45 protein-coding genes (2 of these 45 cut by a window edge) are annotated in these 57671 nt (G+C 40.3%); 30 read left to right on the top strand and 15 right to left on the bottom strand.

From position 1 onward, the window contains the following. Together betB and betI are read right to left on the bottom strand one after the other, a co-directional pair. Positions 1 to 1126 carry the 5' portion of a betaine-aldehyde dehydrogenase gene (gene betB, locus F2A31_RS12225; protein ID WP_150026597.1) on the bottom strand. Its footprint begins 344 nt before the window's first position, so only the first 1126 of its 1470 coding nucleotides appear in the window; the start codon lies at positions 1124 to 1126; its stop codon lies off the left edge, out of view. Further along, positions 1119 to 1742 (bottom strand): transcriptional regulator BetI, encoded by a 624-nt coding sequence (gene betI, locus F2A31_RS12220; protein WP_100833301.1) that lies wholly within the window; start codon positions 1740 to 1742, stop codon positions 1119 to 1121. The genes betB and betI overlap by 8 nt, the downstream gene beginning before the upstream one ends. A gap of 200 nt (positions 1743 to 1942) precedes the next feature. Here betI and F2A31_RS12215 point away from each other — a divergent pair, with 200 nt between their 5' ends. Continuing rightward, entirely contained in the window at positions 1943 to 3553 is a 1611-nt protein-coding gene (locus F2A31_RS12215) for a BCCT family transporter (protein WP_150027805.1), read from the top strand. A 119-nt stretch (positions 3554 to 3672) separates the two neighbouring features. Next, a complete protein-coding gene (locus tag F2A31_RS12210; RefSeq protein ID WP_100833303.1) occupies positions 3673 to 5733 on the top strand; it encodes a choline transporter in 2061 nt (686 codons plus the stop codon). A gap of 47 nt (positions 5734 to 5780) precedes the next feature. Here F2A31_RS12210 and F2A31_RS12205 read toward each other — a convergent pair whose 3' ends face one another. From F2A31_RS12205 to mqo, 3 genes are all read right to left on the bottom strand, one after another. Further along, on the bottom strand, positions 5781 to 6236 hold the full coding sequence (locus F2A31_RS12205; protein WP_150026596.1) for a hypothetical protein: 456 nt from the start codon (positions 6234 to 6236) through the stop codon (positions 5781 to 5783). Between the two features lie 27 nt (positions 6237 to 6263). Then, a complete protein-coding gene (locus F2A31_RS12200) occupies positions 6264 to 7514 on the bottom strand; it encodes an MFS transporter (RefSeq protein ID WP_150026595.1) in 1251 nt (416 codons plus the stop codon). A gap of 82 nt (positions 7515 to 7596) precedes the next feature. After that, positions 7597 to 9237 carry a malate dehydrogenase (quinone) gene (mqo, locus tag F2A31_RS12195; protein WP_150026594.1) on the bottom strand — a complete coding sequence of 547 codons (1641 nt, stop codon included), beginning with the start codon at positions 9235 to 9237 and terminating at the stop codon, positions 7597 to 7599. Between the two features lie 718 nt (positions 9238 to 9955). Here mqo and hppD point away from each other — a divergent pair. Further along, positions 9956 to 11011 (top strand): 4-hydroxyphenylpyruvate dioxygenase, encoded by a 1056-nt coding sequence (gene hppD, locus F2A31_RS12190; RefSeq protein WP_150026593.1) that lies wholly within the window; start codon positions 9956 to 9958, stop codon positions 11009 to 11011. A 73-nt stretch (positions 11012 to 11084) separates the two neighbouring features. On the opposite strand, the gene F2A31_RS12185 is transcribed toward hppD, so the two are convergent. The 4 genes from F2A31_RS12185 to fahA all read right to left on the bottom strand — a co-directional run bounded on the left by F2A31_RS12185 (position 11085) and on the right by fahA (position 14718). Then, a complete protein-coding gene (locus F2A31_RS12185) occupies positions 11085 to 11864 on the bottom strand; it encodes an IclR family transcriptional regulator (RefSeq protein WP_150026592.1) in 780 nt (259 codons plus the stop codon). Positions 11865 to 12222: 358 nt separating this feature from the next. Next, on the bottom strand, positions 12223 to 12771 hold the full coding sequence (locus F2A31_RS12180; RefSeq protein ID WP_075316089.1) for a VOC family protein: 549 nt from the start codon (positions 12769 to 12771) through the stop codon (positions 12223 to 12225). Between the two features lie 20 nt (positions 12772 to 12791). Next, positions 12792 to 13424 (bottom strand): maleylacetoacetate isomerase, encoded by a 633-nt coding sequence (maiA, locus tag F2A31_RS12175; RefSeq protein ID WP_150026591.1) that lies wholly within the window; start codon positions 13422 to 13424, stop codon positions 12792 to 12794. Further along, the gene (fahA, locus tag F2A31_RS12170; protein ID WP_150026590.1) at positions 13411 to 14718 is read right to left on the bottom strand and encodes a fumarylacetoacetase; all 1308 of its coding nucleotides are present in this window, start codon (positions 14716 to 14718) and stop codon (positions 13411 to 13413) included. The genes maiA and fahA overlap by 14 nt, the downstream gene beginning before the upstream one ends. A 353-nt stretch (positions 14719 to 15071) precedes the next feature. Here fahA and F2A31_RS12165 point away from each other — a divergent pair, with 353 nt between their 5' ends. The 9 genes from F2A31_RS12165 (at position 15072) to F2A31_RS12125 (ending at position 29748) form a co-directional block, all read left to right on the top strand. Next, entirely contained in the window at positions 15072 to 16457 is a 1386-nt protein-coding gene (locus tag F2A31_RS12165) for an amino acid permease (RefSeq protein WP_150026589.1), read from the top strand. A gap of 126 nt (positions 16458 to 16583) precedes the next feature. Next, complete coding sequence (locus F2A31_RS12160) at positions 16584 to 17798, top strand: amino acid aminotransferase (protein WP_150026588.1); 1215 nt, start codon at positions 16584 to 16586, stop codon at positions 17796 to 17798. Between the two features lie 657 nt (positions 17799 to 18455). Further along, positions 18456 to 19217 carry an ABC transporter ATP-binding protein gene (locus tag F2A31_RS12155; protein WP_215899255.1) on the top strand — a complete coding sequence of 254 codons (762 nt, stop codon included), beginning with the start codon at positions 18456 to 18458 and terminating at the stop codon, positions 19215 to 19217. Beyond that, positions 19214 to 20644 carry an ABC transporter permease gene (locus F2A31_RS12150; RefSeq protein ID WP_150026587.1) on the top strand — a complete coding sequence of 477 codons (1431 nt, stop codon included), beginning with the start codon at positions 19214 to 19216 and terminating at the stop codon, positions 20642 to 20644. Before F2A31_RS12155 ends, F2A31_RS12150 begins: the two co-directional genes overlap by 4 nt. Next, a complete protein-coding gene (locus F2A31_RS12145) occupies positions 20641 to 21984 on the top strand; it encodes a DUF3526 domain-containing protein (RefSeq protein WP_150026586.1) in 1344 nt (447 codons plus the stop codon). The genes F2A31_RS12150 and F2A31_RS12145 overlap by 4 nt, the downstream gene beginning before the upstream one ends. A 246-nt stretch (positions 21985 to 22230) precedes the next feature. Further along, entirely contained in the window at positions 22231 to 24609 is a 2379-nt protein-coding gene (hsdR, locus tag F2A31_RS12140; RefSeq protein ID WP_150026585.1) for an EcoAI/FtnUII family type I restriction enzme subunit R, read from the top strand. 54 nt (positions 24610 to 24663) lie between these two features. Beyond that, positions 24664 to 26139, top strand: coding sequence for a type I restriction-modification system subunit M (locus F2A31_RS12135; protein ID WP_150026584.1), 1476 nt, complete (start codon positions 24664 to 24666; stop codon positions 26137 to 26139). A 15-nt stretch (positions 26140 to 26154) separates the two neighbouring features. Then, positions 26155 to 28599 (top strand): restriction endonuclease subunit S, encoded by a 2445-nt coding sequence (locus F2A31_RS12130; RefSeq protein WP_150026583.1) that lies wholly within the window; start codon positions 26155 to 26157, stop codon positions 28597 to 28599. 51 nt (positions 28600 to 28650) lie between these two features. Further along, positions 28651 to 29748 (top strand): hypothetical protein, encoded by a 1098-nt coding sequence (locus tag F2A31_RS12125; RefSeq protein ID WP_150026582.1) that lies wholly within the window; start codon positions 28651 to 28653, stop codon positions 29746 to 29748. A 282-nt stretch (positions 29749 to 30030) separates the two neighbouring features. Here F2A31_RS12125 and F2A31_RS12120 read toward each other — a convergent pair whose 3' ends face one another. The 3 genes from F2A31_RS12120 to F2A31_RS12110 form a co-directional block, all read right to left on the bottom strand. Further along, a complete protein-coding gene (locus F2A31_RS12120; protein ID WP_004638040.1) occupies positions 30031 to 31314 on the bottom strand; it encodes a ribonucleotide-diphosphate reductase subunit beta in 1284 nt (427 codons plus the stop codon). A 139-nt stretch (positions 31315 to 31453) separates the two neighbouring features. Further along, complete coding sequence (locus F2A31_RS12115) at positions 31454 to 31582, bottom strand: hypothetical protein (protein ID WP_005081321.1); 129 nt, start codon at positions 31580 to 31582, stop codon at positions 31454 to 31456. A 74-nt stretch (positions 31583 to 31656) separates the two neighbouring features. Continuing rightward, positions 31657 to 34491, bottom strand: coding sequence for a ribonucleoside-diphosphate reductase subunit alpha (locus tag F2A31_RS12110; protein ID WP_150026581.1), 2835 nt, complete (start codon positions 34489 to 34491; stop codon positions 31657 to 31659). A gap of 523 nt (positions 34492 to 35014) precedes the next feature. On the opposite strand from F2A31_RS12110, the gene bfmR reads away from it, so the two are divergent. Together bfmR and bfmS are read left to right on the top strand one after the other, a co-directional pair. Beyond that, positions 35015 to 35731: a response regulator transcription factor BfmR gene (bfmR, locus tag F2A31_RS12105; RefSeq protein ID WP_005081325.1), complete on the top strand. Its 717-nt coding sequence runs from the start codon at positions 35015 to 35017 to the stop codon at positions 35729 to 35731. Between the two features lie 81 nt (positions 35732 to 35812). Then, positions 35813 to 37453 carry a sensor histidine kinase BfmS gene (bfmS, locus tag F2A31_RS12100; RefSeq protein WP_150026580.1) on the top strand — a complete coding sequence of 547 codons (1641 nt, stop codon included), beginning with the start codon at positions 35813 to 35815 and terminating at the stop codon, positions 37451 to 37453. Between the two features lie 130 nt (positions 37454 to 37583). Here bfmS and F2A31_RS12095 read toward each other — a convergent pair whose 3' ends face one another. Together F2A31_RS12095 and F2A31_RS12090 are read right to left on the bottom strand one after the other, a co-directional pair. Then, positions 37584 to 37940: a hypothetical protein gene (locus F2A31_RS12095; RefSeq protein WP_150026579.1), complete on the bottom strand. Its 357-nt coding sequence runs from the start codon at positions 37938 to 37940 to the stop codon at positions 37584 to 37586. A 93-nt stretch (positions 37941 to 38033) separates the two neighbouring features. Beyond that, the gene (locus F2A31_RS12090) at positions 38034 to 39452 is read right to left on the bottom strand and encodes a sensor domain-containing diguanylate cyclase (protein ID WP_150026578.1); all 1419 of its coding nucleotides are present in this window, start codon (positions 39450 to 39452) and stop codon (positions 38034 to 38036) included. A 398-nt stretch (positions 39453 to 39850) separates the two neighbouring features. On the opposite strand from F2A31_RS12090, the gene ndhC reads away from it, so the two are divergent. The 15 genes from ndhC to F2A31_RS12015 all read left to right on the top strand — a co-directional run bounded on the left by ndhC (position 39851) and on the right by F2A31_RS12015 (position 56059). After that, positions 39851 to 40402 (top strand): NADH-quinone oxidoreductase subunit A, encoded by a 552-nt coding sequence (gene ndhC, locus F2A31_RS12085; protein ID WP_150026577.1) that lies wholly within the window; start codon positions 39851 to 39853, stop codon positions 40400 to 40402. A 6-nt stretch (positions 40403 to 40408) separates the two neighbouring features. After that, positions 40409 to 41086 carry a NuoB/complex I 20 kDa subunit family protein gene (locus F2A31_RS12080; protein WP_004638049.1) on the top strand — a complete coding sequence of 226 codons (678 nt, stop codon included), beginning with the start codon at positions 40409 to 40411 and terminating at the stop codon, positions 41084 to 41086. Positions 41087 to 41174: 88 nt separating this feature from the next. After that, positions 41175 to 42962, top strand: a complete 1788-nt coding sequence (nuoC, locus tag F2A31_RS12075) for an NADH-quinone oxidoreductase subunit C/D (RefSeq protein ID WP_150026576.1) — start codon at positions 41175 to 41177, stop codon at positions 42960 to 42962. 12 nt (positions 42963 to 42974) lie between these two features. Next, positions 42975 to 43484 carry an NADH-quinone oxidoreductase subunit NuoE gene (nuoE, locus tag F2A31_RS12070; RefSeq protein ID WP_004638051.1) on the top strand — a complete coding sequence of 170 codons (510 nt, stop codon included), beginning with the start codon at positions 42975 to 42977 and terminating at the stop codon, positions 43482 to 43484. Next, positions 43481 to 44809, top strand: a complete 1329-nt coding sequence (nuoF, locus tag F2A31_RS12065) for an NADH-quinone oxidoreductase subunit NuoF (RefSeq protein WP_150026575.1) — start codon at positions 43481 to 43483, stop codon at positions 44807 to 44809. The genes nuoE and nuoF overlap by 4 nt, the downstream gene beginning before the upstream one ends. Positions 44810 to 44820: 11 nt before the next feature. Beyond that, on the top strand, positions 44821 to 47505 hold the full coding sequence (nuoG, locus tag F2A31_RS12060) for an NADH-quinone oxidoreductase subunit NuoG (RefSeq protein WP_150026574.1): 2685 nt from the start codon (positions 44821 to 44823) through the stop codon (positions 47503 to 47505). A gap of 3 nt (positions 47506 to 47508) precedes the next feature. After that, positions 47509 to 48525: an NADH-quinone oxidoreductase subunit NuoH gene (gene nuoH / locus F2A31_RS12055; RefSeq protein WP_130162088.1), complete on the top strand. Its 1017-nt coding sequence runs from the start codon at positions 47509 to 47511 to the stop codon at positions 48523 to 48525. An 18-nt stretch (positions 48526 to 48543) separates the two neighbouring features. After that, the gene (gene nuoI, locus F2A31_RS12050) at positions 48544 to 49086 is read left to right on the top strand and encodes an NADH-quinone oxidoreductase subunit NuoI (protein ID WP_150026573.1); all 543 of its coding nucleotides are present in this window, start codon (positions 48544 to 48546) and stop codon (positions 49084 to 49086) included. Beyond that, positions 49086 to 49604, top strand: coding sequence for an NADH-quinone oxidoreductase subunit J (nuoJ, locus tag F2A31_RS12045; RefSeq protein WP_171490672.1), 519 nt, complete (start codon positions 49086 to 49088; stop codon positions 49602 to 49604). The genes nuoI and nuoJ overlap by 1 nt, the downstream gene beginning before the upstream one ends. Beyond that, on the top strand, positions 49604 to 49912 hold the full coding sequence (gene nuoK / locus F2A31_RS12040) for an NADH-quinone oxidoreductase subunit NuoK (protein ID WP_004638057.1): 309 nt from the start codon (positions 49604 to 49606) through the stop codon (positions 49910 to 49912). The genes nuoJ and nuoK overlap by 1 nt, the downstream gene beginning before the upstream one ends. Further along, positions 49909 to 51804, top strand: coding sequence for an NADH-quinone oxidoreductase subunit L (gene nuoL / locus F2A31_RS12035; protein WP_008941871.1), 1896 nt, complete (start codon positions 49909 to 49911; stop codon positions 51802 to 51804). The genes nuoK and nuoL overlap by 4 nt, the downstream gene beginning before the upstream one ends. Before the next feature lies 1 nt (position 51805). Next, entirely contained in the window at positions 51806 to 53404 is a 1599-nt protein-coding gene (gene nuoM, locus F2A31_RS12030) for an NADH-quinone oxidoreductase subunit M (protein WP_075316075.1), read from the top strand. A gap of 3 nt (positions 53405 to 53407) precedes the next feature. Further along, a complete protein-coding gene (gene nuoN / locus F2A31_RS12025; protein ID WP_150026571.1) occupies positions 53408 to 54904 on the top strand; it encodes an NADH-quinone oxidoreductase subunit NuoN in 1497 nt (498 codons plus the stop codon). 106 nt (positions 54905 to 55010) lie between these two features. Further along, a complete protein-coding gene (gene upp, locus F2A31_RS12020; RefSeq protein ID WP_150026570.1) occupies positions 55011 to 55646 on the top strand; it encodes a uracil phosphoribosyltransferase in 636 nt (211 codons plus the stop codon). A 119-nt stretch (positions 55647 to 55765) separates the two neighbouring features. Next, on the top strand, positions 55766 to 56059 hold the full coding sequence (locus tag F2A31_RS12015; protein ID WP_004638062.1) for a cold shock domain-containing protein: 294 nt from the start codon (positions 55766 to 55768) through the stop codon (positions 56057 to 56059). 33 nt (positions 56060 to 56092) lie between these two features. Here the strand turns inward: F2A31_RS12015 and gigC are convergent, their stop codons facing one another. Further along, positions 56093 to 56977, bottom strand: coding sequence for a LysR family transcriptional regulator GigC (gigC, locus tag F2A31_RS12010; protein WP_004638064.1), 885 nt, complete (start codon positions 56975 to 56977; stop codon positions 56093 to 56095). 108 nt (positions 56978 to 57085) lie between these two features. On the opposite strand from gigC, the gene F2A31_RS12005 reads away from it, so the two are divergent. After that, positions 57086 to 57671: the 5' portion of a ferredoxin--NADP reductase gene (locus F2A31_RS12005; RefSeq protein WP_150026569.1), read on the top strand. The gene runs 176 nt beyond the window's last position; the window shows 586 of its 762 coding nt (coding positions 1-586); its start codon is at positions 57086 to 57088; the stop codon falls past the right edge of the window.

Raw genomic sequence — 57671 nt, 5'->3', positions numbered from 1 at the left:
AATCACTAAAAACAGTAGGTAGCACATAAGCACCTTGGGCAAATTGTCCCGTTGCACGTTCTCCGCCTATCAACAATTTAGCGCCCTGTTGTTTGCCAGCATTGATATAGGAAAGCACTTTGTCCATGTGTGGGAAGCTTGCCAGTGGACCGAAATTTGTTTCAGCATCCATTGGGTCGCCGAGGCGGATACGCTGTACACGTTCTACAATCGCTGCCTCGAATTCGGCTAAACGTGATTTTGGAACAAAAACCCGCGTGCCATTGGTACAAACTTGGCCTGAGCTAAAGAAATTAGCCATGATTGCAATATCTGCGGCACGGTTAAGATCGGCATCTTCACAAATAATCAGGGGTGATTTACCACCGAGTTCCATCGTGACTTCTTTAAGTGTAGAACCTGCGGCACTGGCCATTACTTTTTTGCCTGTTTCAACACCACCCGTGAAAGAGATTTTCTCGATTACAGGGTGTTCAGTGAGCCATTGTCCGATGTCACGACCTGCACCTTGTACGACATTAAATACGCCGTCTGGAAGTCCTGCTTCGGTATAGATTTCAGCAAGTTTAAATGCAGTCAATGGGGTGGTTTCACTTGGTTTGAAAATCATCGCATTCCCCGCGGCAAGGGCAGGAGCGGATTTCCATAAAGCGATTTGAATTGGATAGTTCCAAGCGCCGATCCCAGCAACCACACCGAGTGGTTCACGGCGTGTATAAAAGAAACTTGATTCACGCAACGGAACTTGTTCACCTTGAATTGCCGTTGCAAGACCTGCGTAATATTCAAGTACATCAGCACCCGTGACGATATCAACAGTTGATGTTTCGCTATAGGCCTTACCAGTATCAAGCGTTTCAAGCTTCGCCAGTTCGTCATTACGTTCACGAAGAATATCAACAGCACGGCGTAAAATACGAGAACGTTCCATCGCAGTCATCGCAGCCCAAACTTTTTGTCCTTGTTGGGCGCTTTGAACAGCGGTTTCAATATCTTGTTGTGAGGCTTGCTGAAGTGTTGCGATCACTTCACCGTTAGCAGGGTTAATACTATCAAATGTTTGGCCGCTAGTTGCTTCAACATAGCGTCCATGGATATATAGTTGATGAACGTGAGCATCACTCATTCTGTTTCTCCTGCAAAGGCTTGTTGGCAAATTGCAATTGCGTTTTTACATAATCGTAAGCAATGGAACGGGCGAGTTGACTGTCAAATTCGTCATGACTGCTTAAACTCCCGCGTAACCATAATCCGTCAATCAATGCTGCTAAACCACGAGCAGCAATACTTGCCTGTTCTTTATCCAATAACTTGAGGAAATAGAATTTCAAGTTTGAATACAGGCGTTGATCATTAATTCGTTGCAAACGCCCTAACTCGGGAAGATGCATACTGGCTGACCAAAAGTCTAACCAAACACGCATCGCTTGCTTGTTGACCTGACTAATATCAAAGTTGGAATCAATAATTGCCTTGATTTGGCTTTCTGGATGCGTATCTGCTTCCGCTTTGTATTGGTCAGTTTTTTGACGCAAAACGTTGAGCATTTCTTGCATACAGGTATTGATTAATCCCTGTTTATCACCGAAATAGTGACTCACAATACCAGTTGATAACTCGGCCTTTTTTGCAATTTGTGCAATGGTGGTATTGGATAACCCCACTTCAGAAATTACATGGAATGCGGCGTTGATAATTTCTTCGCGTCGCACATGCTCTGGTTTGACTCTACGTTTTGTCATGTTGATCCACTGAAAGGCCTGTGAAGGTACTTTTTATTTAACATTTCTCAATGTAGAACATCATAGCACTTTTTTATCATACTTTTTATTGATTGAACGTTCAATCAATAAAAAGTATAATCTGTAAAAATCAAACAATTTTTGATTGCTTGGTCAAAAGATACAGTAATAAAAATACACCGATTGCAAGGAGCAAGATGATGGTGTCAAAAAGTAAGGATGGATTTTCTTCCGAACGTATTCGATTAAATTTATTTGTTTTTTGGAGCTCCGCAATCAGTATCGGTGTTTTTGGCCTATTGTTTGTTGGTTTTCCAGAGCAAAGCCAGTTTTGGTTGACTTATGTTCAAGAGCAAGTCAACCAGTTATTTGGCTGGTATTACATGTTAGTCATAATTTTATGTCTTGGTTTTGTTGCATGGTTGGCTTTTTCTCGGGTAGGACAGATTCCATTAGGTAAAAATCAAGATAAGCCAGAGTTCGGTTATCTGGCATGGGTATCCATGCTTTTTTCCGCGGGTATCGGTATTGCTTTACTCTATTATGGCGTTGCTGAACCCGTCGATCATTTCCTTCGTCCACCTGAAGGTGAGGGTGGGACGGTACAAGCGGCGCGTGATGCCATGATGTATAGCTTCCTGCATTGGGGGATTCATGGTTGGGTGCTGTATGCGCTGATCGGCGTAACCTTGGGTTATTTTGCGTTTCGATTAGATTTACCGTTGGCTTTGCGTTCTGCGCTTTATCCAATTTTCGGTCCTCGAATTTATGGTTGGATTGGCGATTTCGTTGATGGTTTTGGTATTTTGGCGACGGTCATTTCACTGGTGACGAATTTGGGGATTGGTGCGTTGGTGTTGGTGTCTGGAATTACCTATTTGTTGCCAGAAATTCCCAATACGCATAGTACTCTGATTGCTGTGGTATTACTGATGATGGCGGTTGCCACGATCACGACTGTGGTTGGCATTGAAAAAGGTTTGGCGTGGCTATCACGTATTAATTTACGTCTGTTATATGCTTTACTACTGTTTGTTTTCCTCGCAGGTCCAACCAATCATTTGCTCAATGGTTTGGTGCAAAATGTGGGCGATTATCTCAATAGTTTTATTGCCAAAAGTTTTGATATGTATTTATACGATCAATCGGCAAATTCGTGGTTGGGTTCGTGGACGGTATTCTATTGGGCATGGTGGATTGCTTGGGCGCCTTTTGTTGGGATGTTCATTGCACGTATTTCCAAAGGCCGTACCATTCGAGAAGTCGTCTTAGGTGTGTGCTTGATACCGCTGGGTTTTACCTTGGCATGGATTTCGATTTTTGGTAATACCGCGATTCATTTAATCTTGAATCAAAAACAGCAAGCACTGGGAGAAATGGTTTTAGCTGATCCCGCATTATCCTTATTTAAGTTCCTTGAATTTTTGCCATTCAATCCTGTTATTGCTGGGATTGTTGTTATGATTTGTTTCGTATTGTTTTTGACCCCAGTAGGTTCGGGTACACTCATGATCGCGAATCTTTCCTCGAAAGGGGGAAGTAATGAAAGTGATTCACCGATTTGGTTACGTATTTTTTGGTCTGTGGTCATCACGATCGTCAGTATTGGTCTACTTTTAGCTGGTAGTTTTGATGCAATGCAAAGTGCGGTGGTACTTTGTGGATTACCATTCTCCGTTATTCTTTTGCTTTATATGTTTGGTTTAGCCAAAGCGCTAAAACAGGATCAATATCATCCTCAACAGCCACAAGTGGTAACGGAGGAAGTTCAGCCATTACATCAGCCTACTAAAGAACCAGAAGTTATGTAATTTCGGTTGATGCACTTTATTTTTCATTTTTTATTCGGATGGATCTTTTCGCTTATGCTTTAAATAACGAAAAGATCAGGACGAATATTTTTCTTTTTTTCTCATTCCTTGAGGATTGTATGGTGACAGATAATCCAAGAGCAGTTGATGATTCATCTATTCAAACAAAAGATCAGTTAAATCGTGTGGTCTTTTATGTTTCAGCGCTCATAATTTTAATATTTTCATTAACTACGATTTTGTTTAATGATTTTGCCAATCACGTATTAAATACGGTTTTGGACTGGGTCAGTTCCACATTTAGTTGGTATTACCTACTTGCTGCAACTTTATATCTAATCTTTGTGGTGTTTATTGCTTGTTCTCGTTATGGGGATATTAAGCTGGGGCCTAAGCATTCCAAACCAGAGTTTAGCTTATTGAGCTGGTCTGCGATGTTGTTTGCGGCAGGGATCGGAACGGATTTAATGTTCTTCTCTGTGGCTGAGCCACTTTCTCATTATATGAATCCACCTGTCGGTGAAGGGCAGACCTATGAAGCTGCACGACAAGGCATGGTGTGGACATTATTTCACTATGGCTTAACAGGTTGGGGGATGTATGCCTTGGTGGGAATGGCATTGGGCTATTTCAGCTATCGCTATAATTTGCCTTTGACCATTCGTTCAGCGTTGTATCCTATTTTCGGCAACAAAATTGATGGCCCGATTGGGCATAGTGTCGATACTGCAGCCGTTATTGGTACCATTTTTGGTATTGCGACCACCTGTGGTATCGCCGTTGTTCAGATCAATTATGGTCTGCATGTTTTATTTGGCTGGCCAGAAGGTCTGTGGATTCAATCCAGTTTGATCTTGGTCGCGGTGATTGTCACCATTATTTCAGTGACAGCAGGGGTGAATAAGGGAATTAAAGTCCTGTCTGAGATCAACATTTATGCTGCCATTGGTTTGATGCTATTTGTGTTGTTCTTGGGGAATACGGAGTTTCTACTCAATGCGCTGGTACAAAACTTTGGTGACTACATTAGCCGTTTTCCAAGTTTGGCTTTAGATAGCTTTGCATTTGAACAACCAAAAGAATGGATGAATAGTTGGACCTTGTTCTTTTGGGCATGGTGGGTGGCTTGGTCGCCATTTGTAGGGCTGTTCTTGGCGCGTATTTCACGTGGTCGTACTATTCGTGAGTTTGTCTGCGGTACTTTAATTATTCCTCTACTCTTTACCATTACTTGGTTATCTATATTTGGGAATAGCGCTTTATACAATGTTATTTTTGATGGTAATAATGCTTTGGCGCAAACAGTGTTAACCGATCCTGCACATGGTTTCTATGATTTGTTGGCTCAATATCCCGGCTTTGCCTTTATTGCGGGAATCGCTACGATTACAGGACTATTATTCTATGTGACTTCTGCCGATTCAGGCGCTTTAGTACTGGGTAACTTCACCACCAAATTTTCAAATGTAGACAATGATGCACCGCGTTGGTTACGTGTGTTTTGGGCAATTGCGATTGGATTGTTAACGATTGCCATGTTGATGGCAAATGGGATCACGGCTTTACAAAGTGCCACGGTGATTATGGGACTGCCATTCAGTTTTGTGATGCTATTGGTAATGGCTGGATTGTATAAATCTTTACGTTTAGAGGATTATCGCAAAGCCAGTCGCAGTTTAAATGCTGCCCCTGTGGTGGGGAATGTCGATATTCTGAATTGGAAACAGCGACTATCACGTGTGATGCATCATCCCGGTAGCCATGAAACGCAACGTATGCTGGACAGTGTATGTAAACCTGCGGTACAGACGGTTGCGGATGAGTTAATGAAACGCGGAATGAATGTTGAAGTTACTCAGACAGAAATCGAAGATAGCGATACGCTTTACCATCTTGATTTGACGATTTATATCGAAGAAGAGCATAACTTTGTTTATCAGATCTGGCCAGTACGTTATATCGCCCCAACATTTAGTGAGCGAGGAAAACGTGGCAAGCAGCATTATTATCGTTTAGAGACTTTCTTGTATGAAGGTTCTCAGGATAATGATTTGGTTGGTTATACCAAAGAGCAAGTGATTAATGACATTCTGGATAAGTATGAGCGTCATATGACCTTCTTACATATCAATCGAATTAGTCCCGGAAATCGTCCGTTGTATCCTGACTCACAAGACTAATTTTATAAAACCCTGCTGTAATCAGCGGGGTTTTTTTTATCATCCTTTTAAAGAGCGCCGTATTGCTGCCAAGTTTCGCCTGTTTCATGTGGTGCATATTTCTCTTTTAATTCATGCAGAGATTGAGTTTGATAGAGCGCAAAGACAATCATAATCACGAATAATCCACCGAGTTTGATCAGTTTTTTATAGCGATAGTGGCTCGAATACAAATAGAAAATGCAGTAGAACGCTAAAATTAAATAAGTACAAAATAGTGAATTTAACGCTAAATAGATAAGGAGCAAAGTTGTAAATAATAAGATAATACGATTTTTTAAAGTAGTGGGATGAAAGCTGAAGATATATAAAAATAGAAAACCAATTGATGTCCAAAATAGATAACTTTGACCACCAATAATCACAATATAGGTGGATTGTAGCCAAAGTAGCATTAACCATAGAAAAATGGAAACAATAATAAATTTAGAAGCGCCTGATGAGACAGGCAATGAGTCTTTCATATGGATTAGCGTTTAAAATCAAAATTGTTAAGGGCTAAAACGAAAATTCAGTAAATCTTTAGTTTTGAGCTTGGTAAAAACAACGCAGACAAATGCCAGTGACCCTCCGATATACATCGCGGGAATTACGCTAAAAAAACGTGTTACTACACTGGATTGTAATGCACCAAGTTCATTGCTTGAGCTAACAAAGATGCCATTCATCGCAGCAACACGTCCTAGCATATTTTTCGGCGGGGTGAGTTGCAGTATCGTTTGGCGAATTACAATGTTAACACTATCACAAGCACCCATAATAATGAGAACTAACATAGAAAAATAGAGTTGTCTGGTAACTGCAAAAATTAAAGTGCAGCACGCAAATCCAGTAACGGCAATCAACATGATTCGCCAAGGTTGTGTTCGAGGTGGAAATCGGACCAAAATCACCATCATCATTAGTCCGCCAATTGCGGGTGCTGCGCGCAGCAGTCCATAGCCATCAGCACCGAGGTGTAAAACATCCTGAGCAAAAATGGGTAATAGGGCGATTATGCCACCAAAAAATACAGAGCTAAGGTCAAGAAACATTGCCCAAAAAATTATTCTAGTTTTAAAAATAAATAGCAGTGCTTCTTTTAAGCTATCTGAAATTGATTCGGGAGGTAAAACTGGAAATTGTCGGGTTTGCAAACACCATAATGCAAGACTCCCTATTGCAAACAGAACAAGGATGACGGCAAAACTTAGATCTAAACTCAGATGGGCAAGTAGAAAACCACCGATGACAGGCGCAAGGATTCCACCCGCTTGCCAGCACATACTGGTCCACGTAGCAGCATTGGTATATAGATGCTCAGGTACGACAAACGGACGCAGTGAGTTGAAGCAAGGACTATAAATTCCTCGGATACAGCCAAATAAGAATAAAATACTGAAACTAAGAACTAACAAGTGTTTTGTTGGAATAAGTTGGCTATGAAATAAATCAAAACAAAGCCATAAAGCAGCGGAAAGTGGAATCGTGAAGCTAAAACAGATTTGCAAAATACGCTGACGATTAAATCGATCTGCAATATAACCGCCCCATAACGACAGCATTAAAAAGGGTAATAGATCCATGATGCCAATTAAACCGAGCATTAAAGGATTTTTGGTGATTTGATAGAGTTGAAAAGCAATCACGACTTCCTGAATCAGTACAGCAAAAGTTAAGCAGCATTGATTTAGTGTCAGTAAACTAAAGTCACGACAACGAAAAGCAGCAAAAGCCGAAGTAGGGACAGGACGAGATGACATCAGATCGGTTGAGATTTCAAAATCAAGATAAATAAAAAAGAGGAGTCGAAACTCCTCCCTTTAGCATGTGTTACAGCAGGGCTTATTGCGCCACAGCGACAGCGTTACTTTGCTGCTTTGCAGGAACAAGTTGAGCTGGCGTTGTATAATTTAAGCCAAGTGTTGAGCTTGTATATTGGCGAATTTGATCAAGTAATACAGGGTCTGTTGCAAGGTCTTGACCATAAGAACGAACGATCTCATGCAACTTCCCATCCCATTCACCTTTGGTTTTTTCTGGGAATGCTTTTTCAAGCAAATTCAGCATGATGTAAGGTGATGTTGAAGCACCAGGAGAAGCGCCAAGTAAAGCAGTTACGGTTTTGTCTTCAGATGCAAAGATTTCTGTACCAAACTGCAACTTCGCAGGTTTACCAGGTTCCTTTTTAATGATCTGAACACGTTGACCACCTTGGCGTAAATGCCAGTCTTTTGGATCAGCTTCTGGATAGTATTTTTTCAACTCATTGAAACGATCTTCATCAGACATCAATACTTGGCTAATCAAGTATTGAACAAGGTCTGCATTTTGTAAGCCAATTGCAGTCATTGGAAGGATGTTGTTCTTGTTGGTTGATGCTAATAAGTCGAGTTGAGAACCATATTTTAGGAACTTGTTCGAATAGGTCGCAAAAGGTCCAAACAATACATATTTTTTACCATCAATATAACGGGTATCAATATGTGGCACTGACATTGGCGGTGCGCCAAGATCCGCACGGCCATAGACTTTAGCAGTATGTTTTTCAGTAATTGCAGGATTATCTGTCACAAGGAACTCACCACCCACAGGGAAGCCAGCATATTGTTTTGCTTCAGGTAAGCCAGTCATTTGTAATAATTTAATCGCTGCACCACCTGCACCAATAAATACAAAGCGGGTTTTGACATGGCTAACTTCACCTGATTTCAGGTCTTTAAATGCGACAGACCATGTGTTGTCATCATTTTTACTGATACCTGTGACTTCAGTAGAGGTTCTCAGCTTGAAGTTTGGATTTTTTTCGAGGTGGTTAACCAATTGTGTTGTAATCGCACCATAGTTCACATCTGAACCCACATCCATACGTGTTGCTGCGATTTTTTGTTGTGGATCACGACCATCCATCACCAATGGTGCCCATTGCTGTACTTCTGCTGGATCTTCAGTGATTTTCATGCCCGCAAACAACGGCTCTTGGATCATAGCTGCATAACGCTTTTCCATGAATTGCACATTATCACCCCAAACGAAGGCAATATGTGGTACTGGATTGATAAAGCTATTTGGTGTACCCAATACACCTTGTTTCACTTGATGCGCCCAAAATTGCTTTGCAATTTCGAATTGGCTTGCGACATTCACAGCTTTAGAAACGTCCATTTTACCGTCTTTTTCTTCGGTATAGTTCATTTCCATAAAGCCAGAGTGACCTGTACCTGCATTGTTAAAACCGTTTGAACTTTCTTGTGCAACCGCATCAAGACGTTCATACATGCGAACATTCCAGTCAGGTTGTAACTCATTTAGATAAGCACCCAATGTGGCACTCATAATACCGCCACCGATCAATACGACATCGACAACAGGTTCGTCACTTTTAGTTTTAATTGCCTTTGACGTAATCGGTCTAAAAAGAAAGGCAACTGCGATAACAATTAGCACAAGCAGTAGTGCTAATAAGTATTTCCAAAATTTTTTCATTCAATTTACCTTAAAAATTAAATGACGCTCTATATAAAAGCCATATATAGAGAGAAAAGATTTAAATGATGATGCATGCACTCGAGGCACATCAAGATAGGAGGGTGCCCGAATTGGGATTGGAGACAATTTTGTGAATTTTACTTTAATTTGAGTGGTTTTTTATAGTTTTAATGTTTAAAAATGTACAAATCAAGCCATTTCTAGTGTTCATTTGATGATTTATTGTTTTGTTTTCTGGTTGTTATTAAATTTATCAAATAGTGACTTGCATCACTATTTGTTGGCGAAGTTCTACAATTTTCTTGAAGTGATAGATTTTACCCTTTATCTCGACCACAAAGCGGCTTAGGATTTAAATATAGTGGATTTATACGGCAAAGCTAGCGTTAAGATCAGGGCAAAACAACGGAGCTGAAGATCAGAAGAGTAAGAACTAAATTACACATAGTATAATTAAATTATGTATTGCATAAATTTGTGGTTTCTTGTAGCATGAATTTATGTTGAGAGCCAATGATTACATTTGGCTGACTTATGGACGGAAGAAAAGGTTTCAACACGGATGCTTTTGACCTATTTATAAAAACATCGGAAACCTTTTCTAATCATGCTTGCGGTTGTTGATGGCATTTAAATGACATGTTTTAAGCATTTAGATCAATCACAAGAAAACCGAGTGTGAAACGGATGAATTTATCTAAATAAGGGAAACTAGATGGACATTTTAGATAACCCATTAGAATTATGTGGATTTGCTTTTATTGAGTTTGTATCGACGGAAAATGGATTAGATCAAATTTTTGAGACCATTGGTTTTACCAAAGTCGCAAAGCATAAGTCTAAAAAAGTTTATTTATGGCGCCAAGGCAATATCAATATCATTTTGAATTACCAGCCTGAATCTTATGCTTCTTTCTTCTTTAAAGAACATGGGCCATCAGCGTGTGCGATGGGCTTTAGAACCCGTGATGCAGCAAAAGCATTTAAGAAAGCAGTTGAGCTTGGTGCTGAGCCAATGTACTCGCAAGCGGGTCCAATGGAGCTGAATATCCCTGCGATTAAAGGCATTGGTGGCATGCCAATCTTCCTTGTGGATCGTGACATTTATGAAAATGATTTCATCTTCTTTGATGATGTCGAGAAGAATCCAAAAGGCGCTGGCTTAAATGAGATCGATCATTTGACTCACAATGTTTATAAAGGTCGTATGGAGTATTGGGCGAATTTCTATGAGAAGATTTTCAACTTCCAAGAAATTCGTTACTTTGATATCAAAGGTGAATATACGGGCTTAACCTCTAAAGCATTGACAGCTCCAGATGGCATGATTCGTATTCCTCTGAATGAAGATTCAGACAAGGGTAACGGTCAGATTGCAGAATTCCTGTCTGATTTCAATGGTGAAGGCATTCAGCACATTGCTTTTATCACCGATGACTTGATTTCAACTTGGGATAAGTTAAAAGGCTTAGGGCTTGAGTTTATGACGCCACCGCCTGAAACTTATTATGAAATGTTGAAGGAGCGTCTACCAGAGCATGGTGAGCCAACAGAAGAGCTGCAAAAGCGTGGTATTTTGTTGGATGGAAATACCAAAGACGGTCAGAAGAAATTGTTATTACAAATCTTCTCTCAAAATATGCTCGGACCTGTGTTCTTTGAGTTTATCCAACGTAAAGATGACGATGGTTTTGGTGAAGGTAACTTCAAAGCACTATTTGAATCGATTGAGCGTGATCAGATTCGCCGTGGTGTGTTAGAAACCAAATAATTCGTTTAAAGATCCAAAGCAAAAAGCCAAGAAATCAATTTCTTGGCTTTTTTTATGGGGGAAACGATTTGAATTAACGTGTCTTGATATATTGATTGATTGCTGCCACTTCTCGTTTGAAAAGTTCGAGCTTTTCGCTACCTTCATGGACTGGGAAAAACATTTCACTATCCAATGCAACGATACAAAATTCCATCGCTTGATGCGCATTGAAGATCGGTAGTCCAACTGCATTGATCCCAACCAGTAAGTCACCTTGGGCGATTGCCATTCCATTATCTAAGATATTTTCTTTGAGATTTTTGAACTCATCCCAGTTCGCAGGTTTGATCGCATAGTGATGATGTGCAGCTCTTTCCCATTCAGCATGTATCAAGGGTTGAATCACCGCTTCAGGTAGGTAAGAGGCAAAAATACGACCAGCAGCAGAGTTGACCAATGGCATGATCGAACCAACTTTGGTCACGATTGAAATTGGATGATTAGACTCAATCGACTGAACCACCAATGGGCCTTTCGGCGACCATTTGCTGATTTGAATACCACAGCCAATTTTGCTTTGTAGCTCATAAATTAAATGTTGCACCAGCTGTAGTACATCGGTATGTTGGATGCAGTTTAGACCCAACCGCCATGCTTGATCACCGAGTGCATATTGACCATCATCAAGCTGTTTGGCGTAATTCATCCGAATCAAGCTCACTAAATAGCGGTGAACCTTAGCCGGATGCATATCCAGTTTACTGGAGAGCTCTTTTAATATAATGGGTTTATTGTGTTCTAAAAGGGCATTGAGTACAGATAAACCCACCTCTAGTGATTGAACTCCACCAGATAACTTTTCTTCAATCATTCAATAAACCCTTTATACACATGATATCTAGCCGTATTCGTTTGATTTGAATAGATGGTTTCAATGTTCAACACATCATGCCTGAGCATGTTACAAAATAGAAATCACCTTTTTTAATGACTTAAATAGGTGAATTGCATAAGCATACAATGCTTTGTGTTGAGATAGTATTGTGTTTGTCGCAAAACAGACGACCAGATTTCTGTCTCAGCACAGCCAATATTCGACCATAAAAAATCGACATTGAAGCAAATCTACTCCAATGTCGATCAATCTTACATTTATACTGTGAATCGATGCATTGTTAAGACTTTTGTGATGAGATCTTTCAATGACATTCTATTCACAGTGATCATGCTTAGACGCCTAACTCTTCTTCATGCAGAAAATGAGTATGTTGAGGGGCACGTTTGGTTCGGCTCCATTCCTCTAACATTTCAGTTTTCATTTCTTCAGTAATACGTGCAATCTTGGCATCGGCATGAATATCGTTATAGGTGAGTTCTAAACGATGACCATTTGGATCAAAGAAGTAAATTGAATGGAAAATGCCATGATTGGTCACGCCAAGGACCTTTACACCATTTGCTTCAAGATGTTCTTTGGCTCTTAATAATGTGGCTTGGTCTTCAACTTCAAAGGCAATATGTTGTACCCATTGAGGGGTGTTTTCATCACGTCCCATTTCGGGCTGTGTTGGTAACTCAAAGAAGGCTAAAACATTTCCTTGACCTGCATCGAGGAATAAATGCATATAAGGATCAAAGGCTTTGGTTGAAGGGACATGATCTTCGGCAAATGCCAAAATAAAATCCATATTCAACATGGTTTTGTACCATTCCACTGTTTCTTTGGCATCTTTGCAGCGGTAGGCAACGTGGTGAATCTTTTTAATTGCAAATGTCATGATAAAGCTCCTTTTTATCTTTATTCCCAATCGGGTTGTTGTTCAGGGGCAGCTTGATGAAATGCTGGAAGCGCCATACAGTGTTGATAAATCGATTCAATTTTTGGAAATCCGCTCAAATCTACTTTAAAACGTTTGGCGTTATAGACTTGTGGGATCAAACAGCAATCGGCAAAAGTTGCTTGTGTACCAAAACAAAACTGACCATTGGATTGGCTGAGTTGTGTCTCTAAACTACGGAAACCTTCAATAATCCAATGCTGATACCAGTGATTTTTTTGAGTATCATCGAGTGCAAGTTCATGTTGTAAGTATTTCAACACTCTTAGGTTGTTGAGTGGATGGATATCACAAGCGATGGCTTGAGCAAATGCACGCACTTGAGCGCGATCAACAAGATCCTTTGGTAATAAAGCAATCGCTGGATAGGCTTCTTCCAGATATTCCAAGATACTGATGGACTGAAGTAACGGTTGATCCGCATCCACGAGGGTAGGTACCAACTGGCTCGGATTCAGTGCTTGATAATCTGCCAGTTGTTGCTCATTTTTAACCAAATGCACTGCCTGCGTGTCATAGGCAAGTGCTTTTAGGTTGAGTGCAATTCGTACCCGAAAGGCGGCTGAACTACGGAAATAGCTATACAGTTTCATAGCTCACTTCCTCAGTTTCCTGAAAGTCAAAGCGATGTGCTGCAAGAATGGTATTTTCGACTTGGCCAAAACCAATACGAATACCATCTTTTTCACAGTGACCCTTCATAATGACGCGATCACCATCTTCCAAGAAACCACGCTGCTCACCATTGGCAAGGGTAAGTGGTTTGGTGGTATTCCATGTCAGCTCAAGCAAACTACCATAAGAATCTTCTGTTGGTCCGGAGATCGTACCTGAACCCATTAGATCACCAACTTGGACATTACAACCTGCAATGGTGTGGTGAGTGAGTTGTTGTGCCATCGACCAGTACATATATTTAAAGTTGGTCTGACAGATCACATCGGCGGTTTGTGATTTCGGGCTTTGAATTTCGACACTGAGTTGAATATCGTAACTGTTGGCGATATTTTCTTGTAAATAGCTGAGAGGCTGCGGTTGTTGTACTGGACCTCTGACTTTGAAAGGTTCCAATGCATCCATAGTCACTACCCATGGTGAAATCGCGCTGGCAAAAGTTTTGGCATTAAATGGTCCTAATGGCACGTATTCCCATTGTTGGATATCACGTGCAGACCAGTCATTTAATAACACCATACCAAAAATATGATCCCAAGCATCTTCAATCGCTATGGGCTGTCCTAAGCTTGTTGGTTTACCCACGATAAATGCAGTTTCTAACTCAAAATCGAGTTTACGTGTTGCAGAGAAAACTGGACGCTCGCTATTCGGTAATTTGATTTGTCCAGATGGACGGACAATATCAGTACCACTCACAATCACAGAACTGGCACGACCGTTATAACCGACTGGTAACTCACTCCAGTTAGGTAATAGGGCATTCTTTGGGTCTCTGAACATGGTACCGACATTGGTGGCATGTTCTTTAGATGAATAAAAATCGGTATAACCTGGAACATGGATTGGTAAGTGTAAAGTTACCGCATTTTGTGGACGTAAAACTAAAGTACGTAGTTCCGCATTGTCACGCAGGGTTGGGTTGTTGGCAGACAACAAGTTTTGTAAGGTCTGACGCACGTATTGCCAGTTGTGTTTACCTGATTCGATAAAAGCGTTCAGTGTTGGCTGATTGAAATAATCTTGATTTCCTTCAATTTTTAATAAGCCATGTGCTGTTAAGGCTGCAAGGTCAAGTACCCAGTCACCAATTGCCACACCCACACGTTTATGTGTTGGGTTGCTTTCACTAAAAATTCCATAAGGCAAATTATGAATTGTGAAATCAGATTGTGAGTCAATCTCAAGAAAAGAGGTTAAATGCTGTGTCATGAGTTTGCCTTCCTTGTCTTAATTTTGTCTGGATTTACCATAAATATTTTTGAGTCTTGATTAGATGTTTGAAAAACAAGGCTAAATTTAAAAATCACCGTGCTTGTTATGCTTCATCAAGGCTCTGAACCGTAGCTGATCATTTCTATCATACTGAAAATAATTAATTACGCAATACATAATTTAATTACATATTTCATAATTGTTGTTATTTGTTGAATTTTCTGTTTATATGCGCGGTTATGAGAAAAGTGAATCAATTATTTTTTGATCAACACTAGGCATTTCTGATTAATTTATGATATACGTAATTTTGGATAAGAAAATTACGTGACAAGGATGAGAATAATCATATGTCAAATCAACAGCAAGGAAACCTGAAACACGGTTTGAGCAATCGGCACATCCAGCTTATCGCGCTAGGTGGGGCAATTGGTACAGGGTTATTTCTCGGTATCTCTCAATCGATTAAGCTCGCAGGTCCGTCCGTCATCTTGGGTTATGCAATCGCAGGATTTATTGCATTCATGATGATGCGACAGTTAGGTGAAATGGTGGTTCAAGAGCCAGTGAGTGGTTCTTTTAGTCATTTTGCACACAAATATTGGGGTTCATTTGCTGGCTTTATGTCAGGCTGGAATTATTGGGTACTCAATATTCTGGTCTGTATGGCAGAGCTGACTGCAATTGGACTCTATATTCAATATTGGTGGCCCGAGATTCCAACATGGGCATCCGCATTGGCGTTTTTCCTGTTAATTAACGGTATCAACTTATTACATGTCAAACTCTTTGGCGAAATGGAGTTTTGGTTCTCTATCGTCAAAATTTTAGCCATTTTAGCCATGATTGGCTTCGGTTCTTATTTGTTGGCAACAGGTACAGCTGGTCCACAAGCGGGGATTAGTAATCTTTGGGCATTGGGTGGTTTCTTCCCATTTGGTGTTGAAGGACTAATCATGGCGATGGCGGTGATTATCTTTGCTTTCGGTGGAATTGAATTGTTTGGTATTACGGCAGCAGAAGCGCGTGATCCAGATAAAACTTTACCTAAAGCCGTTAACCAAATTATTTACCGTATTCTGATTTTTTATATCGCTACGTTATTTATTCTGTTTGCATTGTTCCCTTGGAACCAAATGGCAGAAGGCGGTAGTCCTTTTGTGATGGTATTTGCTTCTTTGGACAGCCACGGTGTAGCGACGATGCTGAACTTCGTCATTTTGACTGCTGCTGTTTCGGTATATAACGGTACAAGTTATTGTAGCAGCCGTATGTTGTTAGGTTTGGCTCAGCAGGGCAATGCTCCAAAATTCTTAAAGCAGATCAATAAACGTGGTATTCCAACCAATGCGGTATTGGTCTCTGCTTTTGTGACAGTGTTATGTGTAGTGATCAACTACCTATTCCCACAAAAAGCCTTTGCGTTATTGATGATGTTGGTTGTCGCTGCGATTGTCATTAACTGGATCGTGATTTCATGGACCCATCTCAAGTTCCGTAAAGCGATGCAGACACAAAGACAGACCACTAAATTCCCAAGCATTGCTTATCCATTTAGTAACTATCTGTGTATTGTCTTTATGCTGGGTATTTTAGTCGTGATGTCGCTTTCACCAGATATGCGTATCGCTGTGATGATGATTCCTGCATGGATTCTCTGTCTCATGTTGGCCTATGCTGTGAAGTTACGAAAATTGAAAAATGCTCAACCTAGCGTTGCTTTAGGTACGGATTAATTTCTAATATTTTTGAAAGTCTTTCTCAATAGGGCTGAGTCATACTCAGTCCTATATTTTTATTGATCAATTGAATGAAGAACCTCATGTGCATGAGTGTGATTCAATAAAAGGATGAATTGTTTAATGTTTCAACATATCCCACCTTATGCAGGCGATCCAATCCTCTCGTTAATGGAACAGTTTAATGCTGATTCACGCGCTGAAAAGGTTAATTTAAGTATTGGTTTGTATTACAACGAGGACAGTATCGTTCCACAGCTCGATACCATTATCGAAGCGCAAAAACGTATTGCACCTAAAAATACTCAAACCAAACTTTATCTTCCAATGGAAGGTTTTAAACCTTACCGTGATGCGATTCAGGCGTTGTTGTTTGGTGCAAATAGCCCTGCAATTCAACAAGGTCGTGTTGCAACCATCCAAACTCTTGGTGGTTCAGGTGCATTAAAAGTTGGTGCAGATTTCTTAAAAACTTACTTCCCAAATTCAGAAGTGTGGGTGAGCCAACCAACATGGGACAACCATGTGGCAATCTTTAACGGTGCTGGCATCAAGAGCAACTTCTACCCATACTTCGATGCAGAAACACGTGGCGTTGATTTTGATGGCATGTTATCAACACTAAAAACGTTGCCAGAACAAAGCATCGTGTTATTACACCCATGCTGCCACAACCCGACAGGTGCGGATTTAAATCCAGCACAGTGGGATCAAGTGATTGCGGTATTAAAAGAGCGTAACCTCATCCCATTCCTCGACATCGCTTACCAAGGCTTTGGCGATGGTATGGAGCAAGATGCTTATGCAATTCGTGCTTTAGACCAAGCAGGTTTGAACTTCATCGTCAGCAACTCATTCTCTAAAATCTTCTCACTTTATGGTGAGCGTGTTGGTGGTTTAACTTTCGTATGTGACGATGCTGAAGCAGCACAATGCACATTCGGTCAATTAAAAGCAACAGTACGTCGTATCTACTCTAGCCCACCAACAACTGGTGCATGGTTGGTTGATCAAGTATTAAATGACGCTGATCTGAATCAACAATGGCAAGGCGAAGTGAAAGAGATGCGCGAGCGTATTATCAAAATGCGTAGCATCTTAAAAGATGAGTTGACTAAAGCACTTCCTGACCGTGATTTTAGCTACCTTGTAAACCAAAAAGGCATGTTCAGCTACACAGGTTTGACAGGCGAGCAAGTCGACACCTTACGTGAAGAATATGCCATTTACCTTGTGCGCAGTGGTCGTATCTGCGTTGCAGGTCTCAACATGAACAATGTGTATAAAGTTGCCAAAGCGATGGCTGAAGTTCTGGCGAAATCGGCTATAACAGCTTGAATAGATCAAAAAAATAGAGCCTGATGGCTCTATTTTTTTTATGGGTTAATGTCGTGGAACCTATGCGTAAAAAAGAGAACCAGTAAGAAAACAATAAAACTTTTGAAACGAACATTTTTATATCAAGCATTCAATTTCTATATTAACAGAATTAAATTTTATGTTATAAATCCACCAATTGTTATGTTATAATGTATCATTTAATCTTCTATCTCATTGTTTCGATGAAGTGATCATTCTGGAATTACAAGATCATTGAAACTGTTTAAGCCTATAGGGTTGTGTGCCTTAGATATTGATATTTTATGAATTTTATCTATACACACGCAGATAAGACAGCGTATCGAGATCAATTCGAAAATGTGAACCACTTTGAACAAATGAACAATAGGTTAAAAGACCAGTATTGATAATAAATCGAACAATAAAGCATCGCATTATTTTGTTGAAAATCTAATAAAAGCTGAGGCTTATGCCATAACCGCTAGAAGGGAGGAGTAAGTCTTTTATGGAGCGGCAATAGATTTTGAAATGGGGCTGAATGATCAGTTTTAAAACGAAATATGGATCATAAAGAGGTTGATCAATCCTTTATGCCATTGGTCTGTAACTATCCAGTGTGAGTTTCGCACTTTTGATTGAAAAAAAGGGTTCCGTGTGAATATAGATAAACTTAAGCGACCTTCTACAATCACTGCTCCCAGTGATTATGTGTTAGAGGCTAGTGCGGTTGTTGCTGGTTATGGCAACAAAACGATTCTGCAACGACTAGATTTACATATCTTACCTGGTGAAATTTATGCATTGCTTGGTGCTAATGGTGCTGGTAAGACCACAACACTAAGCCTTTTTCTTGGTTTCTTAGCACCTCAAACGGGACGAGTACGTGTACAGGGGGTTGATCCGATTACACAAGCTGCTGAAGCTCGACGCAATATTGCTTATATTCCAGAAAATGTTGCACTGTATGAGCATTTGAGTGCACGGGAAAATGTTGCTTATTTACTTGATTTAGCGGATCAAAATGTAAGTCAGGATACTATTGACCAAGCATTGGCGGCAGCAGGATTGGCTCAAGATGCTTTTGATCGCCGTGTTGGTGGGTTTTCTAAAGGCATGCGTCAAAAAGTTGCGATTGCTTTAGCTTTAGCGCGTAAGGTACCAGCATTGCTATTGGATGAGCCGACTTCTGGACTTGATCCGCAGGCAACGACTGAATTTAACCGATTATTAGGTGTGTTACGTGAACAAGGCGTTGCTATTTTAATGGTTACGCACGACTTGCTCAGTGCGGCTGATGTTGCGGATCGTATTGGCTTCTTGGATGCAGGACGTTTGGTTGAAGAGGTGGCTGCAACAGGTGTTGATCGCTTTGATGTACGTGCATTGCACCGTCGTTATGCAGGATATGAGCTATGAGTGTTGTGAAGCGAATCGCCCGCGAAGAATGGCGTTATTTGTTTCGAAACCGAGTTGCTGTTTTTGGTTTGTTATTACTCTTGGTCTTAATGTTGGTCGCAACATTTAATGCTTGGGAACATCAAAATCAAACCAATGCTGAGCGAGCGCATTATCAGGCACAGGTTAATCATGAGTTTGAAGCCCAACCTGATCGCCATCCCCACCGAATGGTTCATTATGGACATTTCGTATTTCGACCACTCAATCCGTTGGCCGCATTTGATACTGGTATTGATGCTTATACCGGTAATACGTTGTTTTTAGAAGGGCATCGGCAGAATAGTGCAAACTTTGGTGATGTACGCCAATCCTCTTTGTTATTACGTTTTGGTCAGTTGACTCCTGCTTTTGTTCTACAAGTGTTGGCACCACTGTTATTAATTTTCGTTGGCCATTCAGGGGTGGTACGTGAACGTGAATCCGGCACCTTGCGGGTTTTATTGGCACAAGGGGTGAGCGGTCGGCAACTGGTTATGGGTAAGTTGCTGGCACTTACTGGTTTTGCTGGATTGATCATTTTACCTGCACTTTTAGCTTTAGGCTGGATGGCGATGAGTGGGCAGACATTATGGTCATTTGTGTTGTGGCTTTCGGCAGGTTATATCATCTGGTTGCTGATATGGACTTTTGCTGTTGTATTGATGTCTAGCTTATTCGCACGTACCCGTGATGTGCTTTTAGCGATGCTAGCAGTTTGGGCTGTAATGGTCATTTTATTACCACGCTGGATACCCGATATTGTCAATACAACCATCGAGCTTCCAACCCGTATGGAAAATGAAATTAATGCACAACGTGAATATCGAGCATTAGGTGATGCACATAATCCAGATGATCCGAAGTTCACTGAGTTCCGGGATAAAGTGTTAAAAGAATATGGTGTTACACGTATTGAGGATTTGCCAGTCAATTTTAAAGGCTTAGTCGGTATGGAGAGTGAACGTCAATCTACAGAATTGTTTAACCGCTATGCAACAGCAACACTTGACTTGCAAGCACAACAAAACCAAATCGTTGATCGGTTTGGATGGCTCAGCCCAACATTGGCATTACGTCGTCTTTCGATGACAGCTTCAGGCACAGATTTAGATAATTTCCGTCGTTTCTTAGAGCAAGGAGAGCATTACCGTTACGACTTGATTCAAGGATTGAATCGGCTTCAAGCAGAAGCGTTAAGTTATGCGGATGATACGGATAAAAATAAGGAAAATCGTATTGATCACAAGCATTGGCAGTCTTTCCCAACATTTGAGTTTAAACCTAGAACAGTCTCTGAAACTAGGCAACAAATTGTACCTGCTGGCAGTATTTTATTGCTGTGGTTAGTCGCTCTCGCTATTGCCACATGGTTCCAAGCTAGCCGACTCGGGAGAATTGTACGATGAAATGGTTTATACATGAATGGCGTTTGTTTCAACGATCAACTCTCTCTGTCGTGGCCATTCTCTTACTATTGGCTCTGACAACCATGTCGGTATGGTCTGGCTTAAAAGAAGTTGAACGGCAACACCAGACAATTGAACATTTAGCTTCTATTCATGAACAAGATGTAGCAGCCATAGCAGATCAATATGCCGATGCAGGCGATGTTGGTTATCCAGCGTATTATACTTTTCATAATACTTGGGATGCACCATCTGATGCTGCTTTTTTAGCGTTGGGATTACGCGATGCAGCGCCTTATGTGTTGCGAGTGCGGGCTTTGGGTTTACAGGCACAGTTATATGAAGGAGAAGTATTCAATCCTGAATTGGCATTGTCGGGTCGATTTGATTTTGCATTTGTACTGATTTATCTGGTTCCTTTATTTGTGATCGCACTGTTACATGATCTGATCTCTGTAGAACATCAGTCTGGTCGCTTAGGTTTATTGCTCTCACTACCTGATGGAACACGTATTTGGCGACGTCGTGTTGCATTGCGATATGGTCTGCTTTTAACTTGCTTGGTTGTACCTGTGTTAATTGGTGCAGTTGTTGCGGGTACTGCATGGACGACGGTGAGTATGGTTGTATTCGTCGCGGCAAGTTATTTGGCTTTTTGGGTTGGACTTGCATTACTTGTTGCTACACGTGGTTGGCGCTCAGTAACCAATGCTACTGCATTGATGGGAGCTTGGGTGATGTTGACGTTAGTGCTCCCAACATTAGCGAATGTTGCTTTGGTTCGTACTATTCCTGTCCATCAAGGGGTAGATTTAATGCTAGCACAACGTCAGATCGTGCATGGCGCTTGGGAAGTTCCACGCGAACGAACCATGCAACGCTTTTTCGAGAGTCATCCTGAGTGGAAAGATACTGCGCCGTTGGCAAAAGGCTTTCAATGGAAATGGTATTTTGCTTTTCATCAAGTAGGGGATGAGAGTGTGGCTGGACAAGCACAGCAATATCGTGAAGGTTTGTTGAAACGTCAGGCATGGACTGATCGTATTGGATGGTTCTTGCCGGGTGTTGGTGCGCAAGTTGCCTTACATCAATTTGCAAATACCGATCTACCTGCGCAATTGCACTATCAGGATCAGATTGCAAATTACCATAAACAGATTCGAACGTATTATTACCCTTATTTGTTTAATGATTTGGAATTTAATTCTGCTAAGTTTGATGCACGACCTGTGTTTAAACCTGATTCGCATGATGCTGGATCAATCCATATGCATACTTGGATGATGTTAATGCTTTGTTGGTTGATCGCAGGGTTGGGGATAAGAAGTATCTACAATTGATAATTTGTAGGATAGATAGCGTAGTAGGTCATGTCGTGATCTTGCAAACTTCGAATCCAATTGTTGACGTAAAAAAATAGAGCCTGATGGCTCTATTTTTTATAATAAATATTCGGTAAAAGACTGATGGTTTGATATTTATATTGGTTAATATCTATTTTGTCATAGGCATTGATTATTGATTAACTATCAAAACTTTGCAAAATTCTTTATTCTAATTATAAAGATCAAATATATGGCTTTAGAATGGATAAGAAGAAACTATCTGAACGAGATATATGTAGTAAATTTATCAACCCTGCCTTAGAACAAGCAGGATGGACTGCACATCAAATCCGTGAAGAAGTGACTTTTACCAATGGTCAAATCATGGTGCGTGGAAAACTACATACTCGTGGTGAGCGTAAACGTGCTGATTATGTTCTTTATTACAAGAAAAATATTCCTTTAGCGATCATTGAAGCTAAAGATAATAATCATAGTCTAGGGGCTGGTATGCAGCAGGCTTTAGCCTATGCTGATTGCTTACAAGTACCTTTTGTTTTTTCAAGTAATGGTGATGGCTTCTTATTCCATGACCAAACGGGATTATTTGGAAAAGTTGAACAAGAACTAGGATTGGAAGAGTTTCCCTCTCCTGAACGTTTATGGAAACTGTATGAACAATATAATGGTTTGACTACCCCTGAATCGAAGAAAATCGTTGAATATCCTTACTATGATGATGGTTCTGGAAATATTCCTCGTTACTACCAAGTTAATGCAATCAATAAAACGATAGAAGCGATTGCTCGGGGGCAAAATCGTATTTTACTTGTTATGGCAACAGGTACGGGGAAAACTTATACAGCTTTTCAAATCATATGGCGTTTATGGAAGTCAGGTGCAAAGAAACGGATTTTATTTTTGGCAGACCGGAATATTTTAGTCGACCAAACTAAAAATAAAGATTTTAAACCCTTTGGTCAGCACATGACTAAAATATCAAATCGTATGATTGATAAAAGTTATGAGATTTATCTTTCTCTTTATCAAGCAGTAACTGGTTCAGAAGAAGAAAAGAACATCTACAAGCAGTTTAGTCCTGAGTTCTTTGACTTAATTGTGATTGATGAATGTCATCGTGGAAGTGCTAAAGAAGATTCATCATGGCGTGAAATTTTAGAATACTTTAGTTCAGCTACCCATGTTGGTTTAACAGCGACTCCAAAAGAAACCAAAGATACTTCAAACATTACTTATTTTGGTGATCCAGTTTATACCTATACGTTGAAACAAGGGATTCAAGATGGTTTCCTTGCACCTTATAAAGTTGTGCGTATCGATATAGATAAAGACCTACAAGGATGGCGACCAGAAAAAGGCAAAAAGGATCAGCATGGCAACGAAATTACTGATCGCATATATAACCTTAAAGATATGGATAAAGGGCTTGTTTTAAAGAAGCGTACAGAACTTGTCGCTCAAAAAATTACAGAGTTTTTGGTGAATACTGATCCTTACGCCAAGACAATTGTGTTCTGTGATGATATTGATCATGCAGAGCGTATGCGACAAGCTTTAGCTAATTTGAACCCTGAACGAATCAAAGAAAATCGTAAATTTGTCATGCGTATTACTGGTGATGATAAAGAGGGTAAAGCTGAACTAGATAACTTTATTAATCCTGAGGAACGTTATCCTGTCATAGCAACAACGTCTAAACTGATGACTACAGGCGTGGATTCACAAACGTGTAAATTGATTGTGCTTGATCAGCATATTAAATCCATGACTGAGTTTAAACAGATGATTGGTCGTGGTACACGTATCAATGAAGAGTTTGGAAAAACTTGGTTTACGATTATGGATTTCAAAAAGGCGACAGAACTTTTTAGTGATCCAGCTTTTGACGGTGAACCTGTTGTCATTTATGAGCCTAAACCAGATGAACCTGTAGTACCACCTGATGAGCCAGATATTGGAGATGAAGGTGATGATACAGATTATCCTGATGATGATTCAACAACAGGTGGTACTTCTGATGGTGACGATACTGGTGGGGGTGATGGCGAGCCACCAAGAAAATTCTATGTAAATGATGTTGCTGTTAATGTGATTGGAGAGCGAGTTCAGTTTTATGATAACGATGGAAAATTAGTGACTGAATCTCTGAAAGATTATACTCGTCAGCATATTTTAAAAGACTATGAATCTTTAGATGCATTTTTAAGAAAATGGAAAGGCGCTGATAAGAAGTCACTCATAATTGATGAGTTCAAAAAGCAGGGTGTAATTTTTGAAGCATTAGAGGATGAGGTTGGCAAAGATTTTGATCCATTCGATATGATTTGCCACATTGCTTTCGATCAGCCTGCATTAACTAAAAAAGAACGTGCGAATAATGTGCGTAAACGTAACTATTTCACTAAATATAATGATCAGGCTCGTCAGGTATTAGATGCATTACTAGATAAATATGCAGATCAAGGTATTGAGCCAATTGAAGATGTAAAGATTTTACAAATTCCTCCGTTTAACCAAATGGGATCAATCATTGAAATTATTCAGTCATTTGGGTCGGTTGAAGCGTATACAAATGCTTTAAAAGAATTGGAAGATCACTTATATGATGATGCATCTTAACAGCCTGATTGGTACAATTGCTGCCAAATTTTTTAAATTTAATGCAGTTGTCATATGAGCATCTCAGGAACAATTAAATCCATCCAAGATACTATGCGTGAAGATGTAGGTGTTGATGGTGACGTACAACGTCTTGGGCAGTTGGTTTGGATGTTGTTCCTGAAAGTTGCTGATGATCGAGAAAATGAACTGGCAACTTTAGCTTTATTGGAAGGAAAAACTTTTAAATCCCCGATTCCTGAAAAATTTCGTTGGCGCAATTGGGCTGCGAATGATGAAGGTATGACAGGAGATGAGCTTAAAGATTTCATCGACAATGAATTATTCCCAGTATTACAAAATCTAGCTGTTGAAAATGATGATCCACGTGCTCGTGTCGTGCAAAATGTATTTGCTGATGCATATAACTATATGAAATCTGGTGGTTTGATTCGTAAAGTCATTAATCAGATTCAAAAAGGCTTTGATTTTAATAAATCTAAAGAACGTCATGCCTTTGGTGATATTTACGAACAGTTATTACGTGATTTACAAGCAGCGAAGAATTCTGGTGAGTTTTATACTCCACGTGCAGTCACAACTTTTATGGCACAGATGATCGATCCTCAATTAAGTGAATCTGTGCTTGATCCTGCGTGCGGTACTGGTGGATTCCTTACTTCTGCAATTGAACATAAACGCGAAAATTATGTTCAAACTGCTGAAGATGAAAAGATATTACAAAATAGTATTTACGGAATAGAAAAGAAGCCTTTGCCGCATTTGCTATGTACAACTAATATGATTTTGCATGGTATTGATGTACCTGTACAAATCCGTAGAGACAATACTTTATCGTATCCTTTGATTTCATGGGGAACAGATAAACGTGTAGATGTAGTTCTGACTAACCCTCCATTTGGTGGTACTGAAGAACAAGGCATTGAAAAGAATTTTCCTTCAAAATTCCAGACTCGTGAAACTGCCGATTTATTTATGGTGTTGATCATTCAGCTTTTAAAAGCTCATGGTCGTGCAGCAGTAGTATTACCAGATGGCTTTATGTTTGGAGAGGGTATCAAAACTGCGATTAAAGAAAAATTAATGGCAGACTGTAATCTTCATACGATTATTCGTTTACCTAAGTCTGTATTTGCGCCTTATACATCGATTAGTACTAATATTTTGTTCTTTAGCAAAGGTAAGAAAACAGAACATGTATGGTTTTATGAGCATCAATTGCCACAAGGTGTAAAAGCCTATAACAAAACCAAACCGCTTCAGCTTAAAGAGTTCGATACTTTAAAAGCATGGTGGGGTAAAGAAAGTGATGGCTTTGCAAGCCGTATAGAAAATGAACAGGCATGGAAAGTCTCACTTCAAGATATTATTGATCGTGGCTATAACCTTGATATTAAAAATCCTCATCAGGTTGAAGAGGATATAAAAGACCCTAAAGAGCTTTTAGCTAAGTATGAAAGTCTTGAGGCTGAGGTTGCTAAAATACGTCAGCAATTAAAAGCAATTTTAGATGAAGCTTTAGGTCAATAGTTTAGGGTGAGTAAAATGACAAATGTTAAAAAACTCATTACTGAGCATTTAGATATTTGGTTAACAGCTGAAACTGAGAAAAAGTCAGGGCGTGGGCGCAGTTCTGGTTCTAGTAATTCAATTTATGGTGTACAGAAACTTCGTGAGTTGATTTTAGATTTAGCAATTCGTGGGAAGCTATTGCCGCAAAATATAAAAGATGAACCAGTTTCTCTACTTATAGAGAAGATTACTGATGAAAAAAATCAGAAAGTCTTAGTTGGTGAAATAAAAAAACAAAAGTCTTTGCCTACGATTACAGCACCATTTCCAATTCCTGGCAATTGGCAATGGTTGTATTTACAGGATCTAAGCTCATATATTCAAAGGGGAAAAAGCCCTAAATATGTAGACAAGTCAGATAAAATTGTAATTTCACAAAAATGTGTGCGTTGGAATGGTCTAGATATTAGTCCAGCAAGATTTATTGATCCGAAAAGTTTAGAAAATTATGAGCCAGTCCGTTTTCTAAAAGATGGAGATATTTTATGGAATTCTACAGGAACTGGTACTATTGGTCGTGCCAGCTTATTTTTTCAGATTAATGACTATCAAGCTATTGTAGCTGATAGCCATGTTACAGTAGTGAGAACATTAGGTAACATCTCTGATTACATCTATTTGGTTATTCGTAGCCCTTATATTCAAACAGATTTAGAAAGTTCAGCAACGGGTACTACAAATCAAATTGAATTAAATACTTCAACAGTATTACAGACTAAAATACCTTTGCCTCCTATTGAAGAACAAAAACGTATTGTTGCTAAAGTCGATGAGCTTATGCAATTGTGTGATCAACTTGAAGATAAGCAAAGTCTAAGCTCAGATGCACATGATCAATTAGTTGACACGTTGTTAAATGTTTTGACTAACTCGTCTGATGCGGATGAGTTCCAACAGAATTGGCAACGTATTTCAGAAATTTTTGATCTGTTATTTACTACTGAATACAGTATTGAACAGCTAAAACAAACAATATTACAGTTAGCTGTAATGGGTAAGTTGGTAAAACAAGACTCCAATGATGAACCTGCAAGTGAGTTGCTAAAACAAATTGCTGAAGAGAAAGCGAAATTAGTAAAAGAAGGAAAGATTAAGAAGTCTAAGTTTTTGCTTGAAATAACTAATGAAGAAAAGCCCTTTGAGTTATCTGATAATGCATATTGGGTGCGATTAGAGCAATTACTGCCAATTTTTCAAAATGGTAATTCTAGTCGTGGTGATAACAATGGTATTAGTGTTGCAGTTTTAAGATTGGCAGATATAACTAATAACAAAATAGATCTCTCAGATCTGCGTTATTTGATTATTGATGAAAATGCTATTAATAAATATCAATTAATTAAAAATGATATTTTGATTACTCGTGTAAATGGTAGCTCTGATATTGTCGGTAGTTTTACTTTTTGTAGTGATGATATAGGTGCGATTTATTGTGACCACTTTATTCGTATGCGTCTAAACCAGTCATGGATTGATTCCGAATATTTATCAATCATTAGTAAATCGAAGTTTATACGTTCTCAAATTGAATCACTTTTTGTTACAACAGCAGGTCAAAAAACAGTAAATCAAAAGCATATTGGTTCAATTTTAATGCCTTTATTTCCGAAAAATAGACAAATTAAAATTGTTAAAAAGGTTAGCGAGTTATTTTCTATCATTGAAAATTTTCAAACTTTGCAAAGTAAATTGCAGAAAATAAAACTTCACTTGGCGAATAGTTTGGTTGCTAATGCCTTGAGTGATTCGGATGAGAAAAGTGAGTCTAAAGCCTCGGACAGTATTATTCAATTTGAAAAGAAAATTGAGGCTGTGAAGCAGTCGAATCAAAAAAGTGCTGACCAAATTGATTTATTTACAGATGAAAGTGTTGAAGATGATTTGAAGCTTTTATCTTTAGCTGCAGAAATCACGTTTCAGTTGCATACAGAGCCAACTTTTGGTCATTTAAAGTTACAAAAATTGATCTACTTATGCCAACAGTTAAAGCATATGGATTTAGCTGCTGATTTTAAACAACATGCCGCTGGTCCCTATGATCCAGTTATGGCTTGTTATTTAGATAAAGAGTTTAAAGATCGTGAGTGGTTTAGTTATGATCCTAAGCGAGACTTAAAGTACAAACCTCTCAGTAGATGTAATGATCATAGATCAGCATTTAATAAGTATTTTGCTAAAGATGTATCTGAAATTTATGACTTAATAGGACTTTTTAGAACAAGTAAGTCTGATCATATCGAAATTGTAGCAACACTTTTTGCTTGTTGGTTACGCTTGTTAGAGAAGAAGCTATCTGTTACAGAAGAGCAGCTTTTAAAAGACTTTTATGCATGGTCGGAAGAAAAGAATCGATTTGGTAAAGCTGAAGTATTAAATGGTTACAAGTGGATGAAACAGAATTCAATAGTTCCACTTTAACTTAGTTAAAACTTTATAATTAATTAAAAGCACAATTATTTAGGCGGTTTAATGAATCTTAGCAAGACTGATATGTTTTTTAACTTATTGCTATCTTCAAGAAGAGTTTTTCATATTACTACCGACTATGATTTGAATGAAAGAGATACTTTTAAGGATAATTATTTTTCATCGTATGGTTCAGGTATTTTAATAAAGCTAGGTTTGAAGTATTTTTTGCTTACAGCAAAGCATGTTTTAAAGGATTATTTGGATAAAAAGCTTCCAAATACTTCTCCTTTTAGAATTACTTCTCATAGTTCTAGAAATTTTGATAATACAAATCATTTTTTATATCCTAAGAGAATTTGGGATATTGGGGGGATTATTGCTAAAGATGAAAATTATGATGTGGAAGATGTTGTTTTAGTTGAGCTTTTTCAACCTTTTCCGTGGCAGTGTATTGATTGTTGTGTGGTTTTGGAAGATGTAAAAATTTTAGAATTAAGTCATTTTTTTAAAGATTTACCAGTTTTTGATAGTGGTTTTTCTGAGGTGTCAAATCCATATTTTTATGAAGGTGATAATAATACTTTACCTTTTGATGAGAGTAAATTTACAAGTAGTACTAAGCTTGAACGTGATGTTGTTGTGGGGAAACTAAATATAGAGAAGGACGTATTTTACTTTGATAAAAAAAATTATCTTAATGTAGATACCAACGGAATGTCAGGAGGCTTAATAATAACAATTGACGATGGAGAACCTAAATTATTAGCTTTGCATACAAGAGGTTCAAAAAAAAGTAATCGAATTAATTTCATTCCTTTTGATAAAATTTACAAATCTATTGTGAATTATAAAGAATCAACTTATGTCAATATTGATTATCTTTATTATGAGAGAATGGAGTCTAGAGAAAATCTAACAAGTGTTGCAGATCTTTTTCATTCAAATTTAATGTCTCTAGGTTATGATATGAGCATCTATCAGGAAAAAAATCAGGAAAAATTTAATTTATTGTTTGCGGAGTATCTGACTAATAATGAGGGGTTTTTTGTTGCAATAAGTAGTGATGTAGATGAGTTTAATGAAAGCCATTCAAGTGAATTTATAATGAAAGAGTTAATTGCTGCTGCGCGAAATTATTTACTCAAACTGAATGAATAATAGTTTTTAGAATTAATAATAGTCTTGTTAAAACTAAGGTTAATATACATTTTAATTTATTGTTAATCTCTCTAATTATTTAAGTTAATTCCTTCTTTTATTTTAAAATGGTTTTGATGGAATTCGAATACCGAGTAACATCTAATTTGAATATTTTGGATAAGAAAATAGAGCCATTAGGCTCTATTTTTTTGAATTAATGTGGTAGATGAAATCTGTGACAATCTCGAAATATGTGTCAAAAATCTCACATCAACTGTCATTCAGCGATATTAATTTAGCTTACCAGCTCAACGCACCACCAGTCTGATAGTCAGTTACGCGTGTCTCGAAGAAATTCTTCTCTTTACGCAAGTCCATCATTTCTGACATCCACTGGAATGGATTGGTCACACCAGCAAACTGCTCAGGTAAACCAAGTTGCGCTAAACGACGGTTACAGATGAACTTCAAGTATTCTTCCATCATGCTCGCATTCATACCCAATACACCACGTGGCATCGTGTCACGCGCATATTCGATCTCAAGCATCGTACCTTCAAGAATCATTTGAATCACTTCTTGTTGGAAAGTCGCTGTCCACAAGTGCGGGTTCTCGATCTTGATCTGGTTGATCATGTCGATACCAAAGTTCAAGTGCATTGATTCATCACGTAAGATGTATTGGAATTGCTCAGCAACACCGTTCATCTTGTTACGACGACCCATGCTCAAGATTTGTGTAAAACCACAGTAGAAGAAGATGCCTTCAAGTACACAATAGAACGCGATCAAGTTACGAAGTAAAATCTGATCGTTCTCAGGCGTGCCTGTATGGAAAGTAGGGTCACTCAAAGACTGTGTATATTTCAAGCCCCAAGCTGCTTTACGCGCAACAGATGGAACTTCACGATACATGTTAAAGACTTCACCTTCATCCATGCCCAATGATTCAATACAGTATTGATATGCATGGGTATGAATTGCTTCTTCAAATGCTTGACGCAAGATGTATTGGCGGCATTCAGGGTTCGTGATGTGACGATAGATTGCCAATACTAAGTTGTTTGCAACCAATGAATCTGCGGTCGAGAAGAAACCTAAAGAACGCATGATGATGGTACGCTCATCTTCAGTTAAGCCATTTTCTGACTTCCAAAGCGCGATATCATGGTTCATGTTGACTTCTTGCGGCATCCAGTGGTTTGCACACCCGTCAAGATACTTCTGCCAAGCCCACTCATATTTAAATGGAACAAGTTGGTTTAAGTCCGCACGACAGTTGATCATCGCTTTATCATCAACTTGTACGCGTTGAGCACCCATTTCCAACTCTTCTAAACCAGGCGCAACATCCAAATGTTCTAAGGCTTCAGATGCTCGAGCCAACGAATCGGTTGGATTTGTTGATCTGCTGGTATTGGTTCCAGCGGGTTGTGGAGCTGCCACGCGCGGCGATGATGGCTCTGTAGGAGGTACCATCTGCGTATTAACCGTTTTTTGCGAGTCGAGGGACGCAGACTTGTGTTCAGGTGTAGTCGGTTTTTGCGTATCATCTTCAAAATCGTCCCAACTTAGGATAGACATTTTCGTTCTCTCTTCGTTGTATATAGCTGTTATCGATATCTCTCAACAAAGACATCTGTAATATACGTTTATATTGTGTAAGCAAAATTAAGTTTTACTGATTGAGCTTCAATTTCTTGATGATCGAAATTCACAACCCTTAAGACTTATTTTGCTTACGCTGTTGTTTACGAATGGCTAAAAATGCATAGACCATTGGTATATAAAAGAAAATAAAGGCAAAGATCAGAACAGCTAATCCCAACATATAGTTATGAGTCATATTCATCCCACTCTTTGCCTCAATATATTTTAATCTTTGAACCCTTCTTATTATAAAGAAGGGTTCATTATTAGATTAAATTACTGACAAGCCTCACAGTCTGGATTGTCAATTGAACATGCCATTGGCACTGGAGCTGCAGTAGTGAAACCATCCTCTTCAACTTGAGCTTCTGGTTTCTTGTCTTCAACTGCTTGAGCTGCAACCACAGGAGCTTCAACTGATGCAGGTTTTACTGCATTGAGTGCGCCTGTATTGATGGTTGACTTCTCAGCAGAAGTTGCACCTAACGCTCGGAGGTAATAAGTGGTTTTAAGACCACGTAACCATGCCATCTTATAGGTAATGTCAAGTTTCTTACCGTTCGCACCAGCGATGTAAAGGTTAAGTGACTGTGCTTGATCAATCCATTTTTGACGACGTGATGCAGCATCGACGATCCAGCGTGTATCAACTTCAAACGCTGTCGCGAAGATCGCTTTTAATTCTTCAGGAATACGCGCAATCTTCTGAACTGAACCTTCAAAGTGTTTCAGATCATTCACCATCACGGTATCCCATAGACCACGTTCTTTTAATGCACGCACAAGGTATGGGTTAATCACAGTGAATTCACCAGAAAGGTTAGATTTCACATACAAGTTTTGGAATGTCGGCTCAATCGACTGAGACACACCACAAATGTTTGAAATAGTTGCAGTTGGAGCGATCGCCATCACATTTGAGTTACGCATACCGTCTTTTTGAACTTTGGCACGTAAAGTGTCCCAGTCTAAACGTTGGGTACGGTCAACTTCGAACATACGTTCTGGACGTGATTTCGCAACGATTTCTAAAGAGTCGATTGGTAGGATGCCTTGATCCCACAATGAACCTTTAAATGTTGAGTAAGCACCACGCTCAAGCGCAAGATCGCTTGAAGTTTGAATCGCGTAGTAGCTGATCACTTCCATTGATTCGTCAGCAAAATCAACTGCCGCATCCGAACCGTAAGCAATACCCATTTCATATAGTGCATCTTGGAAGCCCATGATGCCCATACCGACAGGGCGGTGCTTCAGGTTTGAGTTTTTCGCTTGTGGTACAGCGTAGTAGTTAATGTCGATCACGTTATCGAGCATACGAACTGCTGTTTTAATCGTACGTGCTAACTTTTCACGATCTAACACACCACCTTGAACGTGTTGTACAAGGTTGATTGAACCTAAGTTACATACCGCAATTTCATCTTGGTTAGTATTTAACGTGATTTCTGTACATAAGTTTGATGAGTGCACCACGCCCACATGTTGTTGTGGTGAACGTAAGTTACATACGTCTTTGAATGTGATCCACGGGTGACCTGTTTCAAACAACATCGAAAGCATCTTGCGCCATAAGTCTTTCGCACGTACTTTCTTGTGGAGCATGTTTTGTTCTTTTGCGACTGCTTCGTAGTGCGCATAACGCTCAGCAAATTCAGCGCCTGTTAAGTCATGCAAGTCTGGTGTTTCAGAAGGCGTGAATAGTGTCCATTCAGCATCTTCAAATACACGTTGCATGAATAAATCAGGAACCCAGTTTGCTGTGTTCATGTCGTGGGTACGACGACGGTCATCACCTGTGTTCTTACGTAGCTCTAGGAATTCTTCAACGTCCAAGTGCCAAGTTTCTAAGTACGCACAAACCGCACCTTTACGTTTACCACCTTGGTTAACAGCAACTGCGGTATCATTCGCTACTTTAAGGAATGGTACAACACCTTGAGACTTACCGTTGGTGCCTTTGATATAAGAGTTCAAAGCACGTACTGGTGTCCAGTCATTACCTAAACCACCCGCCCATTTAGAAAGCATTGCGTTGTCACGCATCGCACCATAAATGTCATACAGGTCATCACCAATTGTTGTTAAATAACAGCTTGATAATTGTGGACGTAATGTACCTGAGTTAAATAGGGTAGGCGTAGATGCCATGTAATCGAAGCTAGATAATAAGTTATAGAACTCGATTGCGCGCTCTTCTTTATTTTCTTCGTTGAGTGCAAGACCCATCGACACACGCATAAAGAAAAGTTGTGGCAATTCAAAACGTACGCCATTTGAGTGAATGAAGTAACGATCGAATAAAGTTTGAAGACCTAAATAGGTAAATTGGTTTGAGCGTTCTGGCTGGATTGCTGCTGCCAATTTTGCAAGATCAAAATTCAGAAGGTCAGGGGATAGAAGGTCGAGTTCGATCCCTTTTTTCAAGAAGGTTTCTAATGCGTCGCCTTCTACAGTGTCAGTTGGTAGACCCAAGAACTCTAATCCAGTGCTGACCAGTTCATTACATAATAAACGTGCCGTCACATAGGTATAGTTTGGTTCTTGCTCAATACGTGTACGTGTTGCCATCATCATGGTGGTTGCAACATCACTCTCTTTCACGCCGTTATATAAGTTTTTAACGGTTTCATCCACGATCGCTTGAACATCAATCCCTTCTAGACCTGCACTTGCGGTTTCAATTGTCGCAGTAAGTGCATCGAGATCCAAAGGTTGGAGCTGTCCTTTGGCATCAGTAATCTGCAGGGTTGGGTGATGATTTGCACCAGTTTGCTGACGGGCACTTGCACGTTGTTCACGATAAATTACATAGGCACGAGCAACTTTTTGTTCGCCAGTACGCATCAAAGCCAATTCAACTTGGTCTTGAATTTCTTCGATATGAATCGTGCCGCCTGAAGGTAAACGACGATTGAATGTGTTCATTACCATTTCGGTCAATTGCGTAATACGGTCATGGATGCGACTAGAGTCTGCACCTTGTTGACCTTCAACTGCCAGAAATGCTTTCCCTATCGCAACAGAAATTTTCTCGGCATTAAATGTCGCAATCTCTCCGGTGCGTTTAATGACCTGAAGTTGGCCAGGAGTAGAAGTGATGATGCTCATGTCAGCATAGCTCCATTATCATCTATTTTTTATGTTCATAGACCGTTTGAATCGAGCAAAAAGTATGCCACGATATTTAAGGGATAAACACAATACTTAGTGGTTAAAGTTTGTTTTCAACACAAGATACGGGATTTTTATCAGTAGATCAATCCTTGACATTTTACTAAATTTTTTTTCATGTCTTAACTGCTGATTTCACAGGGACATAGCATAACAAAGCGATTTAAAAAGACGTATAGATAACTCTGTGGATAACTCAAAAAACAAACACTTAAATTTTGTTTGATGAAGGAAGAAACAAATTGTTTAACATTGGCACAAAAAATATACTCAATATTCATGCTGTGTGAAAAATGCATATGAAACTGAAAAAGGTATTAAAATTCATAATTTTAATAAAAAGATAACAAAACTGCAGATGCGTGTATCAGTTTGGTGAAGGCCACTTGTTTACAATGTAAACGTGTGTATATTGCAAAACATAAACCAATGTTTCTGTAAGATTATTAGGGGCAAATAAATGAGCCAAGAAGAAAAGTTACCGAAGATTTTAATCGTTGAAGATGACGAACGTTTAGCACGTTTAACACAAGAGTATTTGATCCGTAACGGTTTGGAAGTTGGGGTTGAAACTGATGGTAATCGTGCAATCCGTCGTATTATCAGTGAGCAGCCTGATTTAGTCGTATTGGATGTAATGTTACCAGGTGCGGATGGTTTAACCGTTTGTCGTGAAGTGCGCCCACATTATCATCAACCGATTTTGATGTTGACTGCACGTACTGAAGATATGGATCAGGTGCTTGGCTTAGAAATGGGTGCAGACGATTATGTTGCTAAACCTGTTCAACCACGCGTACTACTTGCTCGTATCCGTGCTTTATTACGTCGTACCGATAAAACTGTTGAAGATGAAGTGGCTCAACGCATCGAGTTTGATGATTTAGTAATTGATAATGGTGGTCGTTCGGTCACTTTGCATGGTGAGTTGGTTGACTTTACCAGTGCAGAATATGATTTGTTATGGCTACTAGCATCAAATGCAGGTCGTATTCTATCTCGCGAAGATATCTTCGAGCGTTTACGTGGTATCGAATATGATGGTCAAGATCGTTCAATTGACGTTCGTATTTCTCGTATTCGTCCAAAAATTGGTGATGATCCTGAAAACCCAAAACGTATTAAAACTGTACGTAGTAAAGGTTATTTATTCGTTAAAGAAACCAATGGGATGTAAAATTCAGCCCCTCCTTTTGATAAGGAGGGTTTCTTCTTTTGAGAAGGAGAAGTTGTTGAATAATTTGGAATCATATCCCTTATGGTGAGTCGAGTACTTAAAAACAGCATATTCCTGAGAATTTATGCTGGGTTGGTTGTATTGGTGGTTGTGGTTGCTGCATTTTGTTATTTGCTAGTACAAATCATCAATTATCAACGTGCACAGGAATATCGAGAGTCTCTTACAGATGGTATTTCCTACGTCATTAGCGAGGGGGTATCTCGTCAACCTGAAAAACAGCAAAAATTAGATTGGATTTCTGATGCTTCTGATTTATTAGAGTTGCCGATCTATTATGTGGATGCAGCACGAGTTGAGTTATCTCGAACTGAGAAGAAGCGAATTGCTGAGCAAAAGTCAGTGGTTCGGTATGATGCGAATCATGGTGTTGGTTACATCATTATTGGACTGAAAGATGATCCGCAGCATTTTCTTTATATCAAGGTAGATAAGATCGGCGAACGTCAGATGAAGGCATTGCCAATTTTTGTCTTGGATTATTTGATGTTTTATCCAGGGCAAGAAAGTGAATATTTGGAGCGAATCAAGCAGCATTTCTACTATCCAATTGAAATTATGGATATTCGGGATGTGAATCTGGATTCAGAACAAATTGGGCGCCTACGCCAAGATCAAAGTGTGTTGCTGTACAAAGATAGTGCGACCATCCGAGGTACAACGATCTCAATTGTTTCTCCGATGCCAAATCATCCAGCACAGGTACTGATTTTGGGGCCTGTTCCAATGTTCAATTGGATGCCTTTCCAGCTTTCAGCAGGAATTACCTTGTTCAGTTTGTTCTTGTTGAGCTTGGGTGTTTATGGATTGATCTTGCCGTTAGAACGAAAAATTCGTCAGGTGCGCTATGCGTTGAATAAAATGAAGTCTGGTGATTTGTCACTGCGTGTGCCGATTGAAGGTAGCGATGAAATGGCAAATTTGGCTTCAAGCTATAACAATATGTCGGATCATATCCAGCGTTTGATTGAAGCACAGCGAGAGTTGATGCGTGCGGTTTCGCATGAACTCAGAACACCAGTGGCGCGAATTCGTTTTGGTATGGAAATGTTGGCTGAAGAAGATGATTATAATTATCGTATTCAACAGGTTGATATGATTGACAAAGATATTGAGGCGTTGAACACCTTGATTGATGAAATCATGACTTATGCCAAATTGGAGCAAGGTACACCATCTTTAGATTTTGAAGAAATTGTATTGGTTGAAGTGCTTGATCAAGTTGCAATGGAAACCGAAGCGCTGAAAACTCAAAAAGAGATAGAGTTGATCGCGCCTTCATTGGTGTTAAAAGTCGATGCAGAGCGTCGCTATTTACATCGTGTGGTGCAGAATCTTGTGGGCAATGCAGTACGTTACTGTGATAACAAAGTACGCATCAGTGGTGGTGTTCGTGCAGATGGTCAAGCCTATGTGTGTGTGGAAGATGATGGTCCAGGGATTCCAGAAGAAGATCGTTCACGAATTTTTGAGGCCTTTGCCCGTCTCGATGATAGTCGTACTCGTGCTTCAGGAGGGTATGGTCTAGGTTTGTCTATTGTAAGTCGTATTGCATATTGGTTTGGTGGGAAGATTGAAGTGGATCAAAGTCCAAACTTAGGCGGAGCACGATTTATTATGACTTGGCCTGCGAAAAGGTATAAGCAAACATTAAAGAAATAATAAAATTGGGGGCTGTGAGAACATAGCCTCTTATCTTTTTATCAATAATAAAATTGAAAAACATATCAAAGAGCCAAAGCTTGATTTGCTTTGGCAAAATAATAGTTCAGAGCGGTGCAAACAAGGTTTGTTATTCTTGTAGCGATGAATCTGGTTCGATTAATGGGTGACCAGATCTTAGACTCTGTAATGCATCCACATTGAAATCAATCAATAAAGAATTGTTTTTTACATCAATTTTATAATTTTGAATCAGTCGTTCATCTCCATTTAAAGTCTCAACCCGATAAGCATCAGCAATATTGAGAATACCTTCAAGATTTGTTGTAGTTGATGCAAAGTCTTCTCTAAATACGTCGTAAATGTCCCTTAAATCAAAAATTGCATTATCTGCATCTGGATGCTTACGAACATAATTTTCAATATGGCGCATGAGGAGTTGTGAAAAAAAGAAATAATCTGAGTCGTGTGCGAATTTTAGCTGCATATTTATTCTCCTTCTTGTCTATCTTTAGAATACCGATCTATTGCTAAAGCTGTGTATAAAGATAATTAAAGTATTTTGCTGAATTGCAACAGATTATGTCGAAATGACTACTTGGTTTCGTCCTTGCCGCTTGGCACGATAAAGCGCGTCATCGGCATGTTTGAATAATTGTTCGGTTGAATAGTTTTTTTCTGGGGTGCAGATACAAATACCAATGCTAGTTTGAATCGAAAAAGTTTGTGATTGCTCTATTGTGATAGGAGATTGGCTTATGTGTTTTCGAATTTTCTCAGCATGTTGATAAGCCGTTTCTTTATTGGTATTGGATATGAAAATTGCAAACTCTTCACCACCTAGGCGACCAAGTAGGTCTTGAGGATTTAATAGTGATTGAGTCGTTCTTACAAAGTGCTGTAAGGCGCGATCTCCAACTTGATGCCCATAGTTATCATTGATATGTTTAAAATGATCAATATCCAGCATAAAAAAAGCACTTGTATGCCCTGATCGTTTGGCTTGTTCTTGTAATCGTTGGAGAGATTGTAGGAATTGGCGTCGGGTGAGGCTAGATGTTAAGTCATCATAGGCAATGGTATGTTGTAGTTCTTGAATGAGTTTAGATCTGACCTTGTTAATACTAGAAACGGTCAATGGGGCAATGGTCATCATGATGAGACCGAGACGTGTTGAAATGGTATTGTTTAAATAATTGTCGGGATAGAGCAACAAATAATTTTGCGACACATGATAAATAATAAAAGCACAACTGATTGAGCTAATGATCGTCACAGAAAAATGTTGGTATCGAAGCGCACACCAGATTAATGGGGCTATGGGATAAAGGAGTGAACCAGGGCCAGCATCATAGTAAGCAATTACAATTGAAATGATGACCGCAATCAAAGGTAAAGTCATTTGAATCGTTGTGCTTTTAAGACCTTTTAAGCATTGTTTGAGGGGTGTTAGATGCGGCATGCTGATAAGGGCGGGTAAAAGGAGTACCGCATTTTGGATTTCTGATGTAAACCAATAACCAAAGTCTACCCCAAATGATCCTAATGCAAATGGTGTATCTAAGTAGGGGAGTAAAACTGCTGCAAATAGGGCGCTCGCGAGCCCTCCAACACAACAAAAACTGAATAAAAACAAATAAAAGTAGCCATGATGCATTGAGCGAATAAATGCATTGAATCGTATATATAGAGTCAGTGTAGTGATAACGTATAATAAATTTGCAGATGTTAAACAAACATTTAATAAAAGTGGTGTACCTTGGATCGTATCTGCTACAAGGTAGCCAGCAATTGCGCCTATGAAACTAATTGGATGGCGAGTATGTGGAAATCGCATTAATAAACCGAGCAATACAGAATTTGCAGGCCAAAAAGAAGCAAGAAAGGTAAGGTGTCGCGTAGCGATGCCGAATAGGCAGCACAGAAAGATAACCCCGGCAAAAAGTAAGAAAAGTTGAGAGTGGGAGAGTGGTTTTAATGCTGCTTGGGGCTGAGGCATTCTGACGCAGTTCCATCAGGAAGATTGAGTCGCGCTATTATATAAATTTTGTTTAAATTTTCCTCATAAATTTATCAGAATGCAATGATTTAGTTCATGCTGCAATATTTTTGCGCATAGCAGCCTATACGCGAATGTTTTTGGCGCATGGATAAAGAAAAAAATGATTAACTTTTGTTATTTGATTAGTTAATTCGATTTTTGAGGGTGAATTAACCATGTTATTGGATATATTTGTAAATTTAAGGACAAAATCATCCGAAAGACTAAAGCGCTTCAACTAGCATGAGAAATTAGAAATCAGGTACAATTGGCGGAATTAATTTTGTGTTTGGTGTATTTGAAGGCCAATACATACATTCTTTGTTAAAAATAGGCCTGCCAGGAGTTATCCCCGCATGAGTGCCATTACTCCATACGATTGGGCGATTATTGCCTTCGTGATCGGCGTTACATTTCTTTGCGTTTTTATGCTGACCGTTCCTTTACTCCTTGGGGGTAAAGCATGGGGACGTGCCAAGCAAGAACAGTTTGAATCAGGTGTAGTGAGTGCGGGTGGTGCCCGTATTCGCTTGTCAGCCAAATTCTATTTAGTTGCAATTTTCTTTGTCGTTTTTGATTTAGAAGCACTTTACCTCTACGCGTGGGCAACTTCTGTGCGTGAAGTCGGTTGGGTCGGTTTTGCAACTGCAGCAATTTTTATTTTGATTTTATTGATTGGTTTGATTTACGAACTTTCAACTGGTGGACTGAATTGGGCACCTTCGGATCGTCGTAAGGCAGCAGGGATCAAAACAAAAATTGGTTCACCGAATATGAATATCGCTGACATTACTCGATTCAATAATATCGAAGAGTTAGTTGTTGATCCTACTGGTCAAATTCCAGCACAGTCTTCTGGTCGTGTTAAATCTAAAACACCGACTACATCATCATTTGAACAGGAGTAAGTCGGGATGAAATATACTTTAACCCGTGCGAATCCGGATGCCGATCAATATCCATTACAAGATCGTCAAATCGTCACTGATCCACTTGAGGAAGAAGTGAATAAAAGTGTGATGATGACACGTCTTGAAGATGTGTTGCATACCGCAGTGAACTGGGGACGTAAAAACTCATTATGGCCATTTAACTTTGGTACATCATGCTGCTACGTTGAATATGCAACGACATTGACAGGCGTACATGACTTGTCACGCTTTGGTGCTGAGGTTATTCGTGCTTCACCACGTCAGGCTGACTTGATGATTGTTGCAGGGACTTGCTTCGTTAAAATGGCACCTGTTATTCAACGTTTGTATGAACAAATGTTGGAACCAAAGTGGGTGATTTCAATGGGTGCTTGTGCTAACTCAGGTGGTATGTACGACATCTATTCAGTGGTTCAAGGGGTAGACAAAATTATTCCTGTTGATGTGTACATCCCAGGTTGCCCACCACGTCCAGAAGCATTGATTCAAGCATTAATGTTACTTCAAGACCAAATTCAACTAGAGCGCCGTCCACTTTCAGCGGTTATTGGTGATGATCTTCAGCCTGTGTATAAGCCAAAGATGATGCCAGAACGTGACCGTAAAAATGCTGAACGTATTGCGGTGAAAAACTTACGCTCTATGGATGAAATTAAATAATTTTAACGATGAGCTTTTGACATATCCCTGATGGATATGGTCATCGAAAAGAATTGCCAGAATTTGTATTAAATAGGAAGCCAAGCCAATGGCTGAAACTGACATTGCTATGCCAGAATCGACTCAAGTCGATTCACGCCCAGCATTTGCAATTGTAGAAGAGCTCAAAACCAAATTTGGTGAGAACTTCTACGTGCAGGCGACTTGTGAAGAGTTTCCAACAGTCTGGGTTGAGCGCGCACGCGTGCAAGAAGTCCTTATGTTCCTCCGTAAAGTGGAACGTCCTTATGTGATGTTGTTTGACTTATCTGCGGTGGATGAGCGTTTACGTGTTCACCGTGATGGTTTGCCTCCATCTGACTTCACTGTGTTCTATCACTTATTATCGCTGGAGCGTAATAGTGATATTCGTATCAAAGTTGCGCTGAATGAAAATGATTTAAACATTCCAACGGCAACCAATATTTGGCCAAATGCCAACTGGTACGAGCGTGAAGCTTACGATATGTTTGGGATCAATTTCGAAGGGCATCCGATGCTCCGTCGTATCTTGTTACCAACGTATTGGGAAGGTCATCCATTACGTAAAGAATATTCGGCGCGTGCGACTGAATATACACCGTATATGCAAGACCAAGCGAAGCAAGATTTCGAACAAGAACACTTGCGCTTTGTGCCAGAAGACTGGGGTCTAACACGCGGCAATGCGGATGAAGACTTCATGTTCTTGAACTTAGGTCCAAACCATCCATCTGCACACGGTGCTTTCCGTGTGGTCTTACAGTTGGACGGTGAGGAAGTCAAAGACTGTGTGCCTGATATCGGTTATCACCACCGTGGTGTGGAAAAGATGGCTGAACGTCAAACTTGGCATTCATTCATCCCTTATACGGATCGTGTTGACTACTTAGGTGGTTGTGCGCAAAACATGCCATATGTGATGGCTGTTGAGCAGCTAGCTGGGATTAAAGTACCTGAGCGTGCGCAAGTCATTCGTGTCATGTTGAACGAATTATTCCGTATCAATAACCACTTACTTTACTGTGGTACAGCGATTCAGGATGCGGGTGGTATGACCCCAGTATTCTATATGTTTGCTGACCGTCAAAAAGTCTATGACATCGTTGAGGCGATTACGGGTTACCGTATGCACCCAGCATGGTTCCGTATTGGAGGTACAGCACACGACCTTCCAAATAACTGGCAAAAGCTAGTGAAAGAACTGTTGGAGTGGATGCCGAAACGTTTAAATGAATACTATAAAGCAGCATTTAAAAACTCAGTATTTATTGGTCGTACTCGCAATGTCGCACAATACGATGCGAAGTCTGCATTGGCATGGGGTGTGACAGGTACTGGTTTACGTGCAACGGGTATTGACTTTGACGTTCGTAAATATCGCCCATACAGTGGTTATGAAAACTTCGACTTTGATATTCCAGTGGAATATGAAGGCGATGCATATGCACGTGTATTGGTACATTTCCGTGAAATCACTGAGTCTTTGAAAATCATTCAACAGTGCTTGGATAACATGCCTTCTGGTCCATATAAAGCGGATCATCCATTGGCTGTTCCACCACCGAAAGATAAGACATTACAAGATATTGAAACCTTGATTACGCACTTCTTGAGTGTGTCATGGGGTCCTGTAATGCCTGCAGGTGAAGCATCATTTATGACTGAAGTGGTGAAAGGTGCGAGTACCTATTATCTCACTTCGGATAAGTCGACGATGAGTTACCGTACTCGTATTCGTACACCAACGTTCACGCACTTACAGCAAATTCCTTCTGTGATTAACGGCAGCTTGGTATCTGATTTGATCATTTATTTGGCGACCATTGACGTGGTTATGGCTGACGTGGATCGCTAGGGGTAAACGATTATGATGATTTTGACTGATAAAAAACCACGTGTGAATGTTGAAGGGATTTTGACTGCGGATGAAATCCATGAAATTGAACATCACATTGGTCATTACCCATACCCACGTGCAGCTTCATTGGATGCATTGAAGTGTGTACAACGCCGTAACGGTTGGGTAGATGATGCACAAATGAATGCAATTGCACAATTATTGACAATCAGTGTGGCAGATTTGGAAGGTGTAGCAACGTTCTATAATCGTATCTACCGCCAACCTGTTGGGCGTCATGTCATTTTATTGTGTGATTCAATTGCTTGCTTCTTGATGGGGGCGGAAACGCTTGCAGAAGCGTTTCAACGTGAGTTGGGTATCCAGTACGGACAAACTACAGCAGATGGTCGTTTTACCTTGCTCCCAATTTGCTGTTTAGGCAATTGTGACAAAGGTCCAACGTTAATGATTGATGAAGATACTCACGGTTTAGTGGACGTATCATCAGTTAAACAGTTATTGGAGAAGTATGTATGAATACTGAACCAAAACCAATTTATGGCGACGGTAATCCAGAAACTCATCCGCTGACTTGGCGTTTGAGTAAGCAAGATGCGGTACGCAATGCTGATGATTACGAAGCACTTGAGGGTTATGCAGGCTTTAAAAAAGCACTCAGCATGCCGCCAAAAGATGTCCTTGAAATCATCAAAGCTGCGACAGTTAAAGGTCGTGGTGGTGCAGGTTTCCCTGCGGGTATTAAATGGTCATTGATGGCGCCAAATGATAATTCTGGTCCTCGTTATTTGATCTGTAATGCCGATGAAATGGAGCCAGGTACCTTCAAAGACCGTTTGTTGATGGAAAAACTTCCTCATCAATTGATCGAAGGGATGTTGATTGCAGGTTATACCTTAGAAGCAACGCATGGTTATATCTTCATTCGTGGTGAATATATCGAAGCTGCTCAATACTTAAATGAAGCATTAGAGCAAATCCGTGCCAAAGGTTACTTAGGTGAAAATATCCTCGGTACGGGCTGGAACTTTGAAATGCATGTTCACACAGGTGCAGGTCGTTATATCTGTGGTGAAGAAACCGCATTGATTAACTCACTTGAAGGTCGCCGTGCCAATCCGCGTACTAAACCACCATTCCCACAAGTTGCGGGTGCATGGGGTCGTCCGACGATTGTTAACAACGTTGAAACCTACAATAACTTGCCTGCGATTATGTTGCGTGGACCTGAATGGTACATCAACTTGTCTGCACACAAGTCTAAAGATCCTGGAACTAAAATTTACGGTGCATCAGGTAAGGTGAAGTTCCCTGGGCTTTGGGAATTGCCATTTGGTACAACAGCGCGTGAAGTAATTGAAGATCATGCGGGTGGTATGCGTGATGGTTTAACACTGAAAGCATGGTTACCGGGCGGTGCATCAACAGATTTCTTAGCTGCTGAACATATTGACTTGCCAATGGATGCTGAAAGCATTATGAAGGCAGGTTCTCGTTTAGGAACATGTTTGTTGATGGTGGTAGATGAAACGCAATGTATGGTTTCAGCGACCCGTAATCTAGAAGAATTCTTTGCGCGTGAGTCTTGTGGTTTCTGCACACCATGTCGTGATGGTTTACCGTGGGCTGTTAAAGCACTGAAAGCACTCGAAAATGGTGAAGGGAAGATGGAGGATATTCAACATCTATCTGAACTTACTAAAAAATTGTGGATTGGTAAGACTTTCTGTGCCCACGCACCTGGTGCGATGGAGCCACTGATGGGCGCATTAAAATATTTCCGTCATGAGTTTGAAGCAAAGGTAAGTGCCCATGCAGCAACTCGTGATGTAGAACAGGTTTAAGGAATTCGACTATGGCTACAATTCATGTCGATGGAAAATCGTATGAAGTCAACGGCTCAGAAAACTTGCTACAAGCATGTCTTAGCCTTGGCATCGATATCCCGTATTTTTGTTGGCACCCATCCTTAGGTTCTGTTGGTTCTTGTCGTCAATGTGCGGTAACTCAATACGCGAATCCTGAGGACACACGTGGGCGTTTGGTGATGTCTTGTATGACACCTGCCGCTGACAATACTTATATTTCGATCGAAGATAAAGAAGCAACAGAGTTTCGTGCATCGATTGTTGAATTCTTGATGACGAACCACCCACATGACTGTCCAGTTTGTGAAGAAGGTGGTCACTGTCATTTACAAGATATGACGGTGATGACACAGCATGATCGTCGTCGCTATCGCTTTACTAAACGTACCCATCATAACCAAGAGTTAGGTTCGTTTATTGCGCATGAGATGAACCGTTGTATCGCATGTTATCGTTGTGTGCGTTACTACAAAGACTATGCAGGCGGTACAGACTTTGGTGTGTACGCCAATGCTTCACGTGTTTACTTTGGTCGTCCAGAATCAGGTACTTTAGAATCAGAATTCTCTGGTAACTTGACAGAAGTCTGCCCAACAGGTGTGTTTACTGATAAGACACATTCAGCACGTTATAACCGTAAGTGGGACATGCAGTATGCGCCAAGTGTCTGTTTTGGTTGCTCTTCTGGCTGTAACATTTCTCCGGGTGAGCGTTATGGCGAAATCCGTCGTGTTGAAAACCGTTTTAATGGTTCAGTCAATCAATACTTCCTTTGTGATAAAGGTCGTTTTGGTACGGGTTATGTCAATCGTGAAGATCGTCCACGTCAACCTCAATTCCGTAATGGTGAAACTGTAGCAACCGTGAGTGTTGATCAAGCTCTTGATCAAGTGATTGCGCAGCTTAAAGGTAAGAAAGTTTTAGGTATTGGTTCTCCTCGCGCAAGCTTGGAATCAAACTACGCACTTCGCCAACTTGTTGGTCAAGATAACTATTCAACAGGTATGTCTCAAAAAGAGCAGAACTTGGTTGAGTTAGCTGCTTCAATCATGCAAACACAGGGTATCTATAACCCAAACATGCGTGAAATTGAAAGCTATGATGCCGTGTTGATCTTGGGTGAGGACTTAACGCAAACTGCGCCACGTATGGCTTTGTCGGTTCGCCAAGCTGCGAAAAATAAAGCGAAAGAAATGGCTGCTAAAACGCGTACACCTGACTGGTTGGCAGAACCTGTACAACGTATTGGTCAAGAAGCGAAGTCACCGATTTATATCCTTGCTGCGACACAAACGCGTTTAGCGGATGTGGCAACAGGTGAGGTCGTTGCATCTCCAAATGATATTGCACGTTTAGGTTTTGCGGTTGCTGCTGCAGTTAAAGGTGAAACAGTATCTGGTCTTGACGATGATGCTAAAGCATTTGCACAAACCATTGCTGATACCTTAAAAGTTGCGAAAAAGCCATTGATTATCTCTGGTACCAGCTTACAAGATCCAGCAATCATGGAAGCTGCTGCACAAGTTGCGCAGAATCTAGGTGAAAATGCGGGCTTATCATTGACAGTTCCTGAAGTGAACTCAATGGGCTTAGCATTATTGGGTGGCTTAAGCTTAGAACAAGCGTTTGCACAAGATTATGATGCAGTGGTTGTAGTTGAAAATGACTTAACTCGTCGTATCCCAGTTGCTCAAGTCAAAGCTGCATTGGATAAAGCTGAAACTGTGATTGTATTGGATCACAGCGAAACTGAAACCTTGAAACTTGCAGATATTGTTCTTTCTGCTGCAAGTTTTGCGGAAGGTGACGGAACTGTAGTCAGTCAAGAAGGACGTGCACAACGCTTCTATCAAGTGTATGACCCAAGCTACTACAAGCCTGAATATGCAATCAAAGAATCTTGGCGTTGGTTACATGCCGTTGAGACAGGTCTTAAAGGCAAAGCTGTAGATTGGACACTTCTTGATGATGTGATTGATGACATCGTGAAAAATGTTCCTGTGCTTGAAGCGATTCAAGATGTTGCACCGGATGCGGGCTATCGTATTCACGGTTTGAAGATTGCACGTGAACCACGTCGTTATTCTGGTCGTACTGCAATGCGTGCGCCGTTATCGGTTCACGAACCGAAACAACCGACTGATCCTGACTCGGCATTAACCTTCTCGATGGAAGGTTATGTGGGGAATCAGACAGCATCTTCACTGGTACCTTTCGCATGGTCTGCGGGCTGGAACTCACCACAAGCTTGGAACAAATACCAGGATGAAGTGGGTGGTCACTTAAAAGGTGGTGATTCAGGTGTTCGTTTATTCGATCGTTTAGCCAAGCGTCCAGCACGTAGCTATGTTGCACCGACAGCAGTTGTTGTGAATCCTGAAAGTTTCCGTCTCGTACCAATGCACCATATTTTTGGTTCTGGTGAGTTCACGATTAAAACGCCTGCGATGGAATCTCGTATTCCTGAAGCGATGTTTGCAGTGGCTGAACAAGATGCGACACGTTTAAATGTTCAAGATGGTCAACGTATTACGATTAAAGCGGGTGAGACCAGTATTAGCTTACCTGTACAAGTGATCGAATATTTACCAACGGGTTATATTGGTTATCCAATTGGTTTAGCACCAACGGTTTCATTGGCTGAGCCTGTGTCTGTGGCAGTAGGAGTGTAATTCATGAATCAAGAATTTATACGTCAAACGCCACTTTGGGCTGAGCAATGGCCAATCGCTTATTCAGTGATTCAAGCGATTGTTATTCTGCTGGTTGTGGTGTTGATTGCGGCATTGATGTCGTTTATTGAACGTCGTCTTTTAGCACTCTGGCAAGATCGCTATGGTCCAAACCGTGTTGGTCCAGGTGGTATGTTCCAGATCGTTGCCGACATGCTCAAGATCATGTTTAAAGAAGACTGGACACCAAAGTTTGCAGATAAGTTAACTTTCCGTTTAGCACCAGCAGTTGCGATGGCAACTGCGGTTCTTTCATTCATGGTCATTCCTGTGAGTCCGATGTTGGGCGTAGCAGATATGAGTATCGGTTTATTGTTCTTTATGGCAATGGCGGGTATTGCAGTCTATGCCGTGTTATTTGGTGGTTGGGCATCGAACAACAAATACTCATTATTAGGCGGTTTACGTTCTGCGGCTCAAACCATTTCTTATGAAGTGTTCTTGGGTATCTCGTTGATGGGTGTGGTTGCGATTGCAGGCTCATTTAACCTTCGTGAAATCGTTGAAGCACAACGTGATATGTGGTTCATCATTCCACAATTCTTAGGTTTCTTGATCTTTGTGGTTGCAGGCGTTGCGGTGACGCATCGTCATCCATTTGACCAACCTGAAGCCGAGCAAGAATTGGCTGAGGGTTACCATGTTGAATATGGTGGGATGAAGTGGGGGATGTTCTTCGTTGCTGAATATGTCAATGTGGTGCTGATCTCTGCTTTGATCGTGACTTTATTCTTCGGTGGATGGCTTGCACCATTTAACTTAGAAATTCCATTTGTTCCACCAGTATTCTGGTTCATTATCAAAACAGCATTCTTTGTGATGATGTTTGTCTTGGCTCGTGGCTCGTTAATGCGTCCGCGTTATGACCAAGTAATGAATTTTGGTTGGAAAGTTTGTTTGCCATTGGCGTTGGTCAACTTGTTAGTGACTGGTGCTGTGATTCTGATGAATCAGGCCTAGGACAGCAGGGAGTACAAAATGTATAAAATTCTAGCTGGATTCGGATCGATTGTACGTTCGTTGTGGATGGTGTTTAGCCATGTAACGCGTAAACGTGACACGATTTTATATCCAGAAGTACCAGCAGAACAAATTGTGCCTCCACGCTTTCGTGGTCGTATTGTATTGACGCGTGATCCAGATGGTGAAGAGCGTTGTGTAGCATGTAACTTATGTGCGGTTGCATGTCCTGTGGGCTGTATTTCATTACAAAAAGCGGAAAAAGAAGATGGACGTTGGTATCCAGAATTTTTCCGTATTAACTTCTCTCGCTGCATCTTCTGCGGTATGTGTGAAGAAGCTTGCCCAACAACTGCGATCCAGATGACACCTGATTTTGAACTTGCAGAATATGTACGTCAGGATTTGGTGTATGAGAAAGAAAACTTGCTCATTTCTGGTACAGGTAAATATCCAGACTATAACTTCTACCGCGTGACTGGTATGGCTGTGACAGGTAAAGACAAAGGTCAAGCGCAAAAAGAAAGTGCGCCAGTTGATGTACGGAGCTTATTACCATGATGTGGCCATTTTATTTGATGGCTCTTGTGGCCATTGTTTCAACCATCCGTGTTGTGACGAATACAAATCCTGTGCATGCACTATTGAGCTTAATCGTATCCTTACTTGCTGTGGCGGGTATTTTCATGATCGTGGGTGCGCCATTTGCAGGCGCACTTGAAATCATCGTTTATGCCGGTGCGATCATGGTCTTATTCGTCTTCGTGGTCATGATGCTAAATCTCGGACAGGACACTGTAGAACAAGAAAGCAAGTGGTTGACTTCTGATGCATGGGCATTCCCAGCGCTCATGAGCTTTCTTATGGGCTTGATTCTCGTCTGGATGCTTGGCAGTGATTACACCGCTTCAGGTGCAGTGATGGGGCGTGAAATTGTTGGTCCAAAAGCAGTAGGGCAGGCTTTATTTACGCATTATCTATTATTGGTTGAAGTTGCCGCTTTGTTATTGCTTGCAGCATTGGTTGCAGCATTCCATTTAGGTAAACGTGAACCAGGTGCAGAAGAGGAAAAAGAATAATGGGACACATTCCTTTAGAACATGGTTTGATTGTCGCGACCATTCTTTTTGCACTGGGTTTTTACGGTGTGATGGTGCGACGCAACCTATTATTTATGTTAATGAGTCTTGAAGTCATGATGAATGCTGCTGCGTTAGCATTTGTTTTGGCTGGTAGTGTCTGGGCACAACCAGATGGTCAGGTCATGTTTATCTTGATTTTGACTCTTGCTGCGGCAGAGGCTTGTATCGGTCTTGCGATCGTCCTTCAGTTCTATCATCGCTTCCATCATTTGGATGTAGATGCTGCTAGTGAGATGCGCGGATGAGTACTTTATATTTAACCATTTTATTTCCGCTCATTGGTTTTATCCTTTTAGCAGCGGGTCGTAATAAACTTTCTGAAAATGTTGCAGCGATTATTGGTGTTGGTTCAGTTGGTTTATCTGCTGTATTTGCATTAATTGCAGGATTGGCATTTACCAATAGCGGTGATACCGTTTTCGTTCAGCATTTATGGACATGGTTTAATGTCGGTGGTTTCGCACCGGGTATTAGCTTACAGCTAGATGGTCTTTCTCTCATTATGATGGGAATGGTGACTGGGGTCGGCTTTCTGATTCATATCTTCGCATCTTGGTATATGCGTGGTGAAGAAGATTACGCCCGTTTCTTCTCTTACTTTAACCTATTTGTTGCCAGCATGTTGTTGTTGGTATTGGGCGATAACTTGGCGTTATTGTTCTTGGGGTGGGAAGGTGTAGGTCTGTGCTCTTACTTACTGATTGGTTTCTACTACTCAAATCCTGCAAATGGTTGGGCAGCAATCAAGGCATTTACAGTAACACGTGTAGGTGATGTATTTTTACTCATCGCATTGTTCTTGCTCTATCAACAATTTGGTACTTTGAATACTCAGTACATTGTTGAAAATGCAGCAACTGTAATGACACAAAGCTCATCATTGTCGATCTGGACAGCATTGATGTTGTTCTTGGGCGCGGCAGGTAAATCAGCACAAATTCCATTACAAACTTGGTTAGCAGATGCGATGGCTGGTCCGACACCAGTATCGGCATTGATCCACGCTGCAACGATGGTTACAGCGGGTGTGTACTTATGCTGCCGTATGTTCTCTGTAATGGAGATGGCACCAGAAGTAATGCAATTCATTTCCATTACAGGTGCTGTGACGTTATTGGTTGCTGGTTTTGCTGCATTAGTTCAAACCGATATCAAACGTATCTTGGCTTACTCAACCATGAGTCAGCTCGGTTATATGTTTATGGCAGTGGGTGCTGAAGCGTACCAAGCTGGTTTGTTCCATATGTTGACTCACGCATTCTTTAAAGCGTTATTGTTCTTGTCTTCAGGTGCTGTCATTTTGGCGTACCATCATGAACAAAACATTTTCAAGATGGGTGGTCTATTCAAGCATAACAAATTCTTATTTGCTTGCTTCGCGATTGGTGGCGGTGCCTTAGCTGCGATTCCATTCTTGACCGTTGGCTTCTTCTCGAAAGATGCGATCTTGTGGCAAGTTTGGGCGCATGGTCATACTACAGGTATTGAAACCTTCGGTACGTTGTTCTGGGTTGGTGTTGCTGGTGCTTTCTTAACCTCTATCTATACCTTCCGTTTAATTTGGATCGTATTCTTTGGTGAAGAAAAGACGGCATATCATCCAATCAAAGGTGCAACTTACTGGGCTCCACTTGCGATTCTTGCTGTACTTTCAACAGGTGTTGGTGCGTTATTACAAGCGCCAGTTATCGGCATTTTAAATCAAGCAGGTATCCCTGCGTTTGTTATGACTGATGCTTTAGCACATTTACAACATGGTGTTGAATTAAAAGCAGTTGGTATTGCATTGGCTGGCTTGGCCGTTGGTATTTTCCTGTTTGCTTTTGCTTATGGTGCTGTCAAGTCGTTTGCTCAAAGTTCTTTGGGTGCAGGTTTAGCGCATATCTGCCGTACAGCATTTGGTTTTGATGCTTTATATGACATCGTGTTTGTAAAACCATATTTGTTTATTGCAAAAATCTTAGGTCGTGATCCTGTTGATGGTTTATGGTTAGTATTGCCTGCGATTGTGAAGGGCGGTAATAGCTTTACAAGCGCACGTCAAACAGGTTCATTGCGTGAATACGCATCAAGCATGTCACTCGGTATCGTGGTGTTGTTGATGATCTTGATCGTGATTCAGGTTGTGGGGAAATAAAATGGAAAACAATTTAATTTTACCCGCACTGATTTTAGTTCCTTTCATTGCTGGTTTCATTTGTTGGTTGGTTGATAAATTCGACCAACAATTACCGCGTTGGATTGCCTTAATTGGTATGCTCATCACCTTTGGTTTGGGTATAGCTCTCTGGCAAAATGGTACTTTCAGCTACAGTATGGGTGGCCAAACGCCATCATGGGCTGCAGAGTTTTATCTTCCTTGGATTCAAACCTTAGGTATTAGCATTCACCTTGCAGTAGATGGTTTATCACTACTGATGGTGTTATTAACAGCGTTACTTGGTGTGCTTGCTGTAGGTTGCTCTTGGGGTGAGATTCAAAAGAATGTTGGTTTCTTCCACTTAAACCTCCTTTGGAGTTTAGGTGGGGTGATCGGTGTATTCTTAGCGATTGACTTGTTCTTATTCTTCTTCTTCTGGGAGATGATGCTCGTACCAATCTATTTCTTGATTGCGTTATGGGGGCATAAAGGTTCGAATGGTCGTTCGCGTGTTTACGCTGCAACTAAGTTCTTCTTATATACCCAAATTGCCGGTTTAATTATGTTGATCGGTATCCTAGGCCTTGTGGTTTATGGATACATGATGACAGGCATGATTGGTTTTGATTATAACTACCTTATGGCTGTAGCACATCGTTTACCGCCTGAAGTGGCATACGCCTTCATGTTATGTTTCTTCATTGGTTTTGCTGTGAAATTGCCAGTATTCCCATTACACGGTTGGTTACCTGATGCACATGCGCAAGCACCAACAGCGGGTTCGGTGGATTTAGCAGGTATTTTGATTAAAACAGCGGCTTATGGTTTGCTTCGTTTTGTCATTCCATTCTTCCCAGCAGCATCGGCACAGTTTGCTGATTTTGCAATTATTCTGGGTTTGATTGGTATTTTCTACGGTGCATTCCTTGCATACCAGCAAACTGATATGAAACGTTTACTTGCGTATACGTCTATTTCGCACATGGGTTTCATTTTACTTGCGATTTATGCAGGTAATATTCTGACTTTCCAAGGCTTGATGATCATGATGTTGGCACATGGTTTATCATCTGCTGCATTGTTCATTATGTCTGGTCAAGTTTATGAGCGTTTACATACCCGTGATTTACGTTTGATGGGTGGTCTTCGTGGTCAACTGCAATACTTGCCATTCTTCTTAATGTTCTTTGTTGCAGCACTTGTTGGTGTACCAGGTCTAGGTAACTTTATTGGTGAGTTCCTAATCTTGATGGGTTCATTCAATACCTATCCGACTTTCACTATCATTGCCGCTGTGAGCTTGGTATTTGCTGGTCTATATGGTTTGATTCTGATTCATAAAGCACTTTTTGGTGTACCGAATCCAGAACAGCAGCAGCACTATACCAGTCCTCTAAAAGATCTATCTGCTCGTGAAGTTAGTATTTTAATGCTATGCGCAGTTGGTTTGGTTTGGTTAGGTATTTACCCTCAAACATTCTTGGATGTTTCACAATCAAGTATGCAGTGGATTGTAAATAGTTATATGCCAGTACAAGAAGTTGTTGAAGTCGTTCAACAGACAGCAACTCAACTTGAACATGTGGAGATGCAATAAATCATGAACTTCACACTTTCTTTTTCTGAGCTTATGCCACTGGCACCCGTAATGATTGTCGCATTGACTGCAATCGTTGTGATGTTGTTGATTGCGATCAAGCGAAACCACAATTTAATTGCGACAACTTCGGTTGTCGGTTTAAACCTTGCTGCAATTTTAATTGCGTATACCATGTTTACTGGAAGTTTTGCTCCAGTAAATGTGATGGGCATGTTTATGGTTGATCCATTTACCATGCTCTATCAATTCTTGATTTTGATTGCTGCTTTAGCATGTTGCACGTTGTCTCATGCCTATATTGAGACCTATAAAGACAATCGTGAAGAGCTTTATATCTTGTTGCTATCTTCAGTCGCTGGTGCGATGCTGATGGTGGCTAGTTCACATTATGCAGCTTTCTTTATCAGCCTTGAACTCATGTCTATTCCGATTTATGGCATGTTGGCTTATACCTATCAACGTAGTCATTCTTTGGAAGCTGGTATTAAATATCTTGTGCTTTCAGCAACAGCATCTGCGATGTTGTTGATGGGTATAGCATATATCTATGCTTATACTGGCTCGTTATCATTCTATGATTCAGTACAGAATTTATTCGCTGTAATTGATCAACCGATGGTGTTATTGGGCCTAGCATTAATTATCTTTGCTGTGGCATTCAAACTTTCTCTTGCACCTTTCCATAAATGGACGCCAGATGTGTATGCAGGTGCACCAGCACCAATGGCAACTTTCTTGGCAACTGCTGCGAAGGTGGCAACAGTTGGTTTATTTGTTCGTTACTTGTTGACTTCAGGGGCAATTTTAGAGCAATCACTGGTTACGATTTTGACAATTCTTGCAGTATTGTCGATCGTGGTGGGTAACTTGCTTGCAGTGCGTCAAGTTAATTTGAAACGTATCTTGGGTTATTCATCGATTGCACACTTTGGTTATTTATTGATTGCTTTAATCAGTATGACCTATGCGAGTTTGGGTAGTGTGAGTGTCTATGTCATTACTTATGTATTGACGACCATCGGCGCATTTGGTGCAGTTGCATTGATGTCGAGTCCTTATAACAACGTCGATGAAGCACAAAGTCTTGCCGACTATCGTGGTTTATTCTGGCGTCGTCCAATTTTGACTGCAACATTAACCGTAATGATGTTGTCTCTTGCTGGTATTCCATTAACTGCTGGCTTTATCGGTAAGTTCTTGGTGGTGTTGGCAGCAGTCACAACTCAACATTGGTTCCTTGCAGCGATGATCGTTGTGGGTAGTGGTATTGGTTTATATTATTACCTTCGTGTGATGGTTGTCATGTATATGACACCACCAGATGTACCTCGTATTGATGCTGACGCACATTGGGGAACTAAGGTCGGTGGTATCATGGTACTTGGTGCTGCATTATTAGTCTTATTCTTGGGGGTGTACCCGGATCCGATGATTAACTTAGCATTGAAAGCAGAAATTCTGTCTCCATTGCATTTTATGATGTCGCAACAGCACTAATGGTCTGATTTGTACAAAAAAGCCTCCAAAATTGGGGGCTTTTTTATTGAATAGTAAAAAAACACTTTATAATAGTCGAAGATTTATATTAGCTAGGTACTTACTCGTGTCGATCCAAGAAATTCGTCATCCGCTTATTCGCCATAAACTTGGTTTATTACGTCGTTCAGACATCAGCACCAAGAACTTTCGTGAATTGGCACAAGAGGTCACAATGTTATTGACCTATGAGGCGACAAAGGATTTACCCGTTGTTGATCATGAAATTGATGGGTGGGCAGGGAAAGTTGCTACACAGCGCATTGCTGGAAAGAAAATTACCATTGTTCCAATTTTGCGTGCAGGCATTGGTATGCTTGAAGGTGTTTTAAATCTGATTCCAAGTGCTAAAGTCAGTGTATTGGGTTTAGAGCGAGATGAAGAAACTCTAGAAGTGCGTACCTATTACAAGAAACTCGTTCCTGATGTTGCAAATCGTTTGGCCATGATTATCGATCCTATGCTTGCAACTGGGAATTCGTTGATTGCTGCGATTGATGTTTTGAAAGCAAGTGGCTGTAAAGATATTCGTGTGATGGTTTTGGTTGCAGCACCTGAGGGTATTGCTAAAGTTGAAGCAGCCCATCCTGATGTACGTCTTTATACAGCTTCAATTGATCAGGGGTTGAATGAGGAAGGCTATATCGTTCCAGGTTTAGGAGATGCTGGCGATAAGATTTTTGGTAGTGTCCAAAAAGATTAAGCATTAAAATTATTATAAAAAGAGACTGGATGACATCATAAATTTTATGAGAGGTCTAAAGTCTCTTTTTATTTTCTATATACTATGGGCAATGGCTTGGTAAAGTAGGGGTAAATGTGATGAAACAAGATTTCTATCAAGGAAAAGTGAAGCAATATAATCCTGATAAAGGATTCGGTTTTATTGGTACAACTGAGGGTGATGTCTTTTTTCATATTTCAGATTTCCCGTCAGCAGAAGGTGAACCGAAACGAAATGAAAAAGTGAAGTTTGCTGTGGTCGAAAACCAAGGCAAATTTAAAGCGGTACAAATTGAGCGTGTTGACCCTAACCCTGCAAAAACCAAGAAAACTAAAATAGCGAATCATAATAAAGCAATTACAAGCGAACTATTATCAAATTTTCGACGTTAAATAATTTTATTGATGGAATGGTGAAGATCAGGTTTAAACCTGATCTTCACAGAATTGTAAAAAGGCTTTTAAACCTGGTCCCTGATACTTTTGACGATGCACGAGCATGTAAAGAGGACGTGTTAACGCCCAGTAGGGTGTGTCTAGAATGACTAATTGTCCTTTTTCCTGTAAAGGTTCAATGGCCAATCGAGAAACACAGGTCATACCTAAACCACCTGCAACAATTTTTAAAATTGCTTCATTGTGACCCAATGTTAAGCGAATATTTGCATCAGGTAGGTCTTGTAAAATTGCATTGTCGAATACTTCACGGGTACCAGAACCTTCTTCACGTAAGATCCATTCAACATCTAGAAAATCGGTTGCTGTGATTGGACGATTTAACTGTGCAAGAGGGTGATCGGGCGCACAACAAACAGCAAGTTCATCATTACGCCAATGGATGCATTGGAGCTGTGGGAGATGACAAGAGCCTTCAATTAAGGCTAAATCAAGTTGAAATTGATTGACGGCTTCGATCATCTGGCGTGTGTTACCAACTTGTAGTTGTAGATGAGCTTGAGGATGAAGCTGTAAAAAATCAGCCATCAGATCAGGCATCAAATAGTCACTAATCGTTAAGGTTGCACCTAAACGTAGATCAATACTTTGAAGCTCACCCTTTGCCGCTTGTTCGAAGGACTCACAGCGTCCTAAAATTTCTAAAGCCTGAGGAAGTAAGAATCTACCCAAATCATTGAGTTGTAATCGTTTACCCAAACGATCAAATAATGGTGCACCAAGACCATCTTCTAAATCAGCTAAAGCCATACTTGCCGCACTTTGTGTAAGTCGGACAGCATCACTCGCTTTGGTAACAGTTCCTTCTTGAGCGACCGCCACGAAAACAGCCAGTTGGCGTAATGTCATGCGCATGTTAAAAGCCTTAACGTGTTGAGAGCCTATATTTAGGAGACTCTAGAGTATTTATAAATAATCAGATCATGCTACCATGAGCGCACTGTTTCGTGCCACGTTCAAATCATGTCAATTGAAAAATTTAGCGTAGAAAAAGTTTTATCGGTTCATCGTTGGACCAATACTCTATTTAGTTTTACTATGACCCGTCCAGCCCATTTTAAATTTACCGCAGGTCAGTTTGCGCGTATTGGTTTAATGGTGGATGGTGAATTGGTGGTTCGTGCTTATTCAGTTGTGTCATCACCATTTGATGAAACCTTAGAGTTCTTTTCAATTGTTGTCCCTGAAGGCGCATTTACCTCAAACTTACAGCATCTAAAAGTAGGTGATGAGCTCTATCTTGAAAAGATATCTTATGGTTATTTAACACTTGCACGTTATCAGCAACCATTACCAAAAGATTTGTGGTTATTGGCTACGGGTACGGGGTTAGCACCATTTTTATCGATGTTGCAAGATTTTGAAACGTGGAATAAATATCAGCATATCAATCTCGTTTATAGTGTTCGTACCGCTTCAGAATTGGCGTATGTTGAACGTATTCAGGAGATTGCAGCAACCTTTGGTGAAGGGCATTTGGGTTTTCAGTTTGTACCTATTATTACACGTGATCCAAACGCTAAATTGCATGATCGATTACCGATTTTAA

The organism is Acinetobacter suaedae (assembly GCF_008630915.1).
Classification (GTDB): Bacteria; Pseudomonadota; Gammaproteobacteria; order Pseudomonadales; family Moraxellaceae; genus Acinetobacter; species Acinetobacter suaedae.
This window is presented reverse-complemented; position numbering and strand designations above follow the sequence as displayed.

Excerpts from the sequence above, each read along its gene's own strand:
- betI (WP_100833301.1), bottom strand. The coding sequence starts at position 1,742 with ATGACAAAACGTAGAGTCAAACCAGAGCATGTGCGACGCGAAGAAATT.
- F2A31_RS12215 (WP_150027805.1), top strand. The coding sequence starts at position 1,943 with ATGGTGTCAAAAAGTAAGGATGGATTTTCTTCCGAACGTATTCGATTA.
- F2A31_RS12210 (WP_100833303.1), top strand. The coding sequence starts at position 3,673 with ATGGTGACAGATAATCCAAGAGCAGTTGATGATTCATCTATTCAAACA.
- F2A31_RS12205 (WP_150026596.1), bottom strand. The coding sequence starts at position 6,236 with ATGAAAGACTCATTGCCTGTCTCATCAGGCGCTTCTAAATTTATTATT.
- F2A31_RS12200 (WP_150026595.1), bottom strand. The coding sequence starts at position 7,514 with ATGTCATCTCGTCCTGTCCCTACTTCGGCTTTTGCTGCTTTTCGTTGT.
- mqo (WP_150026594.1), bottom strand. The coding sequence starts at position 9,237 with ATGAAAAAATTTTGGAAATACTTATTAGCACTACTGCTTGTGCTAATT.
- hppD (WP_150026593.1), top strand. The coding sequence starts at position 9,956 with ATGGACATTTTAGATAACCCATTAGAATTATGTGGATTTGCTTTTATT.
- F2A31_RS12185 (WP_150026592.1), bottom strand. The coding sequence starts at position 11,864 with ATGATTGAAGAAAAGTTATCTGGTGGAGTTCAATCACTAGAGGTGGGT.
- F2A31_RS12180 (WP_075316089.1), bottom strand. The coding sequence starts at position 12,771 with ATGACATTTGCAATTAAAAAGATTCACCACGTTGCCTACCGCTGCAAA.
- maiA (WP_150026591.1), bottom strand. The coding sequence starts at position 13,424 with ATGAAACTGTATAGCTATTTCCGTAGTTCAGCCGCCTTTCGGGTACGA.
- fahA (WP_150026590.1), bottom strand. The coding sequence starts at position 14,718 with ATGACACAGCATTTAACCTCTTTTCTTGAGATTGACTCACAATCTGAT.
- F2A31_RS12165 (WP_150026589.1), top strand. The coding sequence starts at position 15,072 with ATGTCAAATCAACAGCAAGGAAACCTGAAACACGGTTTGAGCAATCGG.
- F2A31_RS12160 (WP_150026588.1), top strand. The coding sequence starts at position 16,584 with ATGTTTCAACATATCCCACCTTATGCAGGCGATCCAATCCTCTCGTTA.
- F2A31_RS12150 (WP_150026587.1), top strand. The coding sequence starts at position 19,214 with ATGAGTGTTGTGAAGCGAATCGCCCGCGAAGAATGGCGTTATTTGTTT.
- F2A31_RS12145 (WP_150026586.1), top strand. The coding sequence starts at position 20,641 with ATGAAATGGTTTATACATGAATGGCGTTTGTTTCAACGATCAACTCTC.
- hsdR (WP_150026585.1), top strand. The coding sequence starts at position 22,231 with ATGGATAAGAAGAAACTATCTGAACGAGATATATGTAGTAAATTTATC.
- F2A31_RS12135 (WP_150026584.1), top strand. The coding sequence starts at position 24,664 with ATGAGCATCTCAGGAACAATTAAATCCATCCAAGATACTATGCGTGAA.
- F2A31_RS12130 (WP_150026583.1), top strand. The coding sequence starts at position 26,155 with ATGACAAATGTTAAAAAACTCATTACTGAGCATTTAGATATTTGGTTA.
- F2A31_RS12125 (WP_150026582.1), top strand. The coding sequence starts at position 28,651 with ATGAATCTTAGCAAGACTGATATGTTTTTTAACTTATTGCTATCTTCA.
- F2A31_RS12120 (WP_004638040.1), bottom strand. The coding sequence starts at position 31,314 with ATGTCTATCCTAAGTTGGGACGATTTTGAAGATGATACGCAAAAACCG.
- F2A31_RS12115 (WP_005081321.1), bottom strand. The coding sequence starts at position 31,582 with ATGAATATGACTCATAACTATATGTTGGGATTAGCTGTTCTGATCTTT.
- F2A31_RS12110 (WP_150026581.1), bottom strand. The coding sequence starts at position 34,491 with ATGAGCATCATCACTTCTACTCCTGGCCAACTTCAGGTCATTAAACGC.
- bfmR (WP_005081325.1), top strand. The coding sequence starts at position 35,015 with ATGAGCCAAGAAGAAAAGTTACCGAAGATTTTAATCGTTGAAGATGAC.
- bfmS (WP_150026580.1), top strand. The coding sequence starts at position 35,813 with ATGGTGAGTCGAGTACTTAAAAACAGCATATTCCTGAGAATTTATGCT.
- F2A31_RS12095 (WP_150026579.1), bottom strand. The coding sequence starts at position 37,940 with ATGCAGCTAAAATTCGCACACGACTCAGATTATTTCTTTTTTTCACAA.
- F2A31_RS12090 (WP_150026578.1), bottom strand. The coding sequence starts at position 39,452 with ATGCCTCAGCCCCAAGCAGCATTAAAACCACTCTCCCACTCTCAACTT.
- ndhC (WP_150026577.1), top strand. The coding sequence starts at position 39,851 with ATGAGTGCCATTACTCCATACGATTGGGCGATTATTGCCTTCGTGATC.
- F2A31_RS12080 (WP_004638049.1), top strand. The coding sequence starts at position 40,409 with ATGAAATATACTTTAACCCGTGCGAATCCGGATGCCGATCAATATCCA.
- nuoC (WP_150026576.1), top strand. The coding sequence starts at position 41,175 with ATGGCTGAAACTGACATTGCTATGCCAGAATCGACTCAAGTCGATTCA.
- nuoE (WP_004638051.1), top strand. The coding sequence starts at position 42,975 with ATGATGATTTTGACTGATAAAAAACCACGTGTGAATGTTGAAGGGATT.
- nuoF (WP_150026575.1), top strand. The coding sequence starts at position 43,481 with ATGAATACTGAACCAAAACCAATTTATGGCGACGGTAATCCAGAAACT.
- nuoG (WP_150026574.1), top strand. The coding sequence starts at position 44,821 with ATGGCTACAATTCATGTCGATGGAAAATCGTATGAAGTCAACGGCTCA.
- nuoH (WP_130162088.1), top strand. The coding sequence starts at position 47,509 with ATGAATCAAGAATTTATACGTCAAACGCCACTTTGGGCTGAGCAATGG.
- nuoI (WP_150026573.1), top strand. The coding sequence starts at position 48,544 with ATGTATAAAATTCTAGCTGGATTCGGATCGATTGTACGTTCGTTGTGG.
- nuoJ (WP_171490672.1), top strand. The coding sequence starts at position 49,086 with ATGTGGCCATTTTATTTGATGGCTCTTGTGGCCATTGTTTCAACCATC.
- nuoK (WP_004638057.1), top strand. The coding sequence starts at position 49,604 with ATGGGACACATTCCTTTAGAACATGGTTTGATTGTCGCGACCATTCTT.
- nuoL (WP_008941871.1), top strand. The coding sequence starts at position 49,909 with ATGAGTACTTTATATTTAACCATTTTATTTCCGCTCATTGGTTTTATC.
- nuoM (WP_075316075.1), top strand. The coding sequence starts at position 51,806 with ATGGAAAACAATTTAATTTTACCCGCACTGATTTTAGTTCCTTTCATT.
- nuoN (WP_150026571.1), top strand. The coding sequence starts at position 53,408 with ATGAACTTCACACTTTCTTTTTCTGAGCTTATGCCACTGGCACCCGTA.
- F2A31_RS12015 (WP_004638062.1), top strand. The coding sequence starts at position 55,766 with ATGAAACAAGATTTCTATCAAGGAAAAGTGAAGCAATATAATCCTGAT.
- gigC (WP_004638064.1), bottom strand. The coding sequence starts at position 56,977 with ATGCGCATGACATTACGCCAACTGGCTGTTTTCGTGGCGGTCGCTCAA.